We start from the raw sequence: 55,735 nt of genomic DNA, 5'->3' as shown, positions 1-55,735 counted from the left end.
CACCGATCTGCCCGAGGACTTCCTCGTGGCGCCGATGGCCCGGGCGCACGTCTGTGACGACATCGCCGAGGGACTGCTGCCGGTCAAGGCGATGCTCGGCTTCTACATCGGCGGGATGGGGCACGCGGCCCGCAACTTCCACGCCGACCTGATGGCCCGGATGGGCTTCGAGGAGGAGGCCCGCAGGATCCAGCGGCTGTTCCTGGAAGGACGCCGGGAGGAGGCCGTACTGGCCGTCCCCGACGCCTTCGCGGACGAGATCTCGCTCGTCGGACCGCGTGAACGCATCGCCGAACGGCTGGAGTCGTGGCGCAAGGGTCCGGTGACCGACCTGCTGGTCCTGTCCCCGGACCGCCGCACCCTGCGCGTGCTCGCCGAGCTGAACTCCTAGGGCGTACGGGGCCGTTCCCGCAGCCTGGGCCCACGTCCCGCTAACCGCCGCTGAGCTGGGAGGCCGAGGGCACCTTGTCCTTGACCTCGGCGCCCGCGCTCCTGCCGGCCGACTTCACCTGGTTGATGACGTCGTCGAAGGAGTTGACGACGGAGTCCGTGGAGTCGCCGTCGCGCAGTTTCGCGGGCAGGCCCTTGAGTGCGGCGATGCCCGCGGCGAGCGGGGCCACGGCCCTGGACAGCGCGGGGTCGCCCTCGGCGTTCTTCGAGGCGGCCTTGAGCCGGTTGTAGGCGAAGGTGCCGGCCAGCCCGGCCTTGACCAGGGCGAGCCTGCGGCCCTCCGCGCCCTTCTTGAACGTGCCCGCCCTCCAGGGTTTGACGATCCACTGGTAGGTGGCGCCGGCCGCGAGCCCCGCGTTCGCCACGAAGCGGGTCTTGGCGAACTTCTGCTTCTCGGCGGACGTGCTGGGCGTCGGAGTCGCGGCCAACCCCGTCGCGGCGGCGGTGTCCTGGTCCGAGTCGTCGCCACCACAGGCCGTGGCGCCGCCGATCAGGACGCAGGAGAGGGTCAGCGCCACGATCAGGCGCCGTATCGGTACGGGCACGGGATCCTCCGGATGAGGGGACGGTTCTCCCCGGTCCGCCGGTACTCGCCCCACACGGGCGGACACGGCTTCTCCCCGGTCGGCCGGTGCTCACCGCGCGCGGGCCGGACACGGCTCTCCCCCGCAGCCTCACCCGGCCCCGGCGGCGGCGCCACCCGACGGGACCGTTCGGGTTTCATCCGGGGCCGACGGGCAATCCGCTCGACATGTCCCCTAGATATCGCAACGGCTCGAACCAGGCGGGGACGATCATCGCGATCGTCGCCGATGTCATGGCCGTCATTCTCGGTCTCTGGATCCTGATGTATCTGCTCGACGCCAATCGTGGCAACGACCTCGTGCAGTTCATCCACAGCACCGCGGCCTGGCTGGCCGGCTGGTCGCGCGACCTGTTCACCTTCGACAAGGAGTGGGCGCGGGTCGTCGCGGGCTACGGTCTCGCCGCCGTCGTCTACCTCTTCATCGGCCATGCGGTGGCCAACCGCATCCACCGCCACTGACCGGCACCGACGGCCGGGAGCGGCCGAGGACCTCGAAAAGTCCGAAGACCTCGAAGAGGTCTGAGAGTTCGAAGAGTTCCACGTGTCCGGAGCGTCCGGACGGTCCGGGAAGCGGGGACCGTCCGGAGCTTCGTGTCCGGAGCTTCAGTGGGCCGGCGCGCAGCAGTCCGGGTCCAGGCCGGCCGGCAGACGTTCGCCGCCGAAGACGGCGCAGGTGGGCTCGTCGCCGCCCAGCGCGGCGACCGCGAGGAGCAGGGAGCCGGCCGTCCAGGTGGTGAGCTCCTCGGGCCAGACGGCCCGGTCCTCGAAGACGTAACCCGTCCAGTACAGACCGGACTTCGGATCGCGCAGGTGCTGGATGGACTGGAGGATCTCCAGCGCCCGGTCCGACTCGCCCATCGCCCAGAGCGCCAGGGCGAGTTCGGCCGACTCGCCGCCGGTCACCCACGGGTTGGGATCCACGCAGCGCACCCCGAGACCCGGCACCACGAAGCGGTCCCAGCTCTCCTCTATGCGGGACTTGGCCTCGGCGCCCGTCAACGCGCCCCCGAGCACCGGGTAGTACCAGTCCATGGAGTAGCGGTCCTTGTCGAGGAACCGCTCCGGGTGCCGCCGGATGGCGTGCCGCAGCGCGCCGACGGCCAGCTCCCAGTCCGGCTGCGGCTCTTCGCGCTGCTCGGCGATGGCGAGGGCGCAGCGCAGCGCGTGGTGGACCGACGAACTCCCGGTCAGCAGCGCGTCGCCGACCGGCGTTCCGTCGTCCTCGCGCTTCCAGCCGATCTGTCCGCCGCTCTGCTGGAGCCGCAGCACGAACTCCATGGCCGCGTAGACCGCGGGCCACATGCGGTCCAGGAACACGTCGTCGCCGGTCGCCAGGTAGTGGTGCCAGACGCCCACCGCGATGTACGCGCAGAAGTTGGTCTCGCGGCCGCGGTCGGTGACGTCCACGAAGTCGCCGTCGGCGTAGGCCGCGTACCAGGAACCGTCCTCGTTCTGGTGCCGCGCGAGCCACTCGTAGGCCCGCTCGGCGGCCTCGTGCTCGCCGGCCGCGTCGAGCGCCATGGCGGCCTCGGTGTGGTCCCACGGGTCGAGGTGGTGGCCGCGGAACCACGGGATGGCTCCGTCGGGGCGCTGCACCGCGAGGATTCCGCGCACCGTGGCGGCGGCTTCCTCCGCGGTGAGGACCCCGGGCAGGACGAGGTGTTCGGTCCGCCGGGGAGTGGTCACGTGGCGTCCGCCTCGGAACCGGACTTCGTGGAACCGGACTTCGCGAAGCCGGCCGCGGCGGCGAGCTCCGGCAGGTGCGGCTTGGTCGCGTAGGCCACGAAGCTCTTGCCGATCAGCGGGTTCAGCGCCTGCTCGACGACCCGGGTGGCCAGCGGCTTCTTCATGATGTCCCAGACCAGCAGCTTGTGGTACGCCCGCACGGGCAGCGCCTTGTCGTTGTCGACGCCGAACGCGCACTTCAGCCACCAGTACGGCGAGTGCAGCGCGTGCGCGTGGTGCGAGCCGTAGGGCCGCAGGCCGGCCTCGCGGATCTTCGCGAGCAGTTCGTCCGCCTTGTAGATGCGGATGTGGCCGCCCTCGACCTCGTGGTAGGCGTCGGACAGCGCCCAGCAGACCTTCTCCGGGCCGTAGCGGGGCACGGTGATGGCGATGCGGCCGCCCGGCTTGAGCACGCGGACCATCTCGGCGAGGACGCCCTTGTCGTCCGGGATGTGCTCCATGACCTCGGAGATGATCACGACGTCGAAGGACTCGTCGGGGAAGGGCAGCGCGAGCGCGTCGCCCTCCATGGCCGTCGCGGTGGCCCCGGCGGGCGCCTCCCCGGCCTCCTTCATCGCCGCGAACCACTTCGCGACCTCGCGGATCTCCTCGCCGTTCTGGTCAAGGGCTACGACCTGGGCTCCCCGTCGGTAGCACTCGAACGCGTGCCGGCCGGCACCGCATCCGAGGTCCAGGACGCGGTCGCCGGGGGCGAGCGGGAACCGGGAGAAGTCGACGGTCAGCACGTGGCCCTGCTTTCGCGGTTGGCTGCAACTAGTTCTTCGGCGGCGGGAGCGGGTTCCGCGGCCTCGGCGCGGGCGGTCCCGGGGATCGCCGGGGAGCCGGCGCCCGGCGCGCCGCCGCGCCCGGTCGTGCCCGCGGCGACGGCCGCGCGCGAGCGGGGCCGGGACGCGGGGAGGGCCATCGCCGCACGGTAGTGGGCCACCGTGCCCTCGGCCGCCCTGGCCCAGGTGAAGCGCGAGAGCACGCGCTCGCGCCCGGCGGAGCCGAGCCGTGCCCGCAGCGCGGGGTCGCCGAGGAGCCGGCCGAGGGCCGCCGCCAGGGCTCCGGGGTCGCCCGGCGGAACCGCGAGGCAGGTCTCGCCGTCCGGACCCGCGACCTCCGGGATCGCTCCGCCGGTGGTGGCCACCAGGGGCGTCCCGGTGGCCATCGCCTCGGCGGCGGGCAGCGAGAAGCCCTCGTACAGGGAGGGCACGCAGGCGACTTCGGCCGAGCGGACCAGATCGACGAGTTCCGCGTCGGAGATGCCCTTGACGAACTCGACGGCGCCGTCGAGGCCGTAGCGCTCGATGGCCTGGGCGACCGGACCGTCCTCGGCGCGCTTGCCGACGACGACGAGGTGCGCGCCGGGGTGTTCGGTCCGCACCTTCGCGAGCGCCTCGACGAGGAACACCAGCCCCTTGAGGGGCACGTCCGCGCTGGAGGTGGTGACGATGCGGCCCGGCACCTGGGGCACGGACGGGTCCGGCGAGAAGAGGTCGGTGTCCGCGCCGATGTGGACGACGTGGATGCGGTCCTGCTCGACCCGCAGGTGGTCGACGATCTCCTGGCGGGAGGTGCCGGAGACGGTGAGCACGGACGGCAGGCGGCGCGCGACGCGCTTCTGCATGCGGGTGAAGGCGTACCAGCGGCGGACGGAGGCACGGCGCTGCCAGCCCTCGGCGGCGTCCAGCTCCAACTGCCGGTCGACGGTGATGGGGTGGTGGATCGTGGTCACCAGCGGGGCGCCGACGTCCCCGAGGAGGCCGTAGCCGAGGGTCTGGTTGTCGTGGACGACGTCGAACTCGCCGCGCCGGGCCCGCAGATGGCGGCGGGCGCGCAGCGAGAAGGTCAGCGGCTCGGGGAAGCCGCCGGTCCACATCGTGCCGACCTCGAGGGCGTCGATCCAGTCGCGGTACTCGCCCCGCGCGGGGGTGCGGAAGGGGTCGGGCTGGCGGTACAGGTCCAGGCTGGGCAGCTCGGTGAGGCTCAGGTCCTCGAGGCCCTCGTCGAGCACGGGGTAGGGCTGGGAGCCGATGACCTCGACGCGGTGGCCGAGGCGGGCGAGTTCGCGCGAGAGGTGCCGTACGTAGACACCCTGGCCGCCGCAGAACGGGTTTCCCTTGTAGGTGAGAAGCGCGATGCGCAGGGGTCGGTCCCCGTCGGCTGCCGAGCCCTTCCCGGGGTCCGCCTCCATGGCCTCAGCGGTCACTTCCGGTCCCCTTCTCCCTGCACTTTCCCGCGAGATTACGCCGGGACGCTAATCTAGAACAAGTTTCAGACTTGATCGTTCACGGAGCACTGAATCTACCGGCAGGTAGCGCCGCTGTGAGCGGTGGATCAGGTGATTCACGCCACGACCGGGCGGCTGAATCGTCTGGTTCACTCGGTGGTGTCACGCCCTGCCGGGCCGGCTCGTCGCTCTCTCTCGCTGATGTCACGGAACGGACCCATGCCTGCGGAAGCCAAGGCGGACTCGAAGAACGCGCGACCGGCGCCGGGGGCCAGCACGCCCGCCGCGTCCTCCGGCGGCGCGCACGACCGGCCGCACTCCATCGCGCATCCCGCCTCTCCGCCGCTCACCGAGCGCCAGGAGGCGCGCCGTCGCCGGATCCTGCACGCGAGCGCGCAGCTCGCCAGCCGGGGCGGTTTCGACGCCGTGCAGATGCGCGAGGTCGCGGAGTCGTCGCAGGTCGCCCTCGGCACCCTGTACCGCTATTTCCCCTCGAAGGTGCATCTCCTGGTCGCCACGATGCAGGACCAGCTCGAGCACATGCACGGCACGCTGCGCAAGAAGCCGCCGTCCGGGGACACGGCCGCGGAGCGGGTGGCGGAGACCCTGATGCGGGCGTTCCGCGCCCTCCAGCGCGAGCCGCACCTGGCCGACGCGATGGTCCGGGCGCTCACTTTCGCGGACCGCAGTGTCAGCCCCGAGGTCGACCAGGTCTCGCGGCAGACCACGGTGATCATCCTGGACGCGATGGGCCTCGACGACCCGACGCCCGACCAGCTCTCCGCCGTCCGCGTCATCGAGCACACCTGGCACTCGGCCCTGATCACCTGGCTGTCCGGGCGCGCCTCCATCGCCCAGGTCAAGATAGACATCGAGACGGTCTGCCGCCTGATCGACCTGACGGGCCCGGACGCCCGGTAGCTGCGGCACGAGCGGATGCGCCCGTACGAACGGGTGAACCGGTACGACCGGACGCACCGCTCCAGTCCCACCCGCTCCCGGCCCACCCGCTTCTAGCCCACCCGCTCCAGTCCGCTCCAGCTGCGGCCGATCGCCGTCTGCGCCGCCCAGCGCTCCAGGAGCCGGCGCGCCTCCGGCTCCGGGGCCGCGAGCGACACCGGCTGGGCGCCCGCCCGGACATCGCGTTCCTGCTGATGGGTGCCCTCGCTGCAGCAGGCGCACAGGACGCGTACGGAACTGGCGGGCTCGGCGCCGAAGCCGTGCTCGGTGAACAGGGCGAGCAGGGCATCCAGGTCCTCCCGCTCGCCGGCGGCGACCGTGACCTCCAGGGTCGGCAGCGGGGAGGGCTCGAAGAGCGTCAGCTCGTCGAACACGGGAAACGTCGTGCCCTCGTAGACCCGTTCGCCCTTCGGTTCGCCGTCGTGCACGACGATCTCGCCGTACCGCCGCCCGCCCGTGACGGGCACGTTCACGACGCGCCCCCGGGTCGGGCACAACCGCTCGATCCACACGACCTCCCGCTCCCCGTCGGTGTCCAGCCGTACGCAGGCGGCGCCGAAGCGGCCCGTGATCTCGCCCTCCCCCTCGGGGATCTCGATGCCGAAGCCGGCCCAGGCGTCGCGGGCCGTCGCCCAGTCCCGCAGGATCGTGGCGGCGATGCCGAGGTTCCAGTACGCGGGATCGCCCTCGCCGCGCGGGGACCGGGCCGCCGCCTCCCGTCCGAGGACGAGTGCCTTGTCCCAGTTGCGCAGGAACTTGTGGGCGAGCGCGGCGTCGTACCACCACACCGCGCTCGGCCCCTCGTCGGGGAACCGGTCCAGCACCCGCTCGTAGAGGTCGGCGGAGCGCTGCCACTCCTCGGCGTCCCACGCCGCCGCCGCTTCCTCGATCAGCTTCCTGGCCTCGGACTTCTGCACGCTTCCCGCCCCGGTCGATCCGTCGAAAACCGGAGGATATCCGGGGACTCGGACCGTCCCCGCGGCAGGCCCGGCCGCTCACTCCTCCGGCGGGAACACCGGCTCGCCGCCGGTCAGCAGCGAGATCATGACGGCCTCCACCGGACAGCCCTCGGCCGCTTCGAGGATCCTCTCGTTGGCGTCGGTCTCCGGCTCGACGGGGTGCGACTGCATGGCGGAGTCGAGACGGAAGGCGTCCGGGGCGAGGTGGACGCACTGGGCCGAGCCGATGCAGAGGGACCGGTCGACCTCGACCTGCCAGCGGTCACCCATCCTCAGGCCTCCCAGCCGGCCGGGAGGTGGATCATCTTGTGCTCCAGGAACTCCCCGTACCCCTCGGGCCCGAACTCCCGCCCCAGGCCCGAGTTCTTGTAGCCGCCGAAGGGGCCCAGCATGTCGAGGCTGAAGGTGTTCACCGAGTAGGTGCCGGTACGGACCTGGCGGGCGATGTCGATGCCGTGGGCGACGTCCGCGGTCCAGACGCTGCCGCTCAGCCCGTAGTCGGAGTCGTTGGCGATCTTCACGGCCTCGGCCTCGTCGCCGTAGGGAAGCAGACAGATCACCGGGCCGAAGATCTCCTCCCGGGCGATGCGCATCGTGTTGTCGACGTCCCCGAACAGGGTCGGCTCGACGTACCAGCCGCGGTCGAGACCCTCCGGGCGCCCGCCGCCGGCCAGGATCTTGGCCCCCTCCTCCTGGCCGATGCGGATGTAGTCGAGGTTGCGCCGCTGCTGCCGCTCGGCGACGAGCGGGCCGACCTGGGTGGCCGGGTCGAGCGGATCACCGACGACCAGCGCGTTCGCCGCCGTGGCGAAGGCGTCCGCGAACTCGTCGTAGCGCGAGCGGGGCACGAGGATGCGGGTCTGGGCCACGCAGGCCTGGCCGTTGTTCATCCAGGCCGCCGAGACGATCCCGGGGACCGCGCTGTCGAGGTCCGCGTCGGGCAGCACCACGGCCGCCGACTTGCCGCCCAACTCCAGGGTCACGCGGGTGAGATGACGGGAGGCGACCTCCATGACCCGCTTGCCGGCCGCGACCGAGCCGGTGAAGGAGACCTTGTCGACGCCGGGGTGTCCGACCAGGTACTCGCTGACCTCACGGTCGGCGGGAAGGATCGACAGCACGCCTTCGGGCAGCCCGGCCTCCTGCGCGATCTCCCCGAGCAGATAGGCGTCCAGGGGCGATTCGGGCGACGGCTTCAGTACGACGGTGCAGCCGGTCAGCAGCGCGGGCGCGAGCTTGGCCGCCGCGACGAACTGCGGGACGTTCCACGGCACCACGGCCGCCACCACGCCCACCGGCTCGCGGCGGACGAGGATCCTGCCGAGGACCCCGTCGCGGGTCTCCTCGTAGGTGTAGCCGCGCGCGACCGTGATCGCCGCGTCCCACACCATCATCGCGCCGAGGGCCTGCGCGAGGACGCTCCAGGAGTACGGGGAGCCGTTCTCCGAGGAGATGACACGGGCGATCTCCTCGTGCCGGACGGCGATGGCGTCCTTGATCCGGCTCACGACCGCGATCCGCTCGTCGAGGCTCATCCTCGGCCAGGGCCCCTCGTCGAACGCCCGGCGCGCGGCGGCCACGGCGCGGTCGACGTCCGCGGCCGAGGCGTGCGGCACCCGGCCGATGACCTCCTCGGTGTGCGGCGAGATCACCTCGATGACGTCCTTGCCGAGCGGGTCGGTCAACTCCCCGCCGATGAACAGCTGTCCGTGTTCCACGAGCTCGGTCATGGCCGACTGCCTCCCAAGGACGCCCTCTGCACCCTGTTCTGACGCTTCATCAGATACGAGAACTGATACCAGTTCCCGTCGGATGAGTCCACGGCACGGACACGACGGCGGAACGCCGTTCCCGCGGACGAGACGGTCGACTTGGGCTCCCATTGGAACCCGTTCTAGTTATAGTGGCGGGAATCGGCGATGGGTGGGAACGCATGACGCAGGTGACCGATCACGGCGGGGGCGTACGGTCGATCAGGGTCCCCATCCCGGACAACCCGCTCGGCCACACGCTGGTGTATCTGGTGGACACCGACGCGGGCCCCGTCCTCGTCGACACCGGCTGGGACGACCCGGCCTCCTGGGACACCCTCGCCGAGGGGATCACCGGCTGCGGGACCTCGGTCACGGAGATCCACGGCGTGGTCATCACCCACCACCACCCCGACCACCACGGCCTGTCGGGCCGGGTCCGGGAGGCTTCCGGCGCCTGGATCGCGATGCACGCCGCCGACGCGGCGATCGTCCGGCGCACCCGCGAGACCCGGCCCGAGGGCTGGTTCGCCTACATGGCCGCCAAGCTGACCGCCTCCGGCGCCCCGGACGACCACGTCGCCCCGCTCCGCGAGGCACCCCGCTCGCTCCGCCGCCCCAGCACGCTGCCCGGCTTCTCCCCCGCGCTGCCCGACCGCGAGATCGTCCCCGGCGAACTCCTGCCCCTGCCCGGCCGCCGGCTGCGCGCCGTCTGGACCCCCGGCCACACCCCCGGACACGTCTGCCTCCACCTGGAGGAGACCCACCCGGACCGGCTGCCCGGCAACGGACGCCTGTTCTCCGGCGACCACCTGCTGCCGAGGATCACCCCGCACATCGGCCTCTACGAGGACCCGGACACCCATGGACGCCCTCCCTACGCGGGCGGCATCGAGGGCCTGGCGGAGATCGCCGACCCGCTCGGCGACTACCTCGACTCCCTGGAGCGCGTCGGCCGCCTCGGTCCCGCCGAGGTGCTCCCGGCCCACCAGCACGTGTTCACCGACGCCCCCTCCCGGGTCGCCGAGCTGCTCGCGCACCACGAGGAGCGGCTCACCGGCCTGCTCGCCCTGCTCGCCGAACCGCTCACGCCCTGGCAGCTCGCCACCCGCATGGAGTGGAACCGCCCCTGGGCGGACATCCCCTACGGATCACGGAACATCGCGGTCTCCGAGGCCGAGGCCCACATCCGCCGCCTGGTGAAACTGGGCCGGGCGGAGGCGGTACCGGGCAGCGACCCGGTGACGTACACGGCGGTCTGAGACCGCGGGACCCCGCCGGTCGGCTGCGCGGACGGGCCCGGCCGACGGTCGGCTGTCGGCCGGTGGTCGGCGGTCGGCGGCCGGCCGGTGGTCAGCGGCCGGCGGCCAGTCGGCGCCGGGTCGGCGCCCGCACAAGGATTCACCCGGCCCGCCGGCTCCCGCACCACCCCGCCGACCTCTCGGCCCGACAACTCCCGCAGCCGACCGCTCCCTTCAGCCCGCCGCCCCCTGCCCGACAACTCCCCCGACCCACCGCCCCTTCAGCCGACCGCTCCCGCCCCCTACGGCGCCCCCTCAGCCCAACAGCTCCCGTATCAACTCATCAGCCTCGCCGAGGAGTTCGACCTCCCGCGTGCTCATCGTCGGGTTGGCCGCACGGCGCCGGCCCGCCTCCACGAGGCCCGCCTCCGTCACCTGGTCCTCGTTCCCGTCGAGCAGCGCCTCCAGCGTCTCCCCGGCCACGTCCCCGATGCTCTCGCCGCCGACGGCGACCTGAGCGAGGATCACGGCGGACATCGCCCAGTCCAGACCGGGCGCCCCCTCCTCGGCGTTGGACCAGTCGATGACCTTCGGCCCGTCCGGGGTGAGCATCACGTTGTCGGGGTGCAGGTCCAGATGAAGGACCCGCACGGCCGGGTCGTCCGAGAGCCGGGCGGGCACGGCGTGCAGCTTGCGCAGCAGCCTGGCCAGAGTGAGACCCGCCTCCTGCGCGGACAGCAGGCCCTGGCCGAAGGCCTCCAGCATGGTCGGCCCCGACAGCCGCTCCATCACCAGGTCCCCGCGGGTCGCGGCCCGCCCGCCCGGCACCGGATAGCCGTGCGAGCGCACGTGCTGCATCACCGCCGCCTCGGCCGCCGCGTCGCCCCAGCCCGCGCGGTCCCGCCGCAGCACCCACGCCTCGTCGATCTCGTAGACGTCCGCCGAACGCCCCGAGCCGAGCAGTCTCCCCGTTCGCATGGCCCGAACCTAGCGGATGTCGTCCAGGTCACCCCGGGCCAGTGCCGCACGCGACAACCGGGGGCTTCGGACCGGCCGGTAGAGTGTGCGCGTCGTCATCACACCCTTACGAGGAGAAGCCGGTGCAAATCCGGCGCTGACCCGCAACCGTGAGCCACTTCGGTGGTGAGCCGGATCGCCTCGCACGGGACGTGACCGGCTCGTGCCCTCGGCAGCCCGCCGACGGCCGGCACCGTCGAGGGATACGGAGCCGGAGCCGCCCGGATGCCTCAGCGTGCCCGGTGCTGCCCGGCTCCCCGCAGGGAGAGTCATGTCTGTTCGCCGCACCGCAGCGGTACTGGCCGCCACCGCCGTCATCGGGGCGGTGATCGCCCCGGCAGCATCCGCCGCCGACTCGTCCCCGTCTCCGTCACCCTCGGTGGCACTCCCCTCGGGTCTGTTCGGCTCCGCCGATCCGACCTACGACGGCGTGTGGCGCCAGTCGCTCGCGCTGCTCGCCCAGCACACCGTCGGCGTGAAGCCCGCGGTCAAGGCCGTGGACTGGCTGACCGGCCAGCAGTGCGCGAACGGCGCCTTCGCCGCCTACCGCGCCGACGCGAGTGCCGCGTGCGACGCGAAGACCCAGGTCGACACCAACAGCACCGCGGCCGCCGTCCAGGCGCTCGGCGCCCTCGGCGGCCACGACGACGCCACCGGCAAGGCCATCACCTGGCTCAAGTCCGCGCAGAACAAGGACGGCGGCTGGGGCTACATGGCCGGCGGCCCCAGCGACACCAACTCGACGTCCGTCGTGATCGGCGCGCTGAAGGCGGTCGGCACGAAGCCCGCGAGCGTCACCAAGGACGGCAAGTCCCCCTCCGACGCCCTGGTGAAGCTGTCGACGTCGTGCGAGGACGAGGGCGACGGCGCCTTCGCCTACCAGCCCGACAAGAAGGGCAAGCTGGCCGCGAACGCGGACGCGACCGCGGCGGGCGTGACGGCCGGCATGGGCCAGGGCTTCGTGGCGGCGACCGGCAACGCCTTCGACCTCACGGGCTGCCACATCGGCGACACCCCCAACCTGGCGGACGCCGCCGGCAACGGCGCCAACTATCTCGCCAAGGCGATGGCGAAGACCTCGTACCTGAAGTCCGCGCTCCCCGGCGCGGACGACCAGCCCGACTACGGCAACACGGCCGACGCGGTCGTGGCCCTGGCCGCCATCGGTGCGACGAAGGACGCACAGAAGCCGCTCGCCTGGCTGGAGAAGAACTCCGCGGACTGGGCGGCCAAGTCCGGCCCGGCCGCGTACGCGCAGCTCATCTTCGCCGCGCACGCCACCGGCACCGACCCGCGCGCCTTCGGCGGCAAGGACCTCGTCGCGCAGCTCAACGCCACGGGCCCGGCGCCGGCCGCGGCCGGTGCCTCGGCGAGCCCGAGCGGGAAGAAGGACGAGGAGAAGAAGGACGACGGCAACGGGCTCGGCGTCTGGTGGATCGTCGGCGTCGGCCTGGTCGCGGGCATCGGTGTCGGCTTCCTGATCAGCGGCCGCAAGAAGCAGCAGCAGCTGTGACCGGCCGTCGGACGACCGCGCCCGCTCTGGCCCTGGCGCTGGCCCTCCTGCTCCTCGTCCTCGGTGGCGCGGGGCAGGCCCGGGCGACCGGCTACCGCTACTGGTCCTTCTGGGACCTGACCGGCGGAAAGTGGACGTACGCCACTCAGGGTCCGTCGACCGCGCGGCCGTCCGACGGTGACGTCCAGGGCTTCCGCTTCGCGGTGAGCGAGGACTCCCAGCACGCCGTGCAGCCGCGCGGGGAAAGGGAGTTCGCCGCGATATGCGCCAAGACGCCCGCCCAGCACGGCAAGAAGCGGGTGGCCCTGGTCATCGACCCGGGCACGGAGGCCGACGCACCGTCCGGCGAACGTCCGCCGTCCGCGCGCACCGCCTGTGCCGTGGTCGCCCCCGACGCGAGCACGGCCGAGGCCCTGGCCGAGGTCGCGAGGCCGCTGCGCTACGACACCAACGCCCTGCTGTGCGCCATAACCGGCTACCCCCGTACGGGCTGCGGCGACCCGGTCGCGGCCGGCGGGCCGACCGCGTCCGCCCGCCCGCACGCCTCCGAGCCGGCCCACCAGGGCCCGTCGGTGGGCCTGTTGGCGGGAGCGGCCGCGGTCGCGGCGCTGGGCGCGGCGGGTGTCTGGCAGGCCCGTCGGCGCAAGGGCTAGGCACAGCTCATGACCGTGCCGTCGCCGGATGCCCGCACCGTGCCCCGCCCCCGCCCCCGCCTCCGCGTCGGCGCGGGCGGTACCAGCCGTGCCGCCCGTACCCTCCCCCCGGTGGCGGCGCGCGCCAACGCCCTGCATCCCGGGGCCTGGTGGATCTGGGCCCTCGGCCTCGGCACGGCCGCCTCCCGCACCACCAACCCGCTCCTGCTCGCGCTGCTCATGGCGGTGGCGGGCTACGTGGTGGCCACCCACCGCACCGACGCCCCCTGGGCCCGTTCCTACACCGCGTTCGTGAAGCTGGCGGCGGCCGTCCTCGTCATCCGTCTGGGCTTCGCCGTCTTCCTCGGCTCACCGATCCCCGGCACGCACGTGATCGTCACGCTGCCCGAGATCCCCCTCCCGCACTGGGCACAGGGGGTACGCATCGGCGGCCGGGTCACCGCCGAGGGCCTGCTCTTCTCGCTCTACGACGGCCTGAAGCTGGCCGCCCTCCTCGTCTGCGTCGGCGCGGCCAACGCCCTGGCGAACCCGGCACGGCTGCTCAAGTCGCTGCCGGGAGCGCTGTACGAGGCGGGCGTCGCGGTGGTCGTCGCGCTGACCTTCGCGCCGCATCTGATCGCCGACGTCCAGCGGCTGCGCGCCGCACGCCGGCTCCGCGGCCGCCCCGACCGGGGGCTGCGCGGCCTGCTGCACGTCGGACTCCCCGTCCTGGAGGGGGCGTTGGAGCGTTCGGTCGCACTGGCGGCCGCGATGGACGCACGCGGGTACGGGCGCACCGCACAGGTCCCGGCCTCGGTGCGGCGCACCACCGGAGCCCTCACCCTGGGCGGCCTGCTCGGTGTCTGCGCCGGGACCTACGGACTGCTGACCGCGGCGGGCGACAGCTACGGCCTGCCGGTCCTGCTGGCCGGGCTCGCCGCCGCGCTCGGCGGCCTGTGGCTGGGCGGCCGCCGCTCACCGCGGACCCGGTACCGGCCCGATCTCTGGGGCGTCCGGGCCTGGCTGGTCGCCGGGTCGGGCGTGGCGGTCGCGGCCCTGATGATCGCGGCCGCCTCCCAGGACACCGCCGCGCTGCGCCCCGGCGTCGTCCCTCTGGTCGCCCCCACTCTTCCCCTCTGGCCGGCGGCGGCGATCCTGCTCGGCCTGCTCCCCGCCTTCACGGCCCCGGCCGTCCGGCGAACCCCTGCCTCCGAGGAGTCATCGTGATCCGCTTCGAGGATGTCTCCGTGACGTACGACGGGGCGGCCGAACCCTCCGTCCGCGGCGTGGACTTCGAGGTGCCGGAGGGCGAACTGGTCCTGCTGGTCGGCCCGTCCGGGGTCGGCAAGTCGACGGTGCTGGGCGCGGTGAGCGGACTGGTCCCGCACTTCACCGGCGGAACGCTGCGCGGCCGGGTCACCGTCGCGGGGCGGGACACCCGTACCCACAAGCCGCGCGAACTGGCGGACGTGGTCGGCACGGTGGGCCAGGATCCGCTGTCCCACTTCGTGACGGACACGGTGGAGGACGAACTCGCCTACGGCATGGAGTCGCTGGGTCTGGCACCCGCCGTGATGCGCCGCCGGGTCGAGGAGACCCTCGACCTCCTGTCGCTGGCCGAGCTGCGCGACCGCCCGATCGCCACCCTGTCCGGCGGCCAGCAGCAGCGGGTCGCGATCGGTTCGGTGCTGACCCCGCACCCGCGGGTCCTGGTCCTCGACGAGCCCACCTCGGCGCTGGACCCCGGGGCCGCCGAGGAGGTCCTCGCCGTCCTGCAGCGTCTGGTCCACGACCTCGGCACCACGGTCCTGATGGCCGAGCACCGCCTGGAGCGCGTCGTCCAGTACGCCGACCGGCTCGCCCTGCTGCCCGCGCCGGGGGCACCGCTGACGCTCGGCACCCCCGCCGAGATCATGGCCGTCTCCCCCGTCCGCCCGCCGGTGGTGGACCTCGGCCGCCTGGTCGGCTGGTCCCCGCTCCCCCTGACCGTGCGCGACGCACGGCGCAGGGCCGGACCACTGCGCGAGCGCCTGAGCACCCCGGCCCCAGCCGAACCCACCACCCCCGACCACCCACACCTCGCCCCCTCACCTTCCCTCTCCCCCTCCCAGGCACCGGCGCGCCCGACCACCCCCCTCCTCTCCCGTCTCCTCCGGGGGCGCTTCGGTCACGGCCGAAGCGCCCCCGGAACCACCCCGCCACCTCCCCCCTCGCCGGAGGTGGCGGTCGTCGAGTCGCTGGCCGTGCGGCGCGGGCGCGTCGAGGCGCTGCGGCGGGTCGATCTGGCCGCCGGGCCGGGCGAGACCATCGCGCTGATGGGCCGCAACGGCGCCGGGAAGTCGACGCTGCTCGGAGCGCTGGTCGGGCTCGTCGAGCCGGCCGCCGGATCCGTCCGGGTCGGCGGGGCCGCACCGCACCGCACGGCGCCCCGTGACCTCGTACGCCGCGTGGGACTCGTACCGCAGGAACCGCGGGACCTGCTGTACGCGGACACGGTGGCCGGCGAGTGCGCGGCGGCCGACGAGGACGCCGGGGCCGCCGCCGGAACCTGCCGGGCGCTGGTGTCCGAGCTGCTGCCGGACATCGCGGACGACACGCATCCCCGTGACCTGTCGGAGGGACAGCGGCTGGCGCTGGCGCTGGCGGTCGTCCTCACGGCCCGCCCTCCGCTGCTGCTGCTCGACGAGCCGACCCGCGGCCTCGACTACGCGGCCAAGGCCCGGCTGGTCACCGTGCTGCGCGGGCTGGCCGCCGAGGGCCACGCCATCGTGCTGGCCACCCACGACGTGGAACTCGCCGCCGAGCTCGCCGACCGTGTGGTGATCCTCGCGGACGGTGAGGTCGTCGCCGACGGTCCGACCGCCGAGGTGGTCGTCGCGTCCCCGTCCTTCGCCCCTCAGGTCGCCAAGATCCTGGCCCCCGGGCCGTGGCTCACCGTCGCCCAGGTCGGAAGGGCCCTCTCATGACCACCGCCGACACCTCCGCCACCCACCCCCGGCCCCGACCACAGCCCCAGCCCCAGCCCCAGCCCCAGGCCCGGGCCGTCCGGCTCGGCCCGCGTTCCGTCACCGCCCTGGTCCTGGTCAGCGCGACCGGGGCCGCCGGATTCGCCTGGCCGCTCTTCGCGGGTCCCGGCTCGCAGGTCAGCGCCCACGCCCAGGACGCCCCCTGGCTGTTCGCGGGGCTCCTCGTCCTGCTGGTCGCGGTGGTCGCGGCGACGATCTCCGAGTCGGGCCTCGGCCCGAAGGCGGTCGCCATGCTCGGCGTGCTGGCCGCGACGGGCGCCGCGCTGCGCCCGATCGGGGCCGGGACGGCCGGCATCGAGCCGATGTTCTTCCTGATGGTGCTGAGCGGCCGGGTGCTGGGACCCGGCTTCGGCTACGTCCTCGGGTCCGTGACCATGTTCGCGTCGGCGCTGCTGACCGGCGGGGTGGGGCCCTGGATGCCGTTCCAGATGCTGGCCATGGGCTGGTTCACCATGGGAGCCGGGCTCCTGCCGGGCCCGGACCGGCTGCGCGGCCGCGCGGAACTCCTGATGCTCGCCGCGTACGGCTTCCTCGCCGCCTTCGCGTACGGCACCGTCATGAACCTGGCCGGCTGGCCCTTCATGGACGCGCTGGCCTCGAACATCGCCTTCGACCCGCACGCCGCCCTACCCGCCAACCTCGCCCGCTTCGTCACGTACTGCCTGGCCACCTCCCTCGGCTGGGACCTGGGGCGGGCGGTCGTGACCGTCGTCCTGACGCTGACGCTCGGCACGACCCTCCTGAAGGCGCTGCGCCGGGCCACGCGCCGGGCCGCCTTCGAGAGCCCGGTCACGTTCGACCCCCACTGATCCGGGACCCACGTCACATCGCCCGTCAGCACCGCGTGGCCTCCCCCGCACCGTCCGTCAGGGGCGGGGTGAACCGGCCCACAGGGCGCAGGTCACATACGAAGCCGACTAGTAGACCAAATCCCCTGACATGGCCCCGCCATTACCCCTCTGACCTGCACTTTGAGAGCCACGTCACACCCAACACCCCCACCCCCAATGCGACCACAACTAGTAAAAAGGGTCATTGCGGACAGTCCCGGATCCTGTTTGTCTTGAGGACGTCGCCAGGCGCCACGAGCCCTCACGGGCCGCGGCGCCGACGTACGCCGCTCCTTCCACACACCACGTGGTCACGGCCTGCGAGCGACTCCATGTCCCCGAGGAAACAGGTTCTCCGTGTCCGTCTCCGTCATCCGTCGCATCGTCTCCTCCCCGAAGAAGGCCCTCGCCGGTACCGCCGTGGCCGCCGCCACCGCCGGCATGGTCCTGGCCGCGGCGCCCGCCCAGGCCGCCACGCCGACCAGCGCCTCCGCCGCGAAGTCGATCGCTCACACGATGATTCCGGACGCCTCGCAGTTCAACGCCTTCAGCAAGATCGTCGAGCACGAGAGCGGCTGGAACGTCAGCGCCACCAACTCGTCCTCCGGTGCGTACGGTCTGGTCCAGGCTCTGCCCGGTTCGAAGATGGCTTCTGCCGGTGCCGACTGGAAGACCAACCCCAAGACCCAGATCAAGTGGGGTCTGGACTACATGAACTCCCGCTATGGCAGCCCGGCCGGTGCGTGGAGCTTCTGGCAGGCCAACGGCTGGTACTGATCAGCCCATCACACACAAGGCGGCACCCCGTTCCGGGGCGGCCGCCTTCGTCGTACCCCCGCATCCCCCAGGCCACCGCCGAAATCGTCTCTCGCCCCCTCCGCCCCTACCCGTCCCACCCCGGGGCTCCGCCCCAGACCCCCGCTCCTCAATCGCCGGAGGGGCTGGATCGTTGCCCCGCACCCGAGAGGTGGCCCCTGGGGCTCCGCCCCAGACCCCGCTCCTCAAACGCCGGAGGGGCTGAATTTTTCCCCGGCCGGGGCTGAGACATTCGCCGGCTGGGGCTGGGACTTTCGTCGGCCGGGGGCTGGGACTTTCGTCGGCCGGGACTGGGATTGCCTGGGCCGGAGGCTGAGACTTTCGTCGGCCGGGGCTGGAATTGCCTGGGCCGAGAGTGGATCTGTTCCTGGGCCGGGAGTGGATCTGCCCCCGGGCCGGGAGTGGATCTGCCCCCGGACCGGGAACGGGTCTGCCCCTGGGCCGGGAGTGGATTTGTCCTGCGCGGCGGTCACCACGACGTATCCGCAGTCGGAATGCGGCGGGAGGGGACGTGCCGGTACATCGATGGCCGTCGCCACTAACCGTCACTTCTCTGCCCGACAGCGGCGGCCTGATGCACCGGCGCGGCCCCGACCCACCCACCGGCGGAACCCGGCCCGTGGTGGACTGGGCCCCATGGACACGCCGCCCGACCTCGACCCCGACCCCGAGTCAAGAGGCCTCCGCCTCGTGCCCGCGCTGCTGTCGCTGACCGTCGTCAGCGGACTCATCGACGCGGTGAGCTACCTGGGTCTCGGCCACGTCTTCACGGCCAACATGACCGGCAACGTGGTGGTGCTCGGCTTCGCCGCCGCCGGCGCCCCCGGCTTCTCCGTCCCGCACACCCTCACCTCGCTGTGCTGCTTCGTCGCCGGCGCCGCGACCGGCGGACGGACAGCCGTCCGCCTGGGCGACGGCCCCCGCCGCACCTGGGCCCGCGTCACGTTCGCCGCCGAGGCCGTCCTGACGGCCGCCTGCGCCGCGGTGGCCTTCGCCGCCCCGCACGCCACCGCCACCACGTACACCGTGATCGCCGTCACGGCCTTCGCGATGGGCCTGCGCAACGCGACGGTACGCAGGCTCGGCGTCGCCGACCTGACGACGACCGTCCTGACGATGACCCTGACGGGCCTGGCGGCCGACTCGCGCGCCGGCGGCGGCGCGGGCCACCACTCCCCGCGCCGGACCGCCTCGGTCGTGGCGATGGCGGCCGGCGCCCTGCTCGGCGCGTGGCTGGTCCTGCACCACGGCCTCGCCCTCCCCCTGCTGATCGCGGCCCTGATCCCGGCGACCCTGGCGGCAACGGTCTCCGGCCGGGAGTGACCCCGCCCCGGAACCACCCCCACCTCCCCCGCCCCCTCAGACGCGCTGAATGATCGTCCCCGTCGCCAGCCCCCCACCCGCACACATCGTGATCAGCGCGAACTCCTTATCGGCCCGCTCCAATTCATGCAGCGCCGTGGTGATCAGCCGCGCCCCCGTGGCCCCCACCGGATGCCCGAGCGCGATCCCGCCCCCGTTCACGTTCACCTTCTCCAGATCCTGCCCGAAGACCTGCGCCCAGCTCAGCACCACGGACGCGAACGCCTCGTTGATCTCGACGAGGTCGATGTCCTTCAGCGACATCCCGGCCTTACCGAGCACGGCCCGGGTGGCGTCGATCGGCCCGTCCAGGTGGAAGTGCGGGTCCGAACCCACCAGCGCCTGGGCCACGATCCGTGCCCGCGGCCGCAGTTTCAGCGCCCGCGCCATCCGCTTGGAGGCCCACAGGATGGCCGCCGAACCGTCCGAGATCTGGGAGGAGTTGCCGGCCGTGTGAACGGCCGTCGGCATCACGGGCTTCAGCTTCGCCAACGCCTCCATGGACGTGTCGCGCAGCCCCTCGTCCCGGTCGACGAGCCGCCACATGCCCTGCCCGGCCCGCTGTTCCTCCTCGGTGGTGGGCACCTGCACGGCGAACGTCTCGCGCTTGAACCGCTCCTCCGCCCAGGCGACGGCGGCCCTCTCCTGCGAGATGAGCCCGAGGGAGTCGACGTTCTCGCGGGTCAGTCCGCGGTGACGGGCGATCCGTTCGGCCGCCTCGAACTGGTTCGGCAGATCGACGTTCCACTCGTCGGGGAACGGCTTGCCGGGCCCGTGCTTGGACCCCGAGCCCAGCGGCACCCGCGACATCGCCTCGACACCGCAGCTGATCCCGACGTCGATGACTCCCGCGGCGATCATGTTGGCGACCATGTGGGAGGCCTGCTGCGAGGAGCCGCACTGACAGTCGACCGTCGTCGCGGCCGTCTCGTAGGGCAGCCCCACGGTCAGCCAGGCGGTGCGCGCGGGGTTCATGGACTGCTCGCCGGCGTGGGTCACCGTGCCGCCGACGATCTGCTCGACGCAGTCGGCGGGAATGCCGGTGCGGCCGAGGAGTTCACGGTAGGTCTCGCCCAGGAGATAGGCGGGGTGCAGATTGGCGAGCGCGCCACCGCGCTTGCCGATGGGGGTCCGTACGGCTTCGACGATCACGGGTTCCGCGGCCATGGGGGCTCGTCCTCTCCTCAGGCCTGTCCTGCGGCCAGGCCCAGCTGACCCGCGCAGCGCGGGGCGTCCCGGCCCACCCACCGCGCAGAACTAGAACGCGTACCAGTTCTGCGTGCAGTTTGCTGAGCGAACCCCCCGCGCCGCAAGGGTCGTGCAGCTCCCGAAGTCGTGATCTGTACCAATCCCGCACGGAATTGGGAGGCCCGCACCTCTTGCCACTTGTAGAACCCGTTACTACCTTCACGGCGATTCCCTCTTCCTGATGGACCGTCAGAAGCGCCCCTGGAGTTGCCGATGTCCTGTCCAGCGCTGCCCGAGGGGTTCGATTTCACCGACCCCGACGTGCTGCACCACCGCGTGCCCCTGCCGGAGTTCGCCGAGCTGCGCCGGGCCGAGCCGGTCCACTGGATCCCACAGCAGCCCGGTGTCGCCGGCTTCGAGGACGACGGCTACTGGGCCGTCACCCGGCATTCGGACGTCAAGTACGTCTCGACGCACCCCGAGTTGTTCTCCTCGTTCCTCAACACCGCGGTCATCCGCTTCAACGAGCACATCCAGCGCGAGCAGATCGAGGTCCAGCGGCTCATCATGCTGAACATGGACCCGCCCGAACACACCCGGGTCCGCCAGATCGTGCAGCGCGGCTTCACCCCGCGCGCCATCCGCTCCCTGGAGGACGCCCTGCGCGCCCGGGCGGGTTCGATCGTCGCGAACGCGCTCGCGCAGGCGGCCCCCGACGGCTCCTTCGACTTCGTCACGCAGGTCGCCTGCGAACTCCCGCTGCAGGCGATCGCCGAGCTCATCGGCGTCCCCCAGGAGGACCGGGTCAAGATCTTCGACTGGTCCAACAAGATGGTGGCGTACGACGATCCCGAGTACGCGATCACCGAGGAGATCGGCGCCGAGTCGGCCACCGAACTCATCTCGTACGCGATGAACATGGCGGCGGACCGCAAGCAGTGCCCCGCCAAGGACATCGTCAGCACCCTGGTGGCGGCGGAGGACCAGGGGAACCTCGCCTCCGACGAGTTCGGCTTCTTCGTCCTGCTGCTGGCGGTCGCCGGCAACGAGACGACCCGCAACGCCATCACCCACGGGATGCACGCGCTGCTCACCCACCCCGACCAGTGGGACCTCTACAAGCGGGAGCGGCCGAAGACCACCGCCGAGGAGATCGTCCGCTGGGCGACCCCCGTCGTCGCCTTCCAGCGCACGGCGACCCAGGACACCGAGCTGGGCGGGCAGCGGATCAGGAAGGGCGACCGCGTCGGCATCTTCTACTCCTCCGCCAACAACGACCCCGAGGTGTTCGAGAACCCCGAGGTCTTCGACATCACACGGGACCCCAACCCGCACCTCGGCTTCGGCGGCGGCGGCCCGCACTTCTGCCTCGGCAAGTCCCTGGCCACGCTGGAGATCGACCTGATCTTCAACGCGATCGCCGACGCGCTGCCGGATCTGCGGCTGGCGGGCGACCCCCGCCGCCTGCGCTCGGCCTGGCTGAACGGCGTCAAGGAACTCCAGGTCCGTCACGCCTAGCGGGCACCTCGCACCCGGGCCGGCGGCCTCCCGGCACCGCCGGCCCGTCCGAGGGAGGCAGGGGCACCCCCGCGCCCGCCTCTGTCTCCCCCGAGGTGATCAGCCCGGTGATCACCTCGGTGTGCGGCCCGGCGTACGGACCGGTGGTCCCACCCCGGCCCGGACCGGTTCCACGGCCGCCCTGACCCGCGGACCGCTGAACAGCCAGGTCAGTCCGAAGCCCGCGGCGACGACCGCCGCGCCTCCGACGGCGTCCAGGACCCAGTGATTCCCCGTCGCCACGATCGAGGAGACCGTCAGAAGCGGGTGCAGCAGGCCCAGCGCCTTCATCCACCATCTCGGCGCCAGCACCACGATGACGATCCCGCACCACAGGGACCAGCCGAAGTGCAGCGAGGGCATCGCCGCGTACTGATTGGTCAGCTCGGTCAGCGTGCCGTAGTCGGGCTTGGAGAAGTCCTGCGCGCCGTGCACGGTGTCGATCACGCCGAGGCCCGGCATCAGGCGCGGCGGGGCGAGCGGATAGAGCCAGAAGCCGACGAGGGCGAGCAGGGTGGCGAAGCCGAGGGCGGAGCGGGCCCAGCGGTGGTCGGCGGGGCGGCGGACGTACAGCACGGCGAGGATCGTGAGCGGGACGCCGAAGTGGAACGACTGGTAGTAGAAGTCGAAGAAATCCCTCAGGAAGGGGACCCCCACCACCGCGTGGTTGACCCCGTGCTCGATGTCCAGGCCCAGGAAGCGCTCGACGGCGAGGATCTGCCCGCCGTGGTGCTCGGCGGTGGCCCGGCCCCCGGAGTTGGTGCCGCCCGTCGCGGCGAGCCTGATCTGCTGGTAGGCGGAGTACCCGACGCGGATCAGGAGCAGTTCGAGGAGCAGGTTCGTACGGGTGAGGACCCGGCCGCCCGGCAGCAGCGGGATCCGCCTCCACCGGGTGTCGGCGGGCGCCGCGCGCTCGGTGGGGACCGGGGCCCGGTAGTACGCGGACGTACGGGACAGGAACGGCACGGCGACGGCGGCGGCCAGCGCGGCGATCAGCACCACGTTGTCGCGCAGCGGCCTCAGCGCCGGCATGTCCGGCAGCATCATCCGGGCGGGCAGCGTCATGACGAGGACGACCGTGACGGGCCACACGTAGCGGTCCGAGGTCTTCCGGCCGGCCCTGCCGACGAGCGCGAGCAGGACCCACAGCACCTGGTGCTGCCAGGTGGTGGGCGAGACGGCGACGGCGACACAGCCGGTGAGGGCGACGGCGAGCAGCAGCTGCCCGTCCCGCGCGTAGCGGACGGCGCGGCGGAGCCCGAGGACGGCGACGGTCGCGCCGAGCGCCAGGAAGAGGCCGACCTCCAGCGGTCCGGTGAGGCCGAGCCGCAGCAGGGCGCCGTGCAGGGACTGGTTGGCGAGGTCGTCGGCGGACTTGCCGAGGCCGACGCCCGCCAGGTGGTGCACCCAGTACGTGTTCGAGTCGCGCGGCATCGCGGCCCAGGCGAGCGCGGTGAGGGCGGCGAACGTGGCGCCGGTGGAGACGGCGGCGCGGCGGCGGCCGGTGAACCAGAGCAGGGGCGTGAAGAGCAGCACGGTCGGCTGGAGGGCCGCCGCGAGGCCGATGAGGAGCCCGCAGGCGCGTTCGCCGCGGACGACGAAGCAGCCGAGCAGGACGAGCAGCACCGGGATGATGCTGGTCTGGCCGAGGTAGAGGGCGTTGCGCACGGGCAGCGACAGCATGAGCAGGCTGACGGCCACGGGCGCGGCGAGCAGCGAGGTCCGCCGGCTCACGGGGGGCGGCAGGGCGCGGGCGGCGACGAGGCCGAGCGCGACGACGAGCAGGAGGGTGCCGAAGGTCCAGCCCCAGCCGAGGGCCTGTTCGGCCGACCGGGTGAGGGGTTTGAGGACGAGGCCGCCGAACGGGGTGCCGGTGAACCGCGTCGAGTCGTACAGCGAGCCCTTCACGTGGAGCACGCCGTGCGGGCCGACCCAGGTCTCCAGATCCGTCAGCCGGTCCGCCTTGGGGGTGCTGAGGACGGCGGCGAGCTGTCGTACGGCCAGCAGCGCGGCGACGACCCAGAGCCCGAGGCGGAGCGCGCGCAGCCGCGCCCGCACCGTCTCCGGCGCTCCCACGACACCTTCGCCCGGTCGTCCGCCGTGCTCCACGTTCGCCACGCCCTGTCGACCCTCCCGCCCCATTGACCGGCCTGCGCCTCACAGGTCCCTTATCTCAACCCATATCAGTACCTAGTAGGTCACGGCCACCGTCACTAAAAGACGCGGAAAGCCCGGATCGACCTGACAGCCTCCTCCGCCTTTGTCCGAATATCGACGATCCGCGACGAGGCCGGTTCCCGGCCGGGCCCGCGAGATGGATCACAGACGGACCGCCGCGAGGACGGCTCCGGTCACCTCGTCGCCCCTGCGTACGCCGCCTTTATGTGCACTGTGCCGCGGGTCGCGTACACCACGTGATCGGGACGAACCGCCCTAAGGTCGCTTTTCGGCCCGTCTCCGGACGGGCCGTCGGTCCGCCCCGGGTCACCCCCGGGTCACCTGTGCGAGCCCTCGGCCCGCTTCCGGGCGGACCCGTCCCTGTCCCCGGCGAAAGGAAGGCCCTTGCCGACCGCGACCCCGACGGCCCCCGCCGTACGTGCCCCCGCTCCCGCCCGTCCCGTCTCCCCCGAGGTCACCGTCACCGACCCCGCGCTGGTCAGGCGCGCCGTGAAGGCCGCGGCGCTCGGCAACGCGATGGAGTGGTTCGACTTCGGTGTCTACAGCTACATCGCGGTGACGCTGGGCAAGGTCTTCTTCCCCTCGGGCAACCCGACCGCCCAGCTCCTGTCGACCTTCGGCGCCTTCGCCGCGGCCTTCCTCGTCCGCCCGCTCGGCGGCATGGTCTTCGGCCCGCTCGGCGACCGGATCGGCCGCCAGAAGGTCCTCGCGCTGACCATGATCATGATGGCGGCGGGCACCTTCGCGATCGGTCTGATCCCGTCGTACGCGACGATCGGCGTCGGCGCTCCGGTCCTGCTGCTCGTGGCCCGTCTGGTGCAGGGCTTCTCCACCGGCGGCGAGTACGCGGGTGCCACGACCTTCATCGCCGAGTACGCGCCGGACAAGAAGCGCGGCTTCCTCGGAAGCTGGCTGGAGTTCGGCACGCTGGCCGGATACATCGGCGGCGCGGGTCTGGTGACCCTCATGACCGCCCTGCTGTCCACCGACGACCTGCTGTCCTGGGGCTGGCGGATCCCGTTCCTGATCGCGGGCCCGATGGGCATCATCGGCCTCTATCTGCGGATGCGCCTGGAGGAGACCCCGGCGTTCGCGGCCGAGCTGGAGAAGTCCGAGGCGGCCCGCCCCAAGGTGCCGCTGCGCGAGATGATCGCCGGCCAGTGGCGCACCCTGCTGCTGTGCATGGGCCTGGTGCTGGTCTTCAACGTCACCGACTACATGCTGCTGTCCTACATGCCGAGCTACCTGACCAGCGAGCTCAAGTACGACGAGACGCACGGTCTGCTCGTGGTCCTCGGCGTGATGGCGCTGATGATGGTCGTCCAGCCCTTCGCGGGCGCGCTGACCGACCGCATCGGCCGCCGCCCGGTGATCGCCGCGGGCTGCGCCGGCTTCCTCGCCCTGTCCGTCCCGGCGCTGCTGCTGATCCGCCAGGGCAGCCTGCTCGCCGTCGCGCTCGGCATGGGCGCCCTCGGCCTGCTGCTGGTGTGCTTCACCGCCGCGATGCCCGCCGCGCTCCCGGCGCTCTTCCCGACCCGGGTCCGCTACGGCTCGCTCTCGATCGGCTTCAACGTCTCCGTCTCGCTCTTCGGCGGCACGACCCCGCTGGTCGTCACCGCCCTCATCGGGGCGACCGGGAACATGATGATGCCCGCGTACTACATGATGGCCGCGGCCGTCATCGGCGGTGCCGCCGTCTGGTTCATGGCGGAGTCGGCCGGCCGGCCCCTGCCGGGCTCGGCGCCCGCCGTGGAGCCCGCGCCCGCCGTGGAACCCGCGCGCGGCTGACGTCCGCGGACCCGGGTCCCGCCGGCGCGCGGGGCCCGAATCCCGCTGGCACGCGGGGGCGCCGGGGGCTAGGTTCGAGGCAAAAGTCCTTAGCGCATCTAACTAGGCTATGAAAGGCCCGGTGCATGAGCGAGTCGCAGCTCTGGAACGACGTCGACGACCACTTCACCACCCTCCTGGCCCCCGCCGACGAGATCCTCACCGCCGCGCTGCACGACAGCGACGCGGCCGGACTGCCCCCCATCAACGTCGCGCCGAACCAGGGCAAGCTGCTCCAGCTGCTCGCCGAGATCCAGGGTGCCCGCCGCATCCTGGAGATCGGCACGCTCGGCGGCTACAGCACCATCTGGCTGGGCCGCGCCCTGCCCGCCGACGGGACGCTGATCACCCTCGAGTACGACCCCCGGCACGCCGAGGTCGCCCGCGCCAACCTCGCGCGGGCCGGCCTCGACGGCGTCGCCGAGGTGCGGGTGGGCCCCGCCCTGGAATCCCTGCCGAAGCTGGCGGACGAGAACCCGGAGCCGTTCGACCTCGTCTTCATCGACGCGGACAAGGTGAACAACGCCCACTACATCGAGTGGGCGGTCCGGCTCACCCGGCCCGGCAGCGTGATCGTCCTGGACAACGTGGTCCGCGGCGGAGCGGTGACCGACGCGACGAGCGGCGACCCGAGCGTGCGGGGCACCCGGGCCGCGCTCGAACTGATCGCCTCCCACCCGAAGCTGGACGGCACGGCGGTGCAGACGGTGGGCAGCAAGGGGTACGACGGCTTCGCGCTGGCCCGCGTACGGGCCTGACCGCCCGCCCCCGCCGGCTGACCCCCGCCGCCCGGCCCCGTGTGCCGCCCGACCGGTCCTAGACCTCGTGGTAGAAGCCCACGTTCACGGTGTGGGGCCCGGTGCGGTCCTGGATGACGAGTTCGCCGGAGCCGCCCGCCGGGAGTCTGGCCGTCCCGCCGTACGGAAGCGGCTGAGGCTGCAGTCCTGTGAGGATGAGTCTGACCTCGGAGGACGGCTCCGCGTGGGAACCCCTGAGCCAGGTGACCTGCCAGGAGCCGTCCGGGCCGCACTGGAACTCCAGGTGGACCCGGGAGACGAACAGCCAGTCGTCCGGGGTCGCGAGACGGCACACGGCCCGGTCCCGGCCCACCCGCAGCATGGCTCCGGGGTCGCTCGGCGCGTCGGCCATCTGCATCCCGGCCGTCGCTCCGGCGTCCCCTCCGGTCACCGAGGCCATGGTGAGTTCGAGCAACGCGCGCTCCTTAGTGAGGTGCTGGTCCAATTGTCCCGCCGGGGAACGTGGTTGCCCCGTCGCCGCCGCATGATAATTCGACCTTTACCGTCGCCGTGTGACCTCCGGCACAATGGACTCATGACCGAGCGCAAGCCACCCGGTGTCACCTTCGAGTCGTGGGTCGACCGGCAGATCCGCCAGGCGGAGGACCGCGGCGAATTCACGGAACTCCCCGGCGCGGGCAAGCCGCTGCCGGAGGTCACCGACACCCCGTACGACGAACTCTGGTGGATCAAGCGGAAGATGGCCCGCGAGGGCCTGTCCGTGCTGCCGCCCACACTGGCCCTGCGCAAGGAGGCGGAGGACGTGCTCGCGGCCGTTCCCGCGCTTCCTTCGGAGCGGGCGGTGCGGCGGGCCGTCGAGGACGTCAACGCCAAGATCCGCGACATGATGTTCAAGCCGCCGCCCGGACCTCCGCTCGGCCTCAAGCCGTACGACGTGGAGAGGATCGTCCAGGAGTGGCACGCGGCCCGCGAGAGCCCGGCCCCGGGCGGCGCGCGGCCCGAGGGCCGGGAAGAGACAGGACCGGCGTGAGGCCGCGCCCCGGGAAGTACTCCGGGGCACGGCCTCACGTCACCGGGAGGTCTTGAGCCGGGCTCAGAGCCTGAGCAGGCGCTCGGTCATCTCGCGGTAGTCCTTCAGGGCGAGCCGGAGCCGCTCGGTGTCCGGGCCGGCCGCCTTGTCCTCGTCGCCGGCCTGCCAGGACGTGCGCAGGTCGCGCCGACGCCGGGTCACGGCTTCCGTGAACCGGCCCGCGAGCTCCTCCAGCACGTGGTCGGCCTCCTCCACGGAGGCCTGCGGGCCGTCGATGAACCCGCCGACCGCGTGCCGCATCCGCAGCTTGAACTTGTCGTGCTCGTCCAGCGGCAGCATCCGCCCGTCCCGCCCGGCGGAGTCCCCCGCACGGTCCTCGGTGTCCGCCGGGCCGCCCCGGTGGTCCGCTTCGGCGGCGTCACGGGATACGGACCCCGGCCCGGGACGGTCAGAGGCGCCGGACGGGCGGGACGCGGGGGACGCGGGGGACACAGGGGATGTGGGGGAGGCAGGAGATGCGGGGGACGCCGAGCCGACGCCCGTACGTTCCGCGCGGTCGTCGCCGGGGGCGCCGCCCCGCTCCTCCGAGCCCGCGCCCGTCGTCGTCCGGGCCGTCCCGCCGGTCCCGGCCGGACGGACACCGGCGTCGTCCGCCGTCCCGCTCCCGGCCGAACGGGCCGTCGAACCCGCGCCGTCCTTGGCACGGTCGCCGTTCCTGTCCGTGTCGCCACCGCCCGGGGCGGGCTCGGTGGAGACGTGGTCCACCCGGCCCTTCAGGGCCTCGCGGCGCGACACCTCCTCGGCCTCACCGCGCTCGCCGCCCACCCGGTCGTCCGGGGAACGCTCGGCGGGTACGGGGGTCACGCGGCCCTTCACGGGCGCCTCGCGGGGTTCGTCGGGGCCGGGGCCCCCACGCCCCTTCGCGGCGGCGGTCTCACGGGACGGGGTCCGCTCGGGATCCTGCTCTGGCTTCATGGTGCTCACCTTCTTCAACTCCCCTTCGCCTGAAGCCCGGTGAAGGACCAGGGACGGTGGGAGCGAGTCTCGGGGGTGGAATTCCTGTTGCTGTTCTCGGCGTTCTCGGCGTTCTCGGCGGCACTCTCCGCCGTCTACGCCGGTTCGGTACGCCCGTCGCTCCCCGTCGTCCGCGCCGGCTCGGCCTGCCGGGTGTCCTTGGTCAGGGCGAACCGCCTGCTGCGCTCCGGCCGGGCGGCCGGGGTCCCGCTCACGTCGTCCGCGTCGCGCGTCCGGCCGGCCGAGCCGTCCTCACGGGTGGGGGTCAGCAGGTCGTCGAAGAGGTCGCGGGCCTCCAGCATGGCCTCGCGCAGCTTCTCGGTGTCGACGCCGCCGTTCTCGCCGCCGCCGGTGCGGGCCAGCGCGGCCCGGTGCACGCGGCGGTACCCGTGGACGTGGTGCCCGTGGTGGACGGAGAGCGCGGACACCTGCTCCTCGTAACGGTCGCCGGGGAATCCGCGTGCTCCGGCCAGCTCGCCGAGCAGCCGGTCGGCCTCGGCCACCGCCTCCCGGGGCGAGTCGACGAAGCGTTCCTGGGCGGCCGTCCAGCCGGCCGCGTACCGTTCCCTGGCCGCGGGTTCGAGCGGCAGCTCGCGCAGTGCGCCGTGCTGCTTCACCCGCTCGTTGAGGTCGCGTTCGGCGGCCTGGGTGTCACCGTCGTGCCGGGCTACGGTCCGGTCGTACTCCGGTCCGAAGCGCCGCCTGAGCGCGCGTCCGCCCGGCGGCCTTCGGGCTCGGAGGGTCAGGGCGGCCGCGACAACGGCCACGGCCGCCACGATGATCAGAGCGATGATCACGCCTGTGGACATGAATGCCTTCCCGGGTTCTCGACCCAACGGGCCGGTTCCCGCACCGGGTTGCCCGGAACCCGGCCCTCAAACGGCCCCGGCGACGGCACGGACGTCAACGCCCCTCCCGCGCCGTGCCGTTCGGCCGTCGCCCCTTATCCGCTTGCGCTCCCGGGGCGGCACCCGCCGACAATGGCCCGCATGACCCGAACGCCGTCCGCCGCGCGCGACTCCTGGAGCGTGGCTCCCGAACCCTTCGACTCCCCCGCCGCCGCGGCCCTGTGGCGGGCGTACTACACCGAGGTCAGCGACCGGTGGTACCGGGTGCACGAAGGACGTACGACGGATCCCGACGAGCTGGAGCGGGAGATCGCCGCGCAGAGCGGCGCCGAGTTCGCGCCGCCCGCGGGGGTGCTGCTCCTCGCGCGCCACGACGGTGAGCCCGGCGGCACGGCGGGCGTGCGGATGCTCGACGCCACGACGGGCGAGCTGAGCCGCGTCTTCGTCCGCGCGGACCTGCGCGGCACGGGCGCGGCCCCGCTCCTGCTGGCCGCCGCCGAGGCGGCGGCGCGCGGCCTGGGCGCCCGGCGGCTCCTCCTCGACACCCGCTCCGACCTCGTCGAGGCGCGGGCCCTGTACGCCCGGCACGGCTACGAGGAGACCGCCGCGCACAACGACGTGGCCTTCGCCGAGCACTGGTTCCGGAAGGACCTGACCGGCTGAGGACGGATCACGCCGGTTCCCCCTGCGGGCGGACGGCCGGGGCGCTCCCGTGCGGGCGCTCCGCGTCGGAACCGCACATCTCCTCGTTCAGCTCCGTCACCAGCTTCGTGAGGTCGGTCGGACGGTCCGGTGTCCACCAGTCGCCGAGGAGTTCGGCGAGGGACTCCTCGCGGGCCATGGACAGGTTCCGGGCGGCGAGACGGCCCTCGTCGGTGAGGACCAGGTCCAGGCCCTCGCGGCGGGCCAGCCGGCGTTCCTCGATCTGACGGGCGGCGGCCAGGACGACGTCCAGGGGAACCGCGCTGCGCTCGGCCAGGAGGGCGGGCTCCACCCACCCGTACTTCTTGATCCGCAGCAGCATCCAGCTCGCCGCCGGCAGCAGGTCGTAGCCGGCGCGCGCGGTGATCTTCTCGTAGATCTCGCGGCGGCCCTCCCGGGTGCCGAGCACGGACAGCGCCCGGCACACCTCGTCGTACGACGACCGCTCGACCGGGTTGCTCGCCAGGGTCTCCGTCACGTCGGGTGCCGTGACGGAGCCGCGCAGTCTGTCCTCGCGCAGGAACCAGGCCAGGACGAAGCCGAGCAGCGCGACCGGGGCCGCGTACAGGAAGACGTCGGTGATCGATGTCGCGAACGCGTGCAGGACCGGCTGTTGCAGATCGGCCGGCAACTGGCCGATCCCCTTCGGGTCCGCCTTCAGGGAGTCCGTCGTGATGCCGGGTGGCAGCTGCTGTCCGCCCAGCGCGTCCGTCAGGTTGTCGCCGAGGCGGCCCGCGAAGACCGTGCCGAAGATCGCGACGCCGAACGAGGCGCCGATGGACCGGAAGAACGTCGCCCCCGAGGTGGCGACGCCCAGATCCTCGTACGACACCGCGTTCTGCACGATCAGGACGAGCACCTGCATCACGAGGCCCAGGCCCAGGCCGAACACGAAGAAGTACGTGCTCATGATCCAGGTGCCGCTGTTCTCGTCCAGCTGGTGCAGCAGGAGCAGACCGAGGGCGGTGATCCCGGTGCCCGCGACCGGGAACACCTTCCAGCGGCCCGTGCGGCTGACGATCTGCCCGGAGACCGTGGACGACAGCAGCAGCCCGAACACCATCGGCAGCATGTGCACGCCGGACAGCGTGGGCGAGATTCCCTGCACGACCTGGAGGAACGTCGGCAGATAGGTCATCGCGCCGAACATCGCGAAGCCCACGATGAAGCTGATGATCGCGGACAGCGTGAAGGTGTGGACCCGGAACAGCTTGAGCGGCAGCACGGGTTCGGCCGCGCGCCGCTCCACCGCGACGAAGGCGGCACCGAGGACGACGCCGAGCACCACGAGCCCGATGACCTGCGGCGAGTCCCAGTCCCAGGTGGTGCCGCCCAGCGAGGCCACCAGGACCAGGCAGGTGGCCACCGCGGCGATCAGGAACGTACCGGCGTAGTCGATGACGTGCCGTGCCGACTTCCTCGGGATGTGCAGCACCGCGGCGATCACCACGAGGGCCACGACACCCACGGGCAGGTTGATGTAGAAGACCCAGCGCCAGCTCAGGTGCTCCGTGAACAGCCCGCCGAGCAGGGGCCCCAGCACACTCGTCGCGCCGAACACCGCACCGAACAGTCCCTGGTACTTGCCCCGTTCACGCGGCGGGACCAGGTCGCCGACGATCGCCATCGACAGCACCATCAGTCCGCCGCCGCCGAGTCCCTGCAGCGCCCTGAAGGCGATCAGCTCGCCCATGTTCTGCGACATGCCGCACAGCGCCGACCCGATCAGGAAGATCACGATCGCCGTCTGGAAGAGCCTCTTGCGGCCGTACTGGTCGCCGAGCTTGCCCCACAGCGGGGTCGCCGCCGTCGACGCGAGCAGATACGCCGTGACCACCCAGGACAGGTGCTCCAGGCCGCCGAGGTCGCTCACGATGGTCGGCAGGGCGGTGGACACGATGGTCTGGTCCAGCGCGGCGAGCAGCATGCCGAGCAGCAGGGCGCCGATGGACACGAAGACGCTGCCGTGCACCGTGTCCCGGGCGTCGGTCGCCGCTGCGCTGCGGCGGCGCACCGCCGACTCGCTCACCTCGACCGAGTCGTGCAGTCCGGGCGGCTCGCCCGCACCGCCGCCGGTCGGCGCCTCCGCCCCTTCCGGCCTCCGGCCGGACGGTGCGTCGGAACCGTGCGCGTCCCCGGTCATACGGCCTCCCTGAGCCCCGAGGGTCCCGGTCACCCTCCATCCTGATCGGTGTGTCCGGTTATGGCCTGTCGAGCCAACCGGAATCTGCTATTCAGGGGGGCTGCTTGAAGGTTGTATGAAGGTCGTCCGCATAATCACTGGAGTTTTCAGGGGGGAGGGACCCACTCGTGACTGAACCGACCGGGCATGTCTGCCCCGAGTGCGCCGCACACCGGGCGCAGGACGGCACCCCGTCCTGCGCCTGCACCAGCAGGGCGTCCGACGCCCTGCGCGACGAGCGCTCGGCCGAGGCCGCTGCGGCGGAGGACTTCAACCCGCTGCGCATACGGCCCTACGTGGAGCTGGGCCCGGAGAACGCCGGGCACACCGGAGGGGGCCTCGGACCGGCCGAGGGCACCGGAGCCCCGGGCCAGGCCGCAACGGGCCACTGGCAGGCCGCCCCGACGGCCGGAGAGCCCTGGGCCGCCGCGGAGGCGGGTGCCTGGACACCGGAGGGCGTCTGGGTGGCCGAGGGCTCCTGGGCGCCGGGCGGCGACGCCGGGGCGGTGGGCGCCGTGCCGGCGTACGGCGACGCCCCGGGCATCCATGGCGTCCACGGCGTCGCGCCGACCGGCGGTGTCGAGCCGGCCGGCGCGGGTTCCATGACCGGCGTCCCGCCGGTCGGCGGGGTGCCGATGCCGCCGCCCGCGAACGGACAGGACGCGGCCGCTTCGACCATGCAGCTCGCCACGATCCCGGCCGACGCGGCCGCGGGACCGGCTCCGGTCGCGGCCGACGCGACCATGCAGCTCTCCGCCGTCCCGGCGGACGCGACGATGCGACTGGCCCCGGTGCCGGCGGACGCGGCCCCGCGCTCGGCACCGCTGCCGCCGGAGGTGAGCACGCCGCCGGCGCCGATGCCGGCCGACGCGACCATGCGGCTGAAGGCGCTCCCCTCGGAGGCGCGCGCCACCGACGTCCGCCTCTTCCACGACACCGCGCGCCCGCAGGAGCCCGGACAGGGGGTCTCGCCCTCGGGCCGGCCCAGGCGCCGCCGGCGTACCGGCGTCCTCGCCGTCACCGGAGTCGTGGTGACCGTGGTGGCCGCGGCGGGGGTGGCGAGCGGACTGCTCTCCTACGACCCTCCCTCGCGGGACGGGGCCCAGCCGAAGGACGTCAGGGCGAGCGTGCCGGACGTCCTGTCGGACACGGTCTCCGCGGTGCCGTCGGCGAGCGCGTCCTCGACGGCGTCCGCCTCGGCGTCCCCGTCGACCTCGCTCAGCGAGAGCCCGTCCCCGTCGGCGTCCGAGCCGGACGCGTCGGCGTCACCGTCCTCGTCCGCCCCGGCCTCGCCGACCTCGGCCGGACCGAGCGCGACGGCGACCGCGACGGAGGCCGTGGAGTCCCCGGGGGGCGGCGGTTCGAACACGCTGGCCGGGCCCACCCTGCGGCGCGGTGACAGCGGGTCGGAGGTGACCGAGCTCCAGCTCCGGCTGAGCCAGCTCAGGATGTACATGCGGAAGGCCGACGGCCAGTTCGGCCGCCACCTAGAGGACGCCGTGCGCTGGTACCAGTGGGCACGGGGCATCTCGGGCGACGACCCCGGCGTGTACGGCCCGGCCACACGGGCGAGCCTGGAGTCGGAGACGTCCCAGCCGTAACTCGCCGCAGGCGTTCGCAGCGGCCGGCTCCGGGTTCCGCCGGTGGGTGGGTCGGGGCCGCGCCGGATCCCGACTGCGGGTGCGTCGTGGTGGCTGACCATTTCAGCCAGTGAAGTTTTCAGCCCCGGCCGGGAAAGTTTCAGCCCCTCCGGCGTTTGAGGAGCGGGGTCTGGGGCGGAGCCCCAGGTACGGGACGGGTAGGGGCGGAGGGGGCGAAAAACCCTTCGCCCGGCCCACCCCCCTCACACCTCCCCCAAGGGGACCCGTTCCGTCGGCGGGTCAGCCGATGTGAAGACGGACGCTCCCGTCCCCGACAACCTCGACCCGCACCTCGGTCAGATCACGAACAAGCACATCCGGCCCATGGAACCCGGCCCGAGGACCAACACCCACGACCCGCATCCCAGCGGCCCGCCCCGCATCGATCCCCGCCCCGGAGTCCTCGAAGACGACACAGTCCTCGGGCGCGATCCCCAACTCGGCCGCCCCCTTCAGGAAGCCCTCCGGATCAGGCTTGCTCGCACCGACCGACTCTGCGGTGACACGGACATCAGGAAGCCCGAGCCCGGCGGCAGCCATCCGCCCGCTGGACAGCGCCACATCCGCCGAGGTGACAAGAGCGTGCGGCACTCCGGCAAGGGAGGCGAGGAACTCGGGCGCACCCGGGATCGCGACGACGCCGTTCATGTCGGCGGTCTCCTCGGCCAGCATCCGCGCGTTGTCCGCGTAGTTCTGCGCCATGGGACGGTCGGGCAGCAGCACCGCCATCGAGGCGTACCCCTGCCGGCCGTGGACGACCTTCATGACCTCGTCCCCGTCCAGCCCGTGCCGGTCGGCCCAGCCGCGCCAGCAGCGCTCGACGACGACATCCGAGTTGACGAGGGTCCCGTCCATGTCGAGCAGAAGGGCGCGTGCGGTCAGAACGGTGGTGGCCGTCGTCATCGATGCTCCAAAGCACATGTAGGGGGGACCAATACACCCCCGGGAAACAAGGCGGCCCCGCCCGCCGGTCAGGGAGGTGCGGACGGGAACCACTTTGTTCCTACAACATACAAAACAACCCCGCCCAGCGCCACCCAGCCCAGAAACGGGGGAACGGGACCGGCCAGAGGTTCGAGGTTTTTCGCCCCCTCCGCCCCTACCCGTCCCGTACCTGGGGCTCCGCCCCAGACCCCGCTCCTCAATCGCCGGAGGGGCTGAACTTTTGCCGGCCGGGGCTGGAGTGGTCACCATCGCGGACCCGCGGTCGGGATCCGACCGGAGGGGACGTGCCGGTACATCGATGGCCGTCGCCACTAACGGTCACTTCTCTGCCCGACAGCGGCGGCATGATGCACCGGCACGGCCCCGACCCACCCACCGGCGGAACCCGGCCCGTGACGCCCAGCACAGCGAGCCAGCACAGCACCCCCGCGACAGCCAGCGCAGCGCACCAGCAAGGGATCAGCCCGCCACAGCCTCGTAAATGCTCCAGACCCCCAGCCCCAGCATCAGCACAGCCGCCACCTTCGTGATCAACGACAACGGCACCCGCTTCATCAGCGCCTTGCCCCCCACGATCCCCAGCCCCGCCACAGCCCACAGCCCCAGCACCGCACCGAGCCCCACCGACAGCGGATCGTCGTACCGCGCAGCGAGGTTCGCCGTCATGATCTGCGTCAGGTCACCGAACTCGGCGACGAGGATCAGCATGAAGCCCGCCCCGGACACCTTCCAGAACGTCTGGTTCGCCGGCTTGCGGACCTCTTCCTCGTCCTCGCCCTTCTTCATCAGCAGCACCGCGGCCCCGCCGAGGAACAGCACACCGGTGACGGCGTGCACGATCTGCTGCGGCAGCAACGTCAGCACACTGCCCGCGGCGACGGCGAGCGTCACATGCACGGCGAAGGCGGCGGCGACACCGACGAAGACGTACGAGGCGCGGTAGCGGGTGCCGAGGACGAGGCCGGCGAGCGCGGTCTTGTCCGGCAGCTCGGCAAGGAAGACGACACCGAAGACGAGCGCCATCACGCTGAAGCTGATCAAAATCCCTCAATCGGTCGGGCCGCCCCGCCGAGAGTGTTGCGATTGCGCGTGCTGTGACTGCGCGACACCTCGGCACGGCAGCACACAGCAACACCCGCGCCGGACGGCGCGGGCACAAGGACCCACACCGGAAAGGCCCGGCAGGGCAAGTGCACTGCTTGCCGAAGGTCTCGCTGGCCGGCCTCGCGATCGAGACCTGCCTCCGGGCGCCGGCTCAGACGAGCTGAGCAGTATGTCGACGGTCCGGCGAAGAGCTACTCCCCTTCTGCGCCGTCCATAGTACGCGACCCGCGAGGCGGCCCCCAGGGCCGAAGGTCCCCCGGCCCGGCCGTCCGGGCGCCCGAGAAAGTTCTGCCATGAACCTTGTCATGTCATGAACGCGTCATTATTTTCTAACCGCGCACTTACCTCACGGCAACACGACGCCGCGAGCATTCGTTCGCCCGCACCGCAACACCCCCACACCACAAGGGAGTTCGCATGCCCAAGGTCTACGCGCGTCGACGGCTGAGCATACTCGCAGGCATCACGGGTCTGATAGCCATGGCCGGAGTTTTCAACGGCCCGACCGCCTCCGCCGCCCTCCCCACCCCGGTCAGCGCGGCCACCGCCCGCACCTACCTGGCGTCCCTCACCGTCGCGACCGAGAACCGCACCGGCTACTCCCGCGACCTGTTCCCGACCTGGATCACGATCAGCGGGACCTGCAACACCCGCGAGTACATCCTCAAGCGCGACGGCTCGGGCGTCACCACCGACTCCGCCTGTGTGGCCACCAGCGGCAGCTGGTACTCCGTCTACGACGGCGCCACCTGGACCGCCGCCTCCGACGTCGACATCGACCACCTCGTCCCGCTCGCCGAGGCATGGGACTCCGGGGCCAGCGCCTGGACCACCGCTCAGCGCCAGGCCTTCGCCAACGACGTGACCCGTCCCCAGCTCCTCGCCGTCACGGACAACGTCAACCAGTCCAAGGGCGACAAGGACCCGGCCGAGTGGATGCCCTCGCGCACCGCGTACGCCTGCACCTACGTCCGCGCCTGGGTCCAGGTGAAGTACTACTACAACCTCAAGGTCGACTCCGCTGAGAAGACCAAGCTGAGCTCGGTCCTCGCCGGCTGCTGACCCGCACTCCCGGCACAGACCGGCGGCCCGCAGGCCGCCAGGGTTCCGGACACCGTCCCCCCACGGTGTTTCCACGGTCTCCGGAACCTCCCCACAGGCCTCCGTCGTTCCGTACCGTACGGGGCGACGGAGGAGGGGGATCACCATGGCCGAGCTGCGCCTGGGACCGCTGCTGAGGTACGTGGACGGCTCGTCGGCGACCTTCTGGGTCGAGGCGAGCCGTCCGTGCACCGCCGAGGTGCGCTGCGCGGACGGCACCCGCGGACAGGCCCGCACCTTCCAGGTGGCGGGCCATCACTACGCGCTGGTGCCGGTGGACGGCCTGACACCGGGCACCACCACTTCGTACGAGCTCCTGCTGGACGGCACGACCGTGTGGCCGCTGCCCGACTCGCGCTTTCCCCCCTCGGTCGTCCGCACCCCCGGCAGCGACGACGACGCCGTCCGCGTCACCTTCGGCTCCTGCCGCTGGGCGTCGCCGCCCGCGGACGAGAAGGACCCGGTGGGACCGGACGCGCTGGACACCCTCGCCGCCCGCATCGCCTCGGCCCCGGACGCCGAACGCCCGGACGTGCTCCTGCTGTTGGGCGACCAGGTGTACGCGGACGAGGTCTCCCGGGCGACCCGCGCGTGGATCGCCGCGCGCCGGGGACTCGCCGACCCCCCGGGCCACCAGGTCGCGGACTACGAGGAGTACACCCGCCTCTACTACGAATCCTGGCTCGACCCCGAGATCCGCTGGCTCCTGTCGACCGTGCCGAGCTGCATGATCTTCGACGACCACGACGTCATCGACGACTGGAACACCAGCGCGTCCTGGCTGGCGGAGATCCGGGCGACGCCCTGGTGGCGCGAGCGCGTGCTCAGCGGACTGATGTCCTACTGGGTCCACCAGCACCTCGGCAACCTCTCCCCCGCCGAGCTCTCCGCGGACCTGCTGTACGCGGCCGTATGCGAGACGCCCGACGGCACGGACGTGCTGCGCGCCTTCGCCGCGCAGGCCGACGCCGACCCGGCCTCGGTCCGCTGGAGCTACCGCCGCGACTTCGGCCGGACCCGTGTCCTGATGCTCGACACCCGCGCGGCCCGCGTCCTGGACGAGAAGAACCGCGCGATGCTCGATCCCGGGGAGGCGGCCTGGCTGCGCGAGCAGGCCCTGGAGGCGCCGGAATCCCGGGACCACCTGCTCATAGGCACGTCACTGCCCTGGCTGCTGCCCCCGCTGATCCATCAGGTGGAGACCTGGGACGCCGCCCTGTGCCGGGGAGATCGGGGCAGGCGCTGGGCGCGGTTCGGCGAACGGCTGCGCCGAGCCGCCGACCTGGAGCACTGGGCGGCGTTCCCCGAGTCGTTCGGGGAGCTGTCGGAGCTGATCGCCGAGGCCGGCTCCGGCGAGCGGGCACCGGCGACCGTGTGCGTGCTGTCGGGGGACGTGCACCACGCCTATGTCGCCGATCCCGTCTGGACCGACCCCGCCCGGCAGCCCTCCGCCCGGGTCCTCCAGCTGACCTGCTCCCCCGTCCACAACGCCATCCCGCTCACCGTGCGGCTCGGCTTCCGCTTCGGCTGGAGCCGCCCGGCCCGGATGCTCGGCACCTTCCTCGCCCGGCACGGCGGTTGCGGCCGGCCCTCGGTCGACTGGCGCAAAACCGGCGGCCCTTGGTTCGGCAATCAGCTCATGACCCTTACCCTGCACGGCCGTTCGGCCACGCTGCGCCTCGAACAGGCGCGGCAGACGCGCGGCGGCGGCATCGGCCACGCGGCCGGAGGCGCCCGGCTGACGACGGTCGCGGAGTCCCGGATCACCCCGGAATAGGTTCATTCCCCGCGGTCACCGGCGCCGTCGCGCGTACCGGAGCGTGCGGGAATGTGAACGTGATGTGACCGACACATACGTCCCCGGAGGATCTTCCGCCCCATCTGCGGCGTACGCTGTGGGGCGGTCACAGACCGCACGCCGCTCCGTCGCGAGGCGCGGCAGGGTCGGGCTCACGGGGTGGTCGGGGGAGAGTTTCGGTGCTGGAGAGTGTGGGGTCGCTGACAGGCAGCCCATGGATCTACGCGGTGATCGCCGTGTCCATCGTTCTCGACGTGTTCCTGCCCGTCCTGCCGAGTGGAGTCCTGGTCATCACGGCCGCGACGGCCGCGGCGGGCTCCGCCACGGCGACCGGCGACGTCCCGCACGCCGTGCCCGACATCCTCGTCCTCACTCTCTGCGCGGCCACGGCCTCGGTCCTCGGCGACCTGGTGGCGTACCGCCTCGCCTGGCGGGGCGGCGACTGGCTGGAACGCGTCGTCGCCCGGTCCCGCCGCCTGACCCGGGCGCAGGAACGTCTCGGCCAGGTTCTGGCGAGCGGCGGCGGCGCCCGCGGCGTGCTCGTGGTCGTCGCCCGCTTCGCGCCGGCCGGGCGCTCGGTCGTGTCGCTCGGCGCGGGCGCCGCGCACCGCCGGGTCCGCGAGTTCCTGCCCTGGTCGGTCCTCGCCGGCCTGGCGTGGGCCGTTTACAGCGTGTCCCTCGGCTACTTCGGCGGCCAGTGGCTCGGCGCGACCTGGCTCACGGCGGCCGTCTCGGTCGGGGCCCTGTTCATCGCCGGTGCGGGCGCGGCCTACGTCGTACGCCGTCCCGCGGTACGGGAGCAGCGGACCGGCGCCTGAGCCCCGCCGGCCCAAGAGCGCACGGGACATGCACGCGGGCACCCGGCGCAGGGCACAGGGACGTACAGGCGTCGTACGGGCACTCTCACGTACGGGCCTACTGGCACCCCACGTACCGGCACGCCACGGACCCCGCGCCGGGCCTGGCCGTCCGGTCGGTCATCCGGCGCGCTGGGCCGCCGCCCCGCGTACCTCCAGGTGGTCCAGCAGTTCGGCCGTGGCCGCCGCGACCGCCTCGACGGCGCGGTCGAAGACCTCTCGGTTGTGGGCGGCCGGGGCGCGGAATCCGGACACCTTGCGGACGTACTGCAGAGCGGCGGCGCGGATCTCCTCCTCGGTCGCTTCCTCGGGGATCGCGGGCGGGCGGAGTGTCTTGATGCTGCGGCACATGGGTCCAGTCTCGCGCGTCCGGCGCCGTCGTGGTCACCGCTCGCGAAACGCGGCCCGTCCGGGCCGGGAATAGTGCCGCCGGTTCGCCGGATTGAGCAGAACATGACCTCAGTGGAGATCACCTACGTCGGCGGCCCCACCGCCGTCATCGCGATCGGCGGCCTGCGGCTCCTGACCGACCCGACCTTCGACGCTCCCGGCGAGTACCCCCTCGGCTCACGGAAGCTGGTGAAGACCACCGGCCCCGCCCTCCCGGCCGAGAAGATCGGCCCGGTGGACGCCGTCCTGCTCTCGCACGACCAGCACCCCGACAACCTGGACGCGTCCGGGCGCGAGTACCTCCGGAGCGCCCCAGTGACCCTGTCGACGGCATCGGCGTACGAACGGATCGGCGCACCCGTACGCGCCCTCGGCCCCTGGGAGTCCGCCGAACTGGCGCGCCCGGACGGCGGAGCGCTGCGCGTGACGGCCGTTCCGGCGCAGCACGGGCCCGACGGCTCGCTGCCCCTCGTGGGCGAGGTGACCGGCTTCGTGCTGTCCGGGGAGGGGCTGCCCAAGGTGTACGTGAGCGGCGACAACGCCTCCCTGGACGTCGTACGGGAGATCGCGGACCGTGAGGGCCCCTTCGAGGTGGCCGTGCTGTTCGCGGGCGCGGCGCGCACCCCGCTGGTGCCGGACGCCCCGCTCACCCTGACCAGTAAGGACGCGGCGCGGGCCGCGGAGATCCTCGGCGCCGTCCGGGTGGTCCCTCTGCACTTCGAGCACTGGGGTCACTTCACGCAGGACGGTTCGACCCTGACGAAGGCGTTCGCGCAGGCGGGTCTCACGGACCGGCTGCGACTGCTGGAGCCCGGGGCCTCGGTGCGGGTGCCATAGCGGCCCAGGTACGGGTGCCGTAACGGCCCGCGCGACCCCGTGTACACAACACCCCAGTGATTGCTTGGAGTTCGGCAAGCCTCTCCGAGGATTGACTCGGATTGCCGTGACTTGTGACCATCTCCGGGGCCCGTACGGGGTCCTGTGGAGAGGAGCGAGGATCTATGGCGAACGACGCGCTGACGGTGGCCGTGCTGGGTCCGGGAGGGGTCGGCGGACTGCTCGCGGCACTCCTGTCCCGCGCCGGTCACCGGGTCATCTGCCTCGCCGGGGAGGAGACCGCGGGGAAGCTGGCCGCCGACGGCATCGAGGTGCGCAGCGCCCACTTCGGCGACTTCACGGCGCGGGTGGCGGCGGACACCGAACTGCGCGAGCCGGCCGACGTGTGCTTGATCGCGGTCAAGGCGACGGCCCTGGACGCCGCCCTGGAGCGCCTTCCGGCGAAGGCCCTGGGCGAGGAGGGACTGGTCGTCCCGCTTCTGAACGGTGTGGAGCACCCGGCGCTGCTGCGCGAGCGCTACCGCTCCGAGCAGGTGGCCCCCGCGGTGATCCGCGTGGAGTCGACGCGGATCGCCCCGGGGGTGATCGAGCACGGCAGCCCGTTCGCCGAACTCGACCTGACCGCCGACACGGCACCCCGGGCGCGGCTGGAGGCGTTCGCCGGGGCCCTGGAATGGGCCGGGCTGCGCGCCCGGGTCCAGGACGGCGAGTCGGCGACGCTCTGGGCGAAGATGGCGTTCCTCGCACCGTTCGCCCTGCTGACGACGCGGTACGGGGTGCCGGTGGGCGACGTACGCACGTTGCACCGCGAGGAGTTGACCGCACTCGTCGAGGAGACGGCCGCGGTGGGCCGCGCGTGCGGAGCCGCCACCGATCCGTCGGCCGCCCTCGCCCGTTACGACGCCTTCCCCGCGGGCACCAAGTCCTCGATGCAGCGGGACGCCGAGGCCGGTCGCACCCTCGAACTCGACGCGATCGGCGGCGCGTTGCTGCGCGCGGCGGAGCGGACCGGGGTGCCGGTCCCGGTGGCGGGCGAACTGGTCGGACGCCTGACGCCGCACGCCGACACGGACGCCGACGGCTGACGGCTGACGGCTGACGGCTGACGGCTGACCTTCCGGAGCGGGGGCGAACCGCCCAGCGGTGTACGGGTGTTACGGGACCGGTGTCGGCGCCGGTCCCCCCTGCACCGCGCCGATGCCAGTCCCTCCGCAGTCGTCCCGGCGTCAGTCCCCCGCTGGCCTCCCGGTGTCCGAGCAGTGGCGGGCCACCGTGTCGGCGAAGGCGTGCGCCGCCGGTGACAGGGCGTCCCAGCGGCGGACGGCCCAGCCGACCGCGAGGGGCGGCAGGGCCGGTACGGGGAGGAAGCGCAGGCGGGGATGTCCGGGCCCGGGCAGGCCCGGCAGGGCGGGGACGACGGCGTGGCCGAGGCCGAGTTCGGCGAGCAGGATCGCGGTGTCCCAGTCGGCGACACTGGTGTCGGACAAGCCCGCCGGTATGCCCAACTCCCGGTAGGCGGAGTCGAGATGGGCACGCGAGGTGGACCGCTCGGGAAGTCCCACGATCCGCAGTCCGGCCAGTTCCTCCGCCTCGATCCTTTCCCGCGCGGCCAGTTCGTCGTCGGCGTGCACGGCGAGCACCCAGGGGAGTTCGGCGACGGCCCGCTGCTCGACCCCGCGCACGGGAGGGCCGAGGGTGACCCAGGCGAGGTCGAGTCCGTGGTCGGCGAGCGCGTCGAAGCAGCCCCGGCTGGAGTTCTCGGTCTGGAACTCCAGGCTGACCTTGGGATACCGCCCCCGGAACTCGACCACGGCCTCGGCCATGAAGTGCCGCACGGTGGTGCCGCCGGTGGCGATCCGCACCGTACCGCCGCCTCCGCGCGCCAGTTCGTCGAGCCCGCGCAGCGCGAGGTCGAGCCCGGCGATGCCGTCGGCGGCGGCACGTTCGAGGATCCGCCCGGCGCGGGTGGGCACCACGCCCCGGGCCTGCCGCTCGACGAGCCCGAGCCCGACCTCGCGTTCCAGCCGCCGTACGTGCTGGCTCACCGCCGACTGGGTGCAGCCCAGTTCCCGGGCCACGGCGCTCAGGCTTCCGGCCCGGCAGACAGCGACGAACACGCGAAGATCATCCAGGGTCACGGCCCCAAGGTACCGGCGGGCCGCATGAGTTGACCGGTCAGACCCGGGTCTTGTCGAGCAGCTCGACGATCTCCTCGGTCGTGCCGGTCTCGCCGAGGCGGGGGAAGATCCGCTCGACGCTGTTGCGGTGCGTCTCGGGGTCGAGGTCGGACATGGCGTCGGTGGCGAGGGTGACGTGGTAGCCGTGCTCGTGGGCGGCGCGTGCCGAGGACTCGACGCCGATACTGGTGGCGATGCCGGCCAGCACGATCTGGGTGATCCCACGGCGGCGCAGGTGCAGGTCGAGGTCGGTTCCGTAGAAGGCGCCCCAGTTCCGCTTGGTCACGGTGATGTCCTCGGGGTGCCCGGCCAGTTCGTCGACGATGACGTCCCAGCCCTCGGGGAAGCTGCGGGCGCGGCTCGGGCCGTCGATCCGGCCGCGTACGGCGTCGGCACCGTCGGCGGCGGCGGTGACCCGGACGAGGACGACCGGGAGGTCGTGGCCGCGGAAGGCGTCGGCGAGCCGGACGGCGCGCTCCACGACGTCGGCGCCGGTGTTCGGGGCGACGGCCGGGTTGCCGACGATGCCGTTCTGAAGGTCGATGATGACGAGCGCGGTGCGGGGGTCGAGCGTGGTGACTGCCATGGTCAGGCCTTTCGGGGGGTGAGTTCGCGAAGGGATCGGTCGGTGAGGGTCGCCGCCAGGAGCAGTACGGCTCCGGCGAGCATGAAGAGGGCCAGGTGGTGCAGGCCGCCGGTGTCGGCGCCGTGCGGGAAGAAGGCGGCGTCGGCGGCGGAGGCGGCCATCGCGCCGAGGTACATGAAGGTGCGCAGCAGCCCGGCCGCGGAGGCGATCCGAGCGGGGTCGGCCTGCCGGTACAGGGCATTTTGATTGGCCAGGCCATTGAGACCCTGCGGAACGCCCATGACGGCGCCGACGCCGGCCAGGACCCAGATCGCGCTGCCCGCGCCCAGGGTCAGCATCGCCAGGCACCCGGCGATCTGGACGAGACTCCCGGCCACGAGCTTGCCGCGGACCGCCTCACGCCGTCCGGTCGCACCGGAGACGACGAGACCGCTCAACGACAGGGGCAGCAGGACCAGTCCGGCGCCGGCCGCGTGCAGGCCGCGCCCCTCCTCCAGCCACTGCGTGAACCCGTAGAGGAAGGCGTAGGCGGTGGTGTAGCTGAGGAACTGGCGCAGGAAGGTGGCCAGCATCGGCCCGTTGCCGCCGAGCACCCGCAGGTCGATGAACGGGGCCGGGACGCGGAGTTCCCACCGAGCGAACGCGGCCCCGGCGGCGAGGGCGACCACCGGCAGGTACCAGTCGGCGGCCCGCGGTCGCATCAGGAACAGCATCAGCGAGACGAGCAGGGCGGTGAACAGGGCCATGCCGACGAGGTCGACACCGCGCGCGCCGGACGCGCCGGACGCACCGGACGCCGACGGTTCGGACGACTCCGTGCCGGCGGGGTGGGCCGTCGCCGCGGTCGCCGCCGTGGCCGTCACCGTCGTCGTCGCCTTCGCGTGAGCGGGGTGGGCCGTCGCCGCGGGCTTGGCGGTCTTCGGCAGCCGCAGGGCTCCGAGGACCAGACAGGCCAGGGACAGGGGTACGTTGACGAGGAAAATGGTGCGCCAGCCGCCGGCGCCGATGAGCAGGCCACCCAGAGTGGGGCCGACCACGGCGACGGTCTGCGCGGAGACGGCGAGCGCGGTCAGCACCCCGGCCGGGCTGCTCCGCCCGGTGCGTTCGGCCTCGCTGCGGGTCAGGTGCATCGCGGCGGGGTACGCGGCCGAGGTGCCGAATCCGAGCAGCACCCGGGCGGCGACGAGCGCGCCGAGGTTCGGGGAGAGGGCGCCGAGAAGTCCGGCGACGCCGACCAGGGCCGTACCGACGAGATACAGGCGGCGGGGCCCGTACAGGTCGACGAGCCGTCCGATGACGGGCTGCCCCACGGCGGTGGCGAGATAGAGCCCGGAGACCAGCCACGCGGTCTCCGCCGGGGACGCGCCGAGCGCCCTGCCGATCGGCACCAGCGCCACGGCGATCATGGAGGAGTTGACGGGGTTCAGTACCGACCCGAGGACCATCGGGGCGATCAGTCGGCGGTCGAAGCGGTCGGGCGGGCGGTGCCGGGTGGGGGTGAGCCGGTGCCGGAGCCAGTCGCGGAGCGTGGGTATCACGACCGGGTGAGCCGTTCCAGCAGCGCCATCGCCGCGATGACGGTCTGCCGCTCTTCCTCCGTGCAGCGCTCCTCGAAGGCTCGGGCGAGCCATTCCGAACGGGCCTGCCGGGTGCCTTCGACCCGCTCGCGCCCGGCGTCCGTGAGCGTCACGAGCTGACGCCGGCCGTCCCCGGGGTCGGGGTTGCGCTGGATGAGCCCGAACTGGTCGAGCGCCGCGAGCGTGGCGGCCATCGACTGCGGGCGCACGCCCTCGACCGCCGCCAGCGCACTGGCCGTGGCGGCCCCGCTCTTGCTCACCAGGGTGAGCGCGGAGATCTGGGAGGGCGTGAGGTCCTGGGCCGGGGCCCGCGTCGCATCCTGCGTCGGCTCCTGTGCCGAATCCTGTGCCGGATCCCGCGTCTCGGACACCTCGCGGATCCGCCGCCTGAGCAGGCTGAACGCGACGCGCAGATCCTGCGCGGCACGCGCCGCGGAATCCGAGACGCCCACGTCGTTGGGCCGGTCGCCGCTCTGATCCATACCGTCACCGTAGATCGACCAGTCGAAACTGTCCAGTTCAAACTGTGCAGTCTTACCTGACGAATATCACACCCGGCGCGTCACCCCTGGCGCATCACCCCGCCCCACCGGGCGGTGGGGCCCACCCCCCTATCCGTACGCCCGTTCGGAACACTCGTTCGCGTGAAGTCCCGGAAGGAACTCGCACCACAAAATCGAACAGGCGTACCATTGCCGTGTGGCTGCGACCTATGACTTTCCAAGTGACCTCCTCGCCGGTCAGGAGGAGCTGCACCAGGTCCGGGCCGAGCTGCTGGCCCTGCTGAAACGACTCCCCTGGTCGGTGGAGCCGCTGGACGGCTTCAGTGACACCGGCGGCTGGCGCAAGGTGGAGCGCCCGGCCTCCCCCGGCTGGACCGACGACGAACAGGCCGAGGTCGAGAAGCTCCGCCGCCGCGAGCGCGAGCTCACCGTGTTCGTCTCGGGCCACCGCTACTGGTCGGAGGTGGCCCCTCCGGACAAGGTCGACGCCCGGATGCTCCTGAAACACACGCGCGACGCCCCGTCCTGAGCGACGCGGGCGAGCGGCTCCCCGTCGGGAGTGTGGACCATGTCCGCGTGGGTATGGAGAGGCGCGATCTCGGTTACGACGTGGACGCCTAATGGGCAGATCATGGCCTGCCAAGGAGAGCCGGCACAGCCGGGGCGGGGCCCGGCCCCGGCACAGCCGGAACCGGGCCCGTTCTCGTCCTTGTCCTCGCCCCTGTCCTCGTCAACGCCCGCGGCGGGATCAGTGCTTGCCGTTGTCCACGATGACCGGCGTGCCGTTCGAGTCCGTACCGCACGGCACCGCGTACACGGGGTTGGCCTTCGCGGCTTCCTTGTAGGCCTCGAGGCACTGGTTGTACAGCACCTTGTCGTTCAGCGACCGTTCGATGATCTTGTTGGCGCGGGCGATGCCCTCCGCCTCGATCCGCTTGCGCTCCGCCTCCGCCTTGGCCGTACGGGCCGCCTCGGTGGCCCGCTCGGTGGCCTGCTCCTGCTGGATCTTCTTGTCGATCTGGTCCTGCAGCTTCTCCGAGGGCTTCACATTGCGCAGGTTGACGGAGGTGACGTCGATGCCGCGCGGCGCCAGGCGCTCCTTGACGAGGGCGGCGATCTCCGAGCTGATCTGCTCGCGGGCGGACGCGTAGCCCTCCTCGCTGGTGTGCTTCGCGAAGACGTTGCGGATGATCTCGCGGCTGTCCGGCAGCACCAGCCGTTCCTCGACGGCGTCCTCGCTGCCCGCCAGCCGGTACAGCTCGACCGCCTCGGCCGGCACCACGGCCCACTTGATGGTGACGTCCGCGTAGAGCACACCGCCCTGCGAGGAACGGACCTCGACCACGTCCTTGCCGTTGAGGTCGAGGTCCACCGGACGGGTGGAGAACGACGTGACGTCGGTGAACGGCGACTTGAAGTGGATACCCGAGTTCAGCGGCGTACCGGTCTTGCCGAAGGTCACTGGCACCCCGACCTCGGAAGCGCTCACGACATGGACGCAGGCGAAGACGCCCGCCAGCAGGCCCGCCACGACGCTGAGCGCGGCCCCGAGCATCCAGCCGCCCGAGGGAGTGCGGCCGCGCCCGACAAGAAAGAGCACCACCGCGGTTATGAGCAGCAAAATGGACAGCACGAGCACAGGTATCCCCCTTGGAAACGTTTCCGCGCCGCCTGGGGCGCGGTCCCGGGCGCATGGTAGCGATCTCCAGTGACGGGCCCCACACGCCGCACAAGAACCACAGGTGTACGGGCCGTTCAGATGCCGGACCGTTCAAGAACGCGGACGTCGTGGGGAGTTGCCGCGGTTGCGGTACCGGTTGCGGTCCTCCCTCTCGAGGCGGGCGGATCACGGATAGGTCGACCGCGGATGGGTCGACCGCGGATGGGGCAACAAGAGCATGACCATCCGCACGCCGCATCGGCCGACCGTTCCGGGAGTCACGACATGTCGCACCGCGCCCTTGCCTGGCTGAGCATCGCCTGCGTCGCCGCGCTCCTCCCCGTCGCCGCCTGCACGCCGGGGCACACCGATGCCGAGCGGTCCACCAGGCCCGCGCGCCCGTCCGGTCCCGGCTCGGCGAAGACGACCACCCCGCCCGGCGCCACCCGGTTACCCGCGCAGAAACCACCGGCTCTGGACGCCGACGAAACCCTCGCGGGCCGCCAGAACGTGACCAGCGGGAATGCCAGTTTCGAGTTCAGGGAGGGCAAGAAGAACGACGCGCTCATCGTCGCGGTCAATTGCCGGGGCACGGGAAGGATCAAGGTCGCGGTGCAGTCCGTTCACGTTTCCTTCCCGCTGGACTGCGTCGCCGACAAGGTGAACACCACGTACAACCAGCTGGCGGTCAAGGGCACGGACCACAGCGGAGTCGTATCCGTCCAGGCACCGTCCGGCGTGCGCTGGTCCGTGACCATAGGCAGGGGCACACCGACCCAGGAAGAAGTACCCGGAACCGACTCCCACCCGACCACGTGAGCGACACGGAAGCCGTCCGGATTAGTGGCCGACTTGGCGTGGCTCGCTATTTCGACACCGGCAGCGTCGCCCAGCGGGTGACCGGCCATACGACGACGAAGGCACGGCCGATGACTTGGTCCTCGGAGATGGTGCCACCGCCGGGCCGGTCCTGGTGGTAACGGGAGTCCGAAGAATCCTGGCGGTGATCACCCATCACCCAGATCCTCCCCTTGGGCACCTTGATCGGCCCGAATGGTCTGTCACCGCAAGGGGTGTTGCCGGGGTAGACGAACGGATCGTCCAGAGCCTTCCCGTTGACCTTCACCGGGCCGTCCCCGGAGCATTCCACGGTGTCGCCACCCACCGCGATCACCCGCTTGATCAGGTCCTTCTCGTCCGTGGACGGCATCAGGCCGACGAAGCTCAATGCCTTCTGCACCACATTGGGTTCCTTGGCCTTCTCAGGGAGCCAGCCACCCGGGTCACGGAAGACCACGACCTCCCCGCGCTGCGGCTTCGACCCGAACCACGGCGTCAACTTGTCGACCAGCACACGGTCGCCAGGCTGCAACGTGTTCTGCATCGAGTCCGACGGGATCGAGAACGCCTGCACGAAGAACGTCTTGATGACCAACGCGAGCACCAGCGCGATGCCGACGAGGATGGGCAACTCCTTCCAGAGGGAGCGCCCCTTCCGCCGACCCTCGCCCGTCTCGTCGCCGTCGGGATCGTCGTCCCCGGCCATCGCCCCCGCGCCGGCGGCAAGACCCTTCACAACCACGCCCCCACCCCTGCGCCCGAATCCGAGCGCAGCACGTCCAAACTGATCCCCCGTGTGCACAGAACACCGGGCCTACCCCTGTCACAACGAACGCGAGTTCCCGGATTGCCGGCGCTCTTCAACCCCCACACCCACCGCCGACAGGAAATGGACCCTGACCAGGCAGTTCGGTCAGGGTCCCCTTCTGACAGAGTCGAATCTCGGTAGGCGGCGCCACGCACGGAGCCCTGGATGCCTAATTGCGGCGTGCCCCGCGCCCCTCGGCCCTCAACCTCGGCCCTACTCCAGGGTCTTCGCAGCCCTACTCCAGGGTCGCCGCAGCATTGCGGATGACATCAAGGACAGCATCGGGCTGAGAGAGCATCGGGACATGGCTGCTGTCGAGGCTGACGGTCGTGGCCTTCATCCGCTCGGCGGAAGCGCGCTCCCGGTCCGGGTTCACCGTGCGGTCCTGGTTGCCCACGATGAACCAGCTCGGCTTCGCCCGCCAGGCATTGCCGGGTACCTGCTGGTCGAAGAGGTCCGCGACCGGCGCGCTGGCGGTAGCCAGCACGACCTTTTGATCCTCCGGCGACAGGTCGCCGCAGAAGTCGCCGATGCCCGCCTCCGTGAGGTAGATGCGATTGTCGGCGACTTCCAGGTGCTCGAAAACCGGCGTACTGGGGAACGCGGCCAGGTGCTGCTGCGAGGTCTCGTCGTCGTCCGGGGCAAGGGCGCAGATGTACACCAGGGCGCCCACGCGGTCGTGCACACCCGCCTTGGTGATCAGCGTGCCGCCGTAGGAGTGGCCCACGAGCACGACCGGGCCGGGCACGTGGTTGATCGCGCGGGTCACGCAGTCGACGTCGCCCGCGAGCGAGTCAAGCCCGTGCTGCGACGCGAAGACCTCGCGACCCTCGGCCTGGAGTGCGGGGATGAGCTTCGCGAAGCACGAGCCATCGGCCCACAGCCCGTGGGCCAGCACGATGCCGGCTTTTCCCGCCATGAGTGCCTCCTCTAGCACTACGCCGCTACCTGCAGCGGAGATTCACACCATTTGGCCCCTTTTATTCAACCCTAGGTGAGAACCACAGGCGCTGCTCGCCCACCACAAGGTTCAGCCCCCTCGAGGGACCTGCCCCCTGCCTCACCCACCACGCACCCCAGCTGCCATCCCGCCTGCCACCGGCCCACACCGTGAGGGGCCGGACGACGTCCGCGAAGGAACGCGCATGCCCAGCCGCGTACGAGGTCACCTGCTCAACCAGAGGGCCTTGCCCTTGTCTCGACGCGAACTCTCGGCAGGTAGGTGATGAACAGTTCGCGGGCCGCGCACAGTTGAAGTACGAGCTGGTCGGTCGTGAGCGACAATGCCCGCACGGTGATGAGGGGGCGGCGTGGATCGGGTTACTACGAAGCCGTATTGGAGGGGACTGGCTGTCTTTCTGGCCGTCGCTGCGCTGGGGTCGGCGGCTCTCTCGCTCCTGACCTCGATGTGCCTCATGGGCTTGCCCCACGGCTGGGAATTTTCCTGGTGGGCGCGGACGGTTTCGAACCGCCGACATCCGCCTTGTAAACCTGGTGGTCGGGGCTATTGAGGGTGCGCAGGTCAGAGCGGCTCTGCGGAGTCCCCAGCTCGGCCAGTCATCGCGACCGCGGCGCCCCATTGTTGACCGTGGCTGACCGCTTGATGTGGCACGGTTGTGGCACGCCTACACGATCTGGTGTCCGCGCGGTGCTCACCAAAGCGTGTCAGAGTTCAGCACTAGGCTCCCGCGCATGACCTCCCCTTCAGCCTCTGGTCCCGCACAACTCAGACAGGAGTCTCTCGACGAGCCGAGCGCCACGGAGGAGAACGACGATGCGCTGATCGAGAAGCTGCGTGCTCGGGCGTGCGATCCTGGCCGGCGATTCGACACGGCTGACGTTCCCGCTCTGTGGATATCCGAGCGCTATGGCGGCGCGCGATTGGAGCAGCGCCGGGACGTCATCAGGTCGTACTGCAGCGATGGGACGGTACAACTCAAGTCTGACGTCGAGGAGGTCGCTGTCTACTACGCGGACGCTCCCCGCGGCCCACTGTTCCCGCCGATCTCCATGGCGGATCTCGACAAGGCAGAACACAGAATCGGACGCCGCCTCCCCGAGCTTCTACGGCGCGTGTACACCGAGGTCGCTAACGGAGGCTTCGGCCCCGACAGCGGTCTTGCCTCAATGACCGACGGTAACCGGGCTCCTGGGCACCTGATCGACTGGCCAAGCGCGGTCAGCATCCATGAGCACAACCGTGGGCGTGGAGTGCCGGCGTCGTGGCTGCACCTCGCCTTTGGTGGCTGCACGATGGAGTGGCACCTCTCCCTCACCGCGGTCGGCAACCCGGTGCTGCTCTACGACGCTGACGGTTGGGTTCCCGGCTGGGGCGAAGGCGCTCACGACGGCCTGAGACACGCATCGGCCTCATTGCGCAGTTGGCTATGGACCTGGGCGGATGGCAGAGACGTCTGGGATGAGGCACTCAACCGGTGAAGCCTGCTTGCGAGGGTGTGAAGACGAGCGCCTTGCCGCGACGACTGGGCACGCCGCTGGATTGATGCACGGTGCCAATTCGGGGTAGGTGGGCACGGTTTCGAACCGCCGACATCTGCCTTGTAAGTTCGATTCATGGAGCACGTGGGCTGCTTGGGTCCGTGCTGGCCGAGTGAAACAGCATCCAGCTTTGGACGCGCGGATCTGTGGTCGTCTGACGACGTTGATGTCAACTGGTGATGTCAGAGCCAGTCGAGTTGGGCCACCTCGGACGCTCTGGAGCTCTGGAGCTCTGGAGCTCTGCTGCATACCGCGTCTGGGCATGTAGCTCAGCAATGGAGTGGCGGACCGATGACGGTCTGACCAATCTGCTCGGCGAGCCAGGACGCGTGGCGTTCCTCGTATCCGGTGCCGTTTCTGCGGCGCACGTGCACGAGGACAGTGTGCCCCTCGATGCGCTCGTCCAGCTCACGTGTGGCGGCGTTGAAAAGCACGGATACCTCGGCATGCTTGAAGTCCGCGTCCAGGCCGGCTTCAGGAACCTCCGGCCATTCCAGAAAGTCCCAGAGGATTTCCGCCACGTGCCCGGCTGCTACGGCCGTGAACCTGTCCTCGATGCTTCCGACCGGTTGATCCAGCATTGATGCCCAGAGCGGAAGATGCGCCGACCAGAGAGCGGGATCGGTGGAGAGCTGGGGCGCCTGGATTGTGTGGTGCAGCCCGGTTGGGTCGTTTGGGTCTTGGGCCCAGTCCGCAAGGTCTTCCCTCCTGAGCCAGGCGTCGGGCAGCGCCTTCCTGGCGTGGAGTACGTCCTCGACAGTGCGGAGTTCGACGTCCACATGTACCCGTGAGTACTGCTGAATACCCACCGCGAGTAGTTGGCGTGCTACTCGGAGCGCTGACGCAGGATCGTTGGTGCGGAAGATGGGATAGGCGACGTCGACAGACATGCGCGCACCCTGCCACACCGAGCCCCGATCGCCCACGGGACCCCCTCGATGCGAACCATGGGCATGGTGGTCGCTGAGGTCTGCCAGGCACGCCAGACGGTCGCTCAAGCCCGCTGGCGGTCGGGGCTGGTCGCGGTGGTTGCTGTACTTCGCTGCGGTACAGCAACCGCCTGGGCCTTGCTCATCCATGTAGCGGCAAGCTCGCTTCGTCGTCGCTCATCGCGGTGTAGACGGTGAGGCAGGATGCGACGACATCAACCTCCGAAGGCCCTGCGATCCGGAGCCGCACCAACTCGGGGAGATCGGCAGAGCGGTCGATGAGACCGATGGCATCGTCAGGCCATGGGTGTGGCAGCCGCGGGAGGCAATCCACCAAGATCTCGTCGATGAAGGAGCCCTGGGCCGCGATCGAATCTCCCGTCTCAACGTGGTGCAGATAGGTAAGCGAGATCACGACGTCTGGCTTGTGCGGACCCTCCCTGAGGAAGACATCCACACAATCGCCGTCGTCCACAGCCCCGAACGAGACCCGTTCGACGAAGTAGCTCGCGCAGGGGGCGAGCATGCGGGCTGCTCTCAGGCAGCGGTTCTTGACGGCATCCTCCGCCTCGACTGCGTCGCTCATGGCGCGAGGCTAGGGCTCACTGCTGGCCGCGTCGACTCCTCCAGCCCGGAGGCGCGGCGCGAGCGGGTGGACCTGTCGGCCAGCCTGCGGACGGTGATTCCGGGAAGCCCCGCTTTAGGAGCGAGGTTGGGCGATCACGTGCGTGACCTGCATATTCGTATCGTGGGTAGAGTCTAGGAAGACTCACCCCTGGGGACCCGGGTTCCCCGTGAGTCCCTGTCCGTTCTGGCACGAGAGTGGCACGAGCACCTTCTACGAATAACCCGGGTTCCCGGCCGACAGGCTCCAATGAGGTGACAATGGAAGGCAAGACCGAGACCGCCTGCCGGATCTGCGGATACGACGACGGAACCGTTCTGTATGACAAGTACGGCTGCGCCCTATTCGTCATTTGCCCGTGCTGCCACAGCGAGGCCGGTGTCGAGGGTTGCAGGCTGTCAGGGGCCCGGGAGGCGCGCAAGCTTTGGCTGGCTAGTGGCGGCAAGTGGCACTCGCCCGAGTGCACGCCGACCGGTTGGGACCTCGACAAGCAGCTCGCGAACATTCCCGCTGCGTGGCGGTGATCCGACAGGCCAGCAGATCAATGGGCGAGTCCAGCGGTACACGGTCTTGAAAACCGTCGTGGCGCGAGTCACCGTGGGTTCAAATCCCACACCCACCGCAGGTGAACGGCCCCTGACCAGGGAACTTGGTCAGGGGCCGACACATTGACCGCTGCCCGTGGGTGGCCGCTGTTCCCCGAGGTTCCCCGTTGGATCGGGCACGTCTGGGGCACGGCTTCCTGTATCTGAGCGCTCCTCGATGAGTCAGTGGCAGTAGAGGCGGTCGCTGGCGGTCCTTCATCCGGACGCGGCGTTTCGGCAATCAGTTTGGATGGCTGTGCCTAAAGCACTCCGCAGTGAACGCGCGCTTGCCGGCCGGGTCCCCATCGTGGCCGATGAAGCACTGGTGGAGTGGTGACCTGCGTCGGTGCGGCGTGTCGCGGTTTCCCGCGAAATCCTGTGGAGTCTCGGCGGCCGGAAGTGGTTGGGTCCTGCTCAATGCTTCGCTGACACGGCCCGGCACATGCGAGGCGCAAGGTCCGAATCGCAGGCGCGGTCTGGCCCGCGTGTCGTCGAGTGATGGAGGTATCGCAGTGGCTGGTTATGGGGCGCTCTCCGACGTGTACGAGTGGCTGATCGGGGACGACAGGCTGACCCCCGCCAACGCAGCCGCGGTCTACTACAGCGATGTCGTGGGCTCTCTGCCGCCCAACGCGCGCGTCCTCGACTGCGCGTGTGGAACCGGCCAGCTCGCCGTCGGTCTCGCGAGTCTTGGCCTCGACGTGGTCGCCGCAGACGCCAGCGATGGGATGGTTCGCCGGACCAAGAAGGTCGCCAGTGAGCGGGGCGTCTCGCTTCGAGCCCTCCGCGCGAGCTGGGACGAGCTGCCCGACCACCTGGAGGACTCCACGTTCGATCTGGTGTTCTGCGTCGGCAACTCGCTCGGGCACGCCGAGGGCGCAGCCGGGCGCCTGACCGCACTGGAAGCGATGTCGCGGCTGCTGAATCCGGGCGGACGCCTCGTGCTCCACTCACGCAACTGGGAGCTCGTGCGCTCCGCCGGTTCACGGGTAGACGTCCGCGATCGACTCATCCGCCGCAACGACCGCGATGCGGTCGTCAGCTACTACTGGCAGATCGAGCAGCGCTGGGAGCAGGAACACTTTCTCGAGATCGTGGTCGCCCAGATCGAGCCGGATGGGGCAGTGCGAGCCTGCTCGGAGCGGTTGTCCATCTGGCCCTACCGGTACGAGGACCTCGTGGCGCAGTTGCGGAGCGTCGGGCTCATGGTGCAGTCCACCACCTTCGACCCCGAGAGCGATGGATACCTGGTGGTCGCCAGCCGCGACCCGGCGCGAGGCGCGTCTGAGCCAGCGCGCTGATCCGTTGTTGTCGTTGCCGACCTGCCGACTCGCGACAGCCCACCACTACCCCCGGCTCCCATCCCGTCTGCCGTCGACCCACACACCGTGGAGCGGGTGTGGTTCAGGGCGTCAAGGTGGAGCGCCCTGCCGGACGAACGACCTTGACGCCCTGGGCCGCGACTGCTCGGCTCTGCCTGGGTCGACGGCAGACGGGATGGGAGCACCTCGCGCACGCCACACTCGGCCGGCACACGCGAACGGCGCCCCCGCCATCTCGGAGCCTGAGCGCCCCCGCCGGAGGCATGCTTGGACCGTTGCCGCGTTACTGCGATGCTCGACTCATGGCCACCGGCCCTATCCACATGTGGGCGCGCGTCGGCGCAGCGCGGGCGGAGCGGGCCGAAGGCAGGAGCGGCGCCCGCGGCGGAACCGGGAGCGCGCCCGGCGGAGCGGAGCGCAGCCGGGGCTTGATGAAGTAGAGAAAGTTCTATCCCGCTGGGACGAGGCGCTTCTGTCCGATCCCGGGTGATGCTTGACAGTTCGATCCCAGCTGATGGTTGACGGTGGCCGTGATCGGCTTTTCTGTGCGTGTCGTTGCGGCGCGTGT

At 71.6% G+C, this 55,735-nt stretch carries 53 protein-coding genes, 1 tRNA gene and 1 riboswitch (1 of these 55 cut by a window edge); of the genes, 28 read left to right on the top strand and 26 right to left on the bottom strand.

Features of this window, described 5'->3' with window-relative positions; all coding sequences use genetic code 11:
* Positions 1-391, top strand: partial view of an LLM class F420-dependent oxidoreductase gene (locus ACFYYF_RS23005; protein ID WP_388778584.1) — the end only. Its footprint begins 620 nt before the window's first position; 391 of the gene's 1,011 nt are visible here — the last part of the coding sequence; its start codon lies off the left edge, out of view; its stop codon occupies positions 389-391.
* Positions 392-431: 40 nt separating this feature from the next.
* Here the strand turns inward: ACFYYF_RS23005 and ACFYYF_RS23000 are convergent, their stop codons facing one another.
* A complete protein-coding gene (locus ACFYYF_RS23000; protein ID WP_388778581.1) occupies positions 432-995 on the bottom strand; it encodes a hypothetical protein in 564 nt (187 codons plus the stop codon).
* 206 nt (positions 996-1,201) lie between these two features.
* On the opposite strand from ACFYYF_RS23000, the gene ACFYYF_RS22995 reads away from it, so the two are divergent.
* Complete coding sequence (locus tag ACFYYF_RS22995) at positions 1,202-1,495, top strand: hypothetical protein (RefSeq protein WP_361678027.1); 294 nt, start codon at positions 1,202-1,204, stop codon at positions 1,493-1,495.
* A gap of 144 nt (positions 1,496-1,639) precedes the next feature.
* Here the strand turns inward: ACFYYF_RS22995 and ACFYYF_RS22990 are convergent, their stop codons facing one another.
* The 3 genes from ACFYYF_RS22990 to ACFYYF_RS22980 are packed head-to-tail and all read right to left on the bottom strand — an operon-like array spanning position 1,640 to position 4,973.
* Positions 1,640-2,722 (bottom strand): prenyltransferase/squalene oxidase repeat-containing protein, encoded by a 1,083-nt coding sequence (locus ACFYYF_RS22990; RefSeq protein ID WP_388778578.1) that lies wholly within the window; start codon positions 2,720-2,722, stop codon positions 1,640-1,642.
* Positions 2,719-3,507 carry a class I SAM-dependent methyltransferase gene (locus ACFYYF_RS22985; RefSeq protein ID WP_388778575.1) on the bottom strand — a complete coding sequence of 263 codons (789 nt, stop codon included), beginning with the start codon at positions 3,505-3,507 and terminating at the stop codon, positions 2,719-2,721. The genes ACFYYF_RS22990 and ACFYYF_RS22985 overlap by 4 nt, the downstream gene beginning before the upstream one ends.
* A complete protein-coding gene (locus ACFYYF_RS22980) occupies positions 3,501-4,973 on the bottom strand; it encodes a glycosyltransferase family 4 protein (protein ID WP_388778572.1) in 1,473 nt (490 codons plus the stop codon). The genes ACFYYF_RS22985 and ACFYYF_RS22980 overlap by 7 nt, the downstream gene beginning before the upstream one ends.
* 240 nt (positions 4,974-5,213) lie before the next feature.
* Between ACFYYF_RS22980 and ACFYYF_RS22975 the strand changes: the two genes are divergently transcribed.
* Positions 5,214-5,915 carry a TetR family transcriptional regulator gene (locus ACFYYF_RS22975; protein ID WP_388778569.1) on the top strand — a complete coding sequence of 234 codons (702 nt, stop codon included), beginning with the start codon at positions 5,214-5,216 and terminating at the stop codon, positions 5,913-5,915.
* A 92-nt stretch (positions 5,916-6,007) separates the two neighbouring features.
* On the opposite strand, the gene ACFYYF_RS22970 is transcribed toward ACFYYF_RS22975, so the two are convergent.
* From ACFYYF_RS22970 to ACFYYF_RS22960, 3 genes are all read right to left on the bottom strand, one after another.
* Positions 6,008-6,871, bottom strand: coding sequence for a tetratricopeptide repeat protein (locus tag ACFYYF_RS22970; protein ID WP_388778566.1), 864 nt, complete (start codon positions 6,869-6,871; stop codon positions 6,008-6,010).
* Between the two features lie 78 nt (positions 6,872-6,949).
* Positions 6,950-7,183, bottom strand: a complete 234-nt coding sequence (locus ACFYYF_RS22965; protein ID WP_388778563.1) for a ferredoxin — start codon at positions 7,181-7,183, stop codon at positions 6,950-6,952.
* Between the two features lie 2 nt (positions 7,184-7,185).
* A complete protein-coding gene (locus tag ACFYYF_RS22960) occupies positions 7,186-8,643 on the bottom strand; it encodes an aldehyde dehydrogenase (RefSeq protein WP_388778561.1) in 1,458 nt (485 codons plus the stop codon).
* 203 nt (positions 8,644-8,846) lie between these two features.
* On the opposite strand from ACFYYF_RS22960, the gene ACFYYF_RS22955 reads away from it, so the two are divergent.
* Positions 8,847-9,926 (top strand): MBL fold metallo-hydrolase, encoded by a 1,080-nt coding sequence (locus ACFYYF_RS22955; protein ID WP_388778558.1) that lies wholly within the window; start codon positions 8,847-8,849, stop codon positions 9,924-9,926.
* Positions 9,927-10,220: 294 nt separating this feature from the next.
* Here the strand turns inward: ACFYYF_RS22955 and ACFYYF_RS22950 are convergent, their stop codons facing one another.
* A complete protein-coding gene (locus ACFYYF_RS22950; RefSeq protein WP_388778556.1) occupies positions 10,221-10,883 on the bottom strand; it encodes a phosphotransferase in 663 nt (220 codons plus the stop codon).
* A gap of 70 nt (positions 10,884-10,953) precedes the next feature.
* Positions 10,954-11,084: riboswitch (cobalamin riboswitch) on the top strand.
* 109 nt (positions 11,085-11,193) lie between these two features.
* Here ACFYYF_RS22950 and ACFYYF_RS22945 point away from each other — a divergent pair.
* The 7 genes from ACFYYF_RS22945 (at position 11,194) to ACFYYF_RS22915 (ending at position 19,062) form a co-directional block, all read left to right on the top strand.
* Positions 11,194-12,435: a prenyltransferase/squalene oxidase repeat-containing protein gene (locus ACFYYF_RS22945; RefSeq protein WP_388778554.1), complete on the top strand. Its 1,242-nt coding sequence runs from the start codon at positions 11,194-11,196 to the stop codon at positions 12,433-12,435.
* Positions 12,432-13,088, top strand: a complete 657-nt coding sequence (locus ACFYYF_RS22940; protein WP_388778552.1) for an SCO2322 family protein — start codon at positions 12,432-12,434, stop codon at positions 13,086-13,088. Before ACFYYF_RS22945 ends, ACFYYF_RS22940 begins: the two co-directional genes overlap by 4 nt.
* A 9-nt stretch (positions 13,089-13,097) precedes the next feature.
* On the top strand, positions 13,098-14,294 hold the full coding sequence (locus ACFYYF_RS22935; RefSeq protein WP_388778549.1) for a CbiQ family ECF transporter T component: 1,197 nt from the start codon (positions 13,098-13,100) through the stop codon (positions 14,292-14,294).
* Positions 14,291-16,033 (top strand): ABC transporter ATP-binding protein, encoded by a 1,743-nt coding sequence (locus ACFYYF_RS22930; RefSeq protein WP_388778546.1) that lies wholly within the window; start codon positions 14,291-14,293, stop codon positions 16,031-16,033. Before ACFYYF_RS22935 ends, ACFYYF_RS22930 begins: the two co-directional genes overlap by 4 nt.
* A complete protein-coding gene (locus ACFYYF_RS22925) occupies positions 16,030-16,902 on the top strand; it encodes an ECF transporter S component (protein WP_388778543.1) in 873 nt (290 codons plus the stop codon). Before ACFYYF_RS22930 ends, ACFYYF_RS22925 begins: the two co-directional genes overlap by 4 nt.
* A gap of 378 nt (positions 16,903-17,280) precedes the next feature.
* Complete coding sequence (locus ACFYYF_RS22920) at positions 17,281-17,700, top strand: transglycosylase SLT domain-containing protein (protein ID WP_361677982.1); 420 nt, start codon at positions 17,281-17,283, stop codon at positions 17,698-17,700.
* Positions 17,701-18,375: 675 nt separating this feature from the next.
* Positions 18,376-19,062 carry a YoaK family protein gene (locus tag ACFYYF_RS22915; protein WP_388778540.1) on the top strand — a complete coding sequence of 229 codons (687 nt, stop codon included), beginning with the start codon at positions 18,376-18,378 and terminating at the stop codon, positions 19,060-19,062.
* Between the two features lie 36 nt (positions 19,063-19,098).
* Here the strand turns inward: ACFYYF_RS22915 and ACFYYF_RS22910 are convergent, their stop codons facing one another.
* A complete protein-coding gene (locus tag ACFYYF_RS22910; protein ID WP_361677977.1) occupies positions 19,099-20,268 on the bottom strand; it encodes a steroid 3-ketoacyl-CoA thiolase in 1,170 nt (389 codons plus the stop codon).
* A 294-nt stretch (positions 20,269-20,562) separates the two neighbouring features.
* Between ACFYYF_RS22910 and ACFYYF_RS22905 the strand changes: the two genes are divergently transcribed.
* Positions 20,563-21,807, top strand: coding sequence for a cytochrome P450 (locus ACFYYF_RS22905; RefSeq protein ID WP_361677974.1), 1,245 nt, complete (start codon positions 20,563-20,565; stop codon positions 21,805-21,807).
* A 111-nt stretch (positions 21,808-21,918) separates the two neighbouring features.
* On the opposite strand, the gene ACFYYF_RS22900 is transcribed toward ACFYYF_RS22905, so the two are convergent.
* A complete protein-coding gene (locus ACFYYF_RS22900) occupies positions 21,919-23,964 on the bottom strand; it encodes a bifunctional glycosyltransferase 87/phosphatase PAP2 family protein (protein ID WP_388778535.1) in 2,046 nt (681 codons plus the stop codon).
* A 444-nt stretch (positions 23,965-24,408) separates the two neighbouring features.
* Between ACFYYF_RS22900 and proP the strand changes: the two genes are divergently transcribed.
* Positions 24,409-25,812 carry a glycine betaine/L-proline transporter ProP gene (gene proP / locus ACFYYF_RS22895; RefSeq protein WP_388778532.1) on the top strand — a complete coding sequence of 468 codons (1,404 nt, stop codon included), beginning with the start codon at positions 24,409-24,411 and terminating at the stop codon, positions 25,810-25,812.
* Between the two features lie 125 nt (positions 25,813-25,937).
* Positions 25,938-26,609 carry an O-methyltransferase gene (locus ACFYYF_RS22890; RefSeq protein WP_388778529.1) on the top strand — a complete coding sequence of 224 codons (672 nt, stop codon included), beginning with the start codon at positions 25,938-25,940 and terminating at the stop codon, positions 26,607-26,609.
* Between the two features lie 58 nt (positions 26,610-26,667).
* Here ACFYYF_RS22890 and ACFYYF_RS22885 read toward each other — a convergent pair whose 3' ends face one another.
* On the bottom strand, positions 26,668-27,063 hold the full coding sequence (locus ACFYYF_RS22885; RefSeq protein ID WP_361677963.1) for a hypothetical protein: 396 nt from the start codon (positions 27,061-27,063) through the stop codon (positions 26,668-26,670).
* Between the two features lie 120 nt (positions 27,064-27,183).
* Here ACFYYF_RS22885 and ACFYYF_RS22880 point away from each other — a divergent pair, with 120 nt between their 5' ends.
* Positions 27,184-27,639: a DUF1992 domain-containing protein gene (locus ACFYYF_RS22880; RefSeq protein WP_388778526.1), complete on the top strand. Its 456-nt coding sequence runs from the start codon at positions 27,184-27,186 to the stop codon at positions 27,637-27,639.
* 63 nt (positions 27,640-27,702) lie between these two features.
* Here ACFYYF_RS22880 and ACFYYF_RS22875 read toward each other — a convergent pair whose 3' ends face one another.
* Entirely contained in the window at positions 27,703-28,614 is a 912-nt protein-coding gene (locus tag ACFYYF_RS22875) for a hypothetical protein (protein ID WP_388778523.1), read from the bottom strand.
* A gap of 134 nt (positions 28,615-28,748) precedes the next feature.
* Complete coding sequence (locus tag ACFYYF_RS22870; RefSeq protein WP_361677954.1) at positions 28,749-29,462, bottom strand: hypothetical protein; 714 nt, start codon at positions 29,460-29,462, stop codon at positions 28,749-28,751.
* Positions 29,463-29,642: 180 nt separating this feature from the next.
* On the opposite strand from ACFYYF_RS22870, the gene ACFYYF_RS22865 reads away from it, so the two are divergent.
* On the top strand, positions 29,643-30,164 hold the full coding sequence (locus ACFYYF_RS22865; protein ID WP_388778521.1) for a GNAT family N-acetyltransferase: 522 nt from the start codon (positions 29,643-29,645) through the stop codon (positions 30,162-30,164).
* Positions 30,165-30,171: 7 nt separating this feature from the next.
* Here the strand turns inward: ACFYYF_RS22865 and ACFYYF_RS22860 are convergent, their stop codons facing one another.
* Positions 30,172-32,346 carry an MDR family MFS transporter gene (locus tag ACFYYF_RS22860; protein ID WP_388778519.1) on the bottom strand — a complete coding sequence of 725 codons (2,175 nt, stop codon included), beginning with the start codon at positions 32,344-32,346 and terminating at the stop codon, positions 30,172-30,174.
* Positions 32,347-32,513: 167 nt separating this feature from the next.
* On the opposite strand from ACFYYF_RS22860, the gene ACFYYF_RS22855 reads away from it, so the two are divergent.
* Positions 32,514-33,986, top strand: a complete 1,473-nt coding sequence (locus tag ACFYYF_RS22855) for a peptidoglycan-binding protein (protein WP_388778516.1) — start codon at positions 32,514-32,516, stop codon at positions 33,984-33,986.
* Between the two features lie 279 nt (positions 33,987-34,265).
* Here ACFYYF_RS22855 and ACFYYF_RS22850 read toward each other — a convergent pair whose 3' ends face one another.
* Together ACFYYF_RS22850 and ACFYYF_RS22845 are read right to left on the bottom strand one after the other, a co-directional pair.
* Complete coding sequence (locus ACFYYF_RS22850; protein ID WP_388778513.1) at positions 34,266-34,928, bottom strand: HAD family hydrolase; 663 nt, start codon at positions 34,926-34,928, stop codon at positions 34,266-34,268.
* Positions 34,929-35,429: 501 nt separating this feature from the next.
* Positions 35,430-36,011: a TMEM165/GDT1 family protein gene (locus ACFYYF_RS22845; protein WP_388778511.1), complete on the bottom strand. Its 582-nt coding sequence runs from the start codon at positions 36,009-36,011 to the stop codon at positions 35,430-35,432.
* 480 nt (positions 36,012-36,491) lie between these two features.
* Between ACFYYF_RS22845 and ACFYYF_RS22840 the strand changes: the two genes are divergently transcribed.
* The 3 genes from ACFYYF_RS22840 to ACFYYF_RS22830 all read left to right on the top strand — a co-directional run bounded on the left by ACFYYF_RS22840 (position 36,492) and on the right by ACFYYF_RS22830 (position 39,791).
* A complete protein-coding gene (locus ACFYYF_RS22840; RefSeq protein ID WP_388778509.1) occupies positions 36,492-37,136 on the top strand; it encodes an HNH endonuclease family protein in 645 nt (214 codons plus the stop codon).
* Between the two features lie 145 nt (positions 37,137-37,281).
* A complete protein-coding gene (locus ACFYYF_RS22835; RefSeq protein WP_388778506.1) occupies positions 37,282-38,952 on the top strand; it encodes an alkaline phosphatase D family protein in 1,671 nt (556 codons plus the stop codon).
* A 200-nt stretch (positions 38,953-39,152) separates the two neighbouring features.
* The gene (locus tag ACFYYF_RS22830; RefSeq protein WP_361677931.1) at positions 39,153-39,791 is read left to right on the top strand and encodes a VTT domain-containing protein; all 639 of its coding nucleotides are present in this window, start codon (positions 39,153-39,155) and stop codon (positions 39,789-39,791) included.
* Between the two features lie 159 nt (positions 39,792-39,950).
* On the opposite strand, the gene ACFYYF_RS22825 is transcribed toward ACFYYF_RS22830, so the two are convergent.
* The gene (locus tag ACFYYF_RS22825) at positions 39,951-40,181 is read right to left on the bottom strand and encodes a DUF2277 domain-containing protein (RefSeq protein WP_329299418.1); all 231 of its coding nucleotides are present in this window, start codon (positions 40,179-40,181) and stop codon (positions 39,951-39,953) included.
* Between the two features lie 102 nt (positions 40,182-40,283).
* On the opposite strand from ACFYYF_RS22825, the gene ACFYYF_RS22820 reads away from it, so the two are divergent.
* Both ACFYYF_RS22820 and ACFYYF_RS22815 read left to right on the top strand, forming a co-directional pair.
* Entirely contained in the window at positions 40,284-41,057 is a 774-nt protein-coding gene (locus tag ACFYYF_RS22820) for an MBL fold metallo-hydrolase (RefSeq protein WP_388778503.1), read from the top strand.
* A gap of 164 nt (positions 41,058-41,221) precedes the next feature.
* On the top strand, positions 41,222-42,142 hold the full coding sequence (locus ACFYYF_RS22815; RefSeq protein ID WP_388778500.1) for a ketopantoate reductase family protein: 921 nt from the start codon (positions 41,222-41,224) through the stop codon (positions 42,140-42,142).
* Positions 42,143-42,283: 141 nt separating this feature from the next.
* On the opposite strand, the gene ACFYYF_RS22810 is transcribed toward ACFYYF_RS22815, so the two are convergent.
* The 4 genes from ACFYYF_RS22810 to ACFYYF_RS22795 are packed head-to-tail and all read right to left on the bottom strand — an operon-like array spanning position 42,284 to position 45,879.
* The gene (locus ACFYYF_RS22810; protein ID WP_388778497.1) at positions 42,284-43,195 is read right to left on the bottom strand and encodes a LysR family transcriptional regulator; all 912 of its coding nucleotides are present in this window, start codon (positions 43,193-43,195) and stop codon (positions 42,284-42,286) included.
* A gap of 37 nt (positions 43,196-43,232) precedes the next feature.
* Positions 43,233-43,820, bottom strand: a complete 588-nt coding sequence (locus tag ACFYYF_RS22805; protein ID WP_388778494.1) for a hydrolase — start codon at positions 43,818-43,820, stop codon at positions 43,233-43,235.
* Positions 43,821-43,822: 2 nt separating this feature from the next.
* The gene (locus ACFYYF_RS22800; protein ID WP_388778491.1) at positions 43,823-45,358 is read right to left on the bottom strand and encodes an MFS transporter; all 1,536 of its coding nucleotides are present in this window, start codon (positions 45,356-45,358) and stop codon (positions 43,823-43,825) included.
* A complete protein-coding gene (locus tag ACFYYF_RS22795) occupies positions 45,355-45,879 on the bottom strand; it encodes a MarR family transcriptional regulator (RefSeq protein ID WP_388778488.1) in 525 nt (174 codons plus the stop codon). The genes ACFYYF_RS22800 and ACFYYF_RS22795 overlap by 4 nt, the downstream gene beginning before the upstream one ends.
* Before the next feature lie 217 nt (positions 45,880-46,096).
* Between ACFYYF_RS22795 and ACFYYF_RS22790 the strand changes: the two genes are divergently transcribed.
* Positions 46,097-46,429, top strand: coding sequence for a hypothetical protein (locus ACFYYF_RS22790; RefSeq protein ID WP_361677913.1), 333 nt, complete (start codon positions 46,097-46,099; stop codon positions 46,427-46,429).
* A 219-nt stretch (positions 46,430-46,648) separates the two neighbouring features.
* Here ACFYYF_RS22790 and ACFYYF_RS22785 read toward each other — a convergent pair whose 3' ends face one another.
* Positions 46,649-47,533, bottom strand: coding sequence for a prohibitin family protein (locus ACFYYF_RS22785; protein ID WP_388778484.1), 885 nt, complete (start codon positions 47,531-47,533; stop codon positions 46,649-46,651).
* A 312-nt stretch (positions 47,534-47,845) separates the two neighbouring features.
* On the opposite strand from ACFYYF_RS22785, the gene ACFYYF_RS22780 reads away from it, so the two are divergent.
* Positions 47,846-48,379, top strand: a complete 534-nt coding sequence (locus ACFYYF_RS22780; protein ID WP_388778482.1) for a hypothetical protein — start codon at positions 47,846-47,848, stop codon at positions 48,377-48,379.
* Between the two features lie 46 nt (positions 48,380-48,425).
* Here the strand turns inward: ACFYYF_RS22780 and lepB are convergent, their stop codons facing one another.
* Together lepB and ACFYYF_RS22770 are read right to left on the bottom strand one after the other, a co-directional pair.
* Positions 48,426-49,106 (bottom strand): signal peptidase I, encoded by a 681-nt coding sequence (gene lepB / locus ACFYYF_RS22775; protein WP_388778479.1) that lies wholly within the window; start codon positions 49,104-49,106, stop codon positions 48,426-48,428.
* Between the two features lie 337 nt (positions 49,107-49,443).
* The gene (locus ACFYYF_RS22770; protein WP_388778476.1) at positions 49,444-50,127 is read right to left on the bottom strand and encodes an alpha/beta fold hydrolase; all 684 of its coding nucleotides are present in this window, start codon (positions 50,125-50,127) and stop codon (positions 49,444-49,446) included.
* Between the two features lie 773 nt (positions 50,128-50,900).
* Between ACFYYF_RS22770 and ACFYYF_RS22765 the strand changes: the two genes are divergently transcribed.
* Positions 50,901-51,647, top strand: coding sequence for a hypothetical protein (locus ACFYYF_RS22765; protein ID WP_388778473.1), 747 nt, complete (start codon positions 50,901-50,903; stop codon positions 51,645-51,647).
* Between the two features lie 329 nt (positions 51,648-51,976).
* On the opposite strand, the gene ACFYYF_RS22760 is transcribed toward ACFYYF_RS22765, so the two are convergent.
* Both ACFYYF_RS22760 and ACFYYF_RS22755 read right to left on the bottom strand, forming a co-directional pair.
* The gene (locus ACFYYF_RS22760; protein ID WP_388778471.1) at positions 51,977-52,597 is read right to left on the bottom strand and encodes a hypothetical protein; all 621 of its coding nucleotides are present in this window, start codon (positions 52,595-52,597) and stop codon (positions 51,977-51,979) included.
* 181 nt (positions 52,598-52,778) lie between these two features.
* A complete protein-coding gene (locus ACFYYF_RS22755; protein ID WP_388778468.1) occupies positions 52,779-53,222 on the bottom strand; it encodes a hypothetical protein in 444 nt (147 codons plus the stop codon).
* Between the two features lie 299 nt (positions 53,223-53,521).
* Here ACFYYF_RS22755 and ACFYYF_RS22750 point away from each other — a divergent pair, with 299 nt between their 5' ends.
* From ACFYYF_RS22750 to ACFYYF_RS22740, 3 genes are all read left to right on the top strand, one after another.
* Positions 53,522-53,785 carry a hypothetical protein gene (locus ACFYYF_RS22750; protein ID WP_388778466.1) on the top strand — a complete coding sequence of 88 codons (264 nt, stop codon included), beginning with the start codon at positions 53,522-53,524 and terminating at the stop codon, positions 53,783-53,785.
* A 27-nt stretch (positions 53,786-53,812) separates the two neighbouring features.
* Positions 53,813-53,880 (top strand) — tRNA-OTHER (locus ACFYYF_RS22745).
* A 477-nt stretch (positions 53,881-54,357) separates the two neighbouring features.
* On the top strand, positions 54,358-55,146 hold the full coding sequence (locus ACFYYF_RS22740) for a class I SAM-dependent methyltransferase (RefSeq protein ID WP_388778463.1): 789 nt from the start codon (positions 54,358-54,360) through the stop codon (positions 55,144-55,146).
* Positions 55,147-55,735 lie beyond the last annotated feature (589 nt).

It is taken from the genome of Streptomyces sp. NPDC001914 (assembly GCF_042891215.1).
Classification (GTDB): domain Bacteria; phylum Actinomycetota; class Actinomycetes; order Streptomycetales; family Streptomycetaceae; genus Streptomyces.
Note: the sequence above shows the minus strand (reverse complement) of the source record. Positions and strands in the feature narration are given on the sequence as shown.

Excerpts from the sequence above, each read along its gene's own strand:
- ACFYYF_RS22995 (WP_361678027.1), top strand. The coding sequence starts at position 1,202 with ATGTCCCCTAGATATCGCAACGGCTCGAACCAGGCGGGGACGATCATC.
- ACFYYF_RS22975 (WP_388778569.1), top strand. The coding sequence starts at position 5,214 with ATGCCTGCGGAAGCCAAGGCGGACTCGAAGAACGCGCGACCGGCGCCG.
- ACFYYF_RS22965 (WP_388778563.1), bottom strand. The coding sequence starts at position 7,183 with ATGGGTGACCGCTGGCAGGTCGAGGTCGACCGGTCCCTCTGCATCGGC.
- ACFYYF_RS22960 (WP_388778561.1), bottom strand. The coding sequence starts at position 8,643 with ATGACCGAGCTCGTGGAACACGGACAGCTGTTCATCGGCGGGGAGTTG.
- ACFYYF_RS22955 (WP_388778558.1), top strand. The coding sequence starts at position 8,847 with ATGACGCAGGTGACCGATCACGGCGGGGGCGTACGGTCGATCAGGGTC.
- ACFYYF_RS22950 (WP_388778556.1), bottom strand. The coding sequence starts at position 10,883 with ATGCGAACGGGGAGACTGCTCGGCTCGGGGCGTTCGGCGGACGTCTAC.
- ACFYYF_RS22945 (WP_388778554.1), top strand. The coding sequence starts at position 11,194 with ATGTCTGTTCGCCGCACCGCAGCGGTACTGGCCGCCACCGCCGTCATC.
- ACFYYF_RS22935 (WP_388778549.1), top strand. The coding sequence starts at position 13,098 with ATGACCGTGCCGTCGCCGGATGCCCGCACCGTGCCCCGCCCCCGCCCC.
- ACFYYF_RS22925 (WP_388778543.1), top strand. The coding sequence starts at position 16,030 with ATGACCACCGCCGACACCTCCGCCACCCACCCCCGGCCCCGACCACAG.
- ACFYYF_RS22915 (WP_388778540.1), top strand. The coding sequence starts at position 18,376 with ATGGACACGCCGCCCGACCTCGACCCCGACCCCGAGTCAAGAGGCCTC.
- ACFYYF_RS22910 (WP_361677977.1), bottom strand. The coding sequence starts at position 20,268 with ATGGCCGCGGAACCCGTGATCGTCGAAGCCGTACGGACCCCCATCGGC.
- ACFYYF_RS22905 (WP_361677974.1), top strand. The coding sequence starts at position 20,563 with ATGTCCTGTCCAGCGCTGCCCGAGGGGTTCGATTTCACCGACCCCGAC.
- ACFYYF_RS22890 (WP_388778529.1), top strand. The coding sequence starts at position 25,938 with ATGAGCGAGTCGCAGCTCTGGAACGACGTCGACGACCACTTCACCACC.
- ACFYYF_RS22880 (WP_388778526.1), top strand. The coding sequence starts at position 27,184 with ATGACCGAGCGCAAGCCACCCGGTGTCACCTTCGAGTCGTGGGTCGAC.
- ACFYYF_RS22875 (WP_388778523.1), bottom strand. The coding sequence starts at position 28,614 with ATGAAGCCAGAGCAGGATCCCGAGCGGACCCCGTCCCGTGAGACCGCC.
- ACFYYF_RS22870 (WP_361677954.1), bottom strand. The coding sequence starts at position 29,462 with ATGTCCACAGGCGTGATCATCGCTCTGATCATCGTGGCGGCCGTGGCC.
- ACFYYF_RS22865 (WP_388778521.1), top strand. The coding sequence starts at position 29,643 with ATGACCCGAACGCCGTCCGCCGCGCGCGACTCCTGGAGCGTGGCTCCC.
- ACFYYF_RS22860 (WP_388778519.1), bottom strand. The coding sequence starts at position 32,346 with ATGACCGGGGACGCGCACGGTTCCGACGCACCGTCCGGCCGGAGGCCG.
- ACFYYF_RS22850 (WP_388778513.1), bottom strand. The coding sequence starts at position 34,928 with ATGACGACGGCCACCACCGTTCTGACCGCACGCGCCCTTCTGCTCGAC.
- ACFYYF_RS22840 (WP_388778509.1), top strand. The coding sequence starts at position 36,492 with ATGCCCAAGGTCTACGCGCGTCGACGGCTGAGCATACTCGCAGGCATC.
- ACFYYF_RS22835 (WP_388778506.1), top strand. The coding sequence starts at position 37,282 with ATGGCCGAGCTGCGCCTGGGACCGCTGCTGAGGTACGTGGACGGCTCG.
- ACFYYF_RS22825 (WP_329299418.1), bottom strand. The coding sequence starts at position 40,181 with ATGTGCCGCAGCATCAAGACACTCCGCCCGCCCGCGATCCCCGAGGAA.
- ACFYYF_RS22820 (WP_388778503.1), top strand. The coding sequence starts at position 40,284 with ATGACCTCAGTGGAGATCACCTACGTCGGCGGCCCCACCGCCGTCATC.
- ACFYYF_RS22815 (WP_388778500.1), top strand. The coding sequence starts at position 41,222 with ATGGCGAACGACGCGCTGACGGTGGCCGTGCTGGGTCCGGGAGGGGTC.
- ACFYYF_RS22805 (WP_388778494.1), bottom strand. The coding sequence starts at position 43,820 with ATGGCAGTCACCACGCTCGACCCCCGCACCGCGCTCGTCATCATCGAC.
- ACFYYF_RS22795 (WP_388778488.1), bottom strand. The coding sequence starts at position 45,879 with ATGGATCAGAGCGGCGACCGGCCCAACGACGTGGGCGTCTCGGATTCC.
- ACFYYF_RS22780 (WP_388778482.1), top strand. The coding sequence starts at position 47,846 with ATGTCGCACCGCGCCCTTGCCTGGCTGAGCATCGCCTGCGTCGCCGCG.
- lepB (WP_388778479.1), bottom strand. The coding sequence starts at position 49,106 with ATGGCCGGGGACGACGATCCCGACGGCGACGAGACGGGCGAGGGTCGG.
- ACFYYF_RS22770 (WP_388778476.1), bottom strand. The coding sequence starts at position 50,127 with ATGGCGGGAAAAGCCGGCATCGTGCTGGCCCACGGGCTGTGGGCCGAT.
- ACFYYF_RS22765 (WP_388778473.1), top strand. The coding sequence starts at position 50,901 with ATGACCTCCCCTTCAGCCTCTGGTCCCGCACAACTCAGACAGGAGTCT.
- ACFYYF_RS22760 (WP_388778471.1), bottom strand. The coding sequence starts at position 52,597 with ATGTCTGTCGACGTCGCCTATCCCATCTTCCGCACCAACGATCCTGCG.
- ACFYYF_RS22755 (WP_388778468.1), bottom strand. The coding sequence starts at position 53,222 with ATGAGCGACGCAGTCGAGGCGGAGGATGCCGTCAAGAACCGCTGCCTG.
- ACFYYF_RS22750 (WP_388778466.1), top strand. The coding sequence starts at position 53,522 with ATGGAAGGCAAGACCGAGACCGCCTGCCGGATCTGCGGATACGACGAC.